This window comes from Pseudomonas sp. MWU12-2319 (assembly GCF_023242525.1).
Classification (GTDB): Bacteria; Pseudomonadota; Gammaproteobacteria; order Pseudomonadales; family Pseudomonadaceae; genus Aquipseudomonas; species Aquipseudomonas gingeri_D.
On the sequence record NZ_JALJES010000002.1, the window covers coordinates 171079 to 228749 of the forward strand.

Genomic DNA, 57671 nt, shown 5'->3' on the forward strand with positions numbered 1-57671 from the left:
GGGCGAAGAAACTCAGCTCCTGTTCGAGCCGTTCGGCACTTTGGCTGTCGGCGGTCAGCAGCAGGGTGAAGCGCTTGGCAGCGCTGGCAGCCTCGGCAATGGCCAGGCTCAGGGCGGCACCGGGGAGATTGCCCCAGTGCTGTTTACCTGCCGCGGCAGGGAGAAGCGGTAGACGCAGAACGGGCACGGAAGGTTGAGCTCCAAGCGTTGCGACAAAGTCGGTAATTGTAACGGTCCCGGGTGCCGCCTGTCAGTTGCAGACTGTTTCTATTACGCATTGAGGGAAATGTAGTGGCTAAGACAAGAAATAGCGCTTTTCGACCCATTATGTAGTGCCGTATCGGGCGTATGTTTTGGAGGGTTACGGACAAGTCGCCCATGAGCACTCATTTTGTGCCCTGCTGCAAGCCGCGTATTTACTGGGCTGGCGCGGGGTGCGTTTTTTTCAAAAGGGTTTTTGTTGCTGGATGCACGACAGGCGCGCATTGCTCGCAGGGCCACTCGGCGGCATAATGTAGCCCCTTTTTTCAGCCCCTACATGTGGAAGGTTCCCGTGACTCAGAAGCCCGACCAGTGTCTTGGTGAGTGGATTGATCGTGAAGCGCTTGCAGAAGCGATGATCCCGCTTATCGGTCAGCTCTACCGCAATAACAATGTGGTGAGTTCGATCTATGGCCGCAGCCTGATCAACCAGTCTGTCATCGCGATTCTCAAGGCTCACCGCTTTGCTCGCCATCGTCAGAGTGATGATGTCGAACTGTCCGTCCACGAGACTTTCCCGCTGCTCAAGGCGATGAGCGAGCTCAAGCTGGGTGCCGCTTCGGTGGACCTGGGCAAGCTGGCCGTGAAATTCAAGACGCAAGGCAATGGCCGTAGCGCCGAACAGTTCGTTCGCGAAGAACTGGCCGATGTGGTTGGCCAGCAAAGCGCTGGCGGTCGCAAGGGCACTGATGTGGTGCTGTACGGTTTCGGTCGTATCGGTCGCCTGCTGGCCCGTATCCTGATCGAGAAAACCGGTGGCGGCGACGGCCTGCGTCTGCGTGCCATCGTGGTGCGCAAGGGCGCCGAGAACGACCTGACCAAGCGCGCCAGCCTGTTGCGTCGCGATTCGGTGCACGGTTCCTTCAACGGCACCATCACCATTGACGAAGAAAACAACACCATCACCGCCAACGGTAACCTGATCCAGGTCATCTACGCGAAGAACCCGACCGAGGTGGACTACACCCAGTACGGCATCAAGAACGCCCTGCTGGTGGACAACACCGGTGTATGGCGTGACGCCGAGGGCCTGGGCCAGCACCTGGCCTGCCCGGGGATCGACCGCGTTGTCCTGACCGCACCGGGCAAGGGCAAGCTGAAGAACATCGTGCATGGCATCAACCATGGCGAAATCACCGCCGACGACAAGATCGTTTCCGCGGCGTCCTGCACCACCAACGCCATCGTGCCGGTGCTCAAGGCCGTCAACGACAAGTTCGGCATCGTCAACGGTCACGTTGAAACGGTTCACTCGTACACCAACGACCAGAACCTGATCGACAACTTCCACAAGGGCGATCGCCGTGGCCGTAGCGCCGCGCTGAACATGGTGATCACCGAGACCGGTGCCGCCACCGCTGCCGCCAAGGCCTTGCCTGAACTGGCCGGCAAATTGACCGGTAACGCGATCCGTGTGCCGACGCCAAACGTGTCGATGGCCATTCTCAACCTGAACCTTGAGAAAGCCACCACTCGCGAAGAGATGAACGAGTACCTGCGCTACATGGCGCTGCACTCGGATCTGCACAAGCAGATCGATTTCGTCAATTCCCAGGAAGTGGTCTCCACCGACTTCGTCGGTTCGCGCCACGCCGGTGTGGTCGACGCTGAAGCGACCATCTGCAACGATAACCGTGTTGTCCTGTACGTCTGGTACGACAACGAATTCGGTTACAGCTGCCAGGTGGTTCGCGTGATGGAAGACATGGCCGGGGTCAACCCGCCTGCGTTCCCGCGCTAAGCAATAGCCGCACATCAAAACGCCCCGACTTGTCGGGGCGTTTTCATTGGGGCCTGAGTGACGGATTTATAACAGGTGTTGTTTCGATGCTTTGAGCGGGGCGCTGTTGTTATATCGCTTTCATCTGGTAGGTTGTTTTGCTGAAATCATATCAATATAGAGGTGTTTTTCATTTTGTTTTTCCAGGCAATTAAAATACTAGAGAAAATAATTGGTTGCTGATCATTGGGTGGGGGGCGTCCATTTAATGGATCCCATTTACGGGGTGCTACATAATTGGCGTCATCAAGTTTCCGATGTTCGGGCGCTTGACACTGGGAAAAACTGAACTTAGTGTCGCCACTGACAACGCCCAAACTATTCCAAGGGATAGCTATCAAAATGCCTGCGTTTAGCCATCAGGCAAGGGTGGAAGTCGCCAGGTCCCTTTCGGTCATAAACAGGCAACATAAGTAGTGGATAAGTGGTCACTATGAGCGGATGCCAACTTCCAAAAAGACAGGAATATCATTCCTGCTCACAACACTAAGAAACCAACTAAGTCAGGCAGATCAAGTAGTGGCCTGATGATGGGACATCTTTGCTGGTAACACCTGCTTTATGCCTTTCACGATAACGTGCGGCTACTGGCTGCTTGTTGAGAATGAATGTCTTCATGTCCTATCGGGAGAACCTGACATGACCGAAGAGCGCACAAGGCACTTTCCATTGTCCCTGCTACCCCGACTGGTGGGTGTGGGCATCCTGGTCTTTATCCTGTGGCTGTTGTTGTCGACCTTGTTCATGCCGTTGTTATCGACGTCGGCCACGCGGGCCATCCTCAATGCCCCGGTGATTTTGCTGACCACACCCATCGATGGCGTGGTGAGTTCCCTCAACATCAAGTCGGGCACCTCCTTTGTCGAGGGACAGCAACTGGCCGTGGTGGAAAACCCCCGGGCCAATCAAGACACCTTGCTGACCTTGCAAACCCGGCGCTTGAGCCTGGAGCAGGAGTTGTCGTCTTCCCTCAGCCAGTTCGAACATGACCAGCAGTACTACCAGGCGCTGGAGAAAATCAGCCAGCAATACCAGGCGGCTTTCCATACCCGCCAGTTGTTCGGCCAGAAAGCCCTGCGGGCCGAAAATTACGCCGCCAGCGCGCGCTTGAAAGAAGCTCAGGATACGGTGGAGCGCAATCTCGAGTTGTTCCGCCAGGGAGCGGTCAGTAATGCCTTGGTCGACTCGTCGAAAGCCCAGTTGGCCTCGTTGCAGGGCGCCGCGGAGACCGTCAGGTCACAGTTGGGTATCAGCAATGGCGATCTGAGCGCGGCCAACCAGCAGGTCTACCTGGACCCTGACCAGTTGCGCATGTTCGACCTCAGCTCGCATCTGGTCACCTTGAAGCTGAGCCTGGACAACCAGGAGCGCAACCGCTCCACGGTGGAGCAGGAGCTGCAAAAGCTCGACGGCTTGATCGAGGCGGAAAACAGCCGGATCAAACTGATGTCCGGCTATGACGTGGTGGCCTATTCCGCCGGGACGGTCCAGGAGGTGGTGGCGCCCCAAGGTACGCTGGTGCGCGCCGGCTCGACCCTGGTGCGCGCGACCAATTGTGGGGAGAGCTACGTCATCGCGGTCTTTCCCGAGCGGGTGGCGAGCAAAATCGATCGTGACACGGTGCTGAAGGTGAGCATTCGCGGGCTGGAGGAGCCGCTGACGGCCAAGGTCGAGCAACTGCTGTCCCACTCATCCGACCTGCAGCCGGGAACCTACAGCGTGCCTTTCCCCTACGCCGAGCAGAACTCCGTGTATGTGGTCGCCACCTTTGCCGCGAATCTCAGTGACAGGCAACGAAGCATGGTGTGCAAGCCCGGACTCTGGGCTTCCGCCGAGGTCGTGGGGAAATGAGCCGCTGGCGCGGCGTGGCCTGGCTGGTCGGCGCGTGGTTGCTGGGTCTCGGGCAACTGGCCTGGGCGCTGCCAGCCCGGGGGCAACTGGCGGCGGACACCTGTGGCGCATTGGATCAGGCGACACAGGCCTATCCCGGTACCGGTCCGGTGCTGCTGACCAGCTATCCGGCCCTGGATGGACAGCCTCCGGCAATACTGGCGCTGCGCGGGGTGGCCTTCACCTATGACAACGCCCTGGCCAGCATCGCCCTGTTCGCCTGTGGCAAGGCGCAGTCCGCTCGCCGGCTGGCCGATGCCCTGGCGTTCGCCGTGGAACATGACCCCGAGTACGCCGACGGGCGCTTGCGTAATGCCTATGCGGCCGGTCCGATCAAGGGCCAGGCCATAGCGTTGGCGGGGTATTGGAGTACTGAGCGCAATGCCTGGAGCCAGGATGCCTACCAGGTCAGCAGTGCCACCGGCAATCAGGCCTGGGGGGCGCTTGCGCTGCTCGAGGCTTTCCGCCAGACCGCCGAACCGTCTTATCTTGCCGCGGCCCAGCGGGTGCTACGCTGGGTCCGGCAGAACACCTACGACACCCAGATACCCCCGGGCTTCAGCGGCGGCGTCTATGGCTACCTCAACCAGCAGGTCCGGCAAGGCTGGAAGTCCACCGAGCACAATATCGACCTGGTTGCCGCCTGGATCGCGCTCGACCGCCTGACGGCGGACCCGGATGCGCGGCTCCAGGCGCAGGTTGCCCTGGGTTTCGTGCAAAGCCAGTGGGATGACCGTGAGGGGCGCTTTCTGATTGGTACCGGCGAGGATGGGCGAACGTCGGATCGCCTGCGCTCGGGGCTGGACGCGCAGCTCTGGCCGCTGCTGGCGGTTCCCGATCCGCCGCGGGACTGGCGGCGGGTGTTTGCCTTTGTCGATCAAAGCCACCGTTTCGCCGACGGCTACGGCTTCAACCGCAACCCCGACGGCGTCTGGACCGAGGGCACCGCCCAGGCCGCGGCGGTGGCACGTCTGAGTGGTCTGCCCGACCGGGCCCAACCCTTGTGGTCGGTATTGCTGGCGTTGCAGGCCGGCCATGGTTGGCTCTTCGCGACGCCGCAGGCGCAAATCAGTACCGGGCTGGCCATCGGTCCGGATTCGCCGCGCAACGATTTCTTCTACTACCACCTGCCTCATCTGGGCGCCACGGCATGGGCCGCTATTGCGGCCACCGGCGTCAATCCCTTTACCGGCGCCCAGGAGGCGGACTGATATGCAGGTACTGGACTCGTTGCATCTTATGCAAATCAATTTCTGGACCCTGGCCGTGGTCATTCTTTTCAGTTGCCTGACCCGGCGTGAGCAATGGGCTGCCCGAGCCGGTTTTGGTGCGATCACTGCCGTGTTGCTGATCAATTATGCTGCCTGGCGTATCCGCGACACCTTGCCCGACGGGCATGGCGGATTTGCCACGGTATGGGCCTATGCCTTTCTGTTTTTCGAGCTGATGGCCATCGGTTACACGCTGTTTTCCATTATCGTCCTGCTCGGTCGCAGCGATCACCGGGCCAGTGCCGATGCCGGCGAGCGTCGCTTGCGGGCGGCCGGGCGCGACGTGCCGGCGGTGGATGTGTTTATCGCCACCTACAACGAAGGCCTGGAGATCCTGGAGAAAACCATTCTTGCCGCCCAGGCCATCGATTACCCCAACTTCACTGTCTGGGTGCTGGACGATACCCGGCGCGACTGGTTGCGTGACTATTGCGCCGAGGCCGGGGTGCAATATGCCCGGCGTGCGGACAATACCCACGCCAAGGCCGGCAATCTGAACAACGGATTGCGCCAGTCGGCCGCCAGCAGCAATGCGCCGTACATTCTGGTGCTGGACGCCGATTTCGCTGCCCAGCAACCGATCCTGATGCGGATCCTGGGATTGTTCGAGGACCCACGGGTAGGCCTGGTGCAGACACCGCAGTTCTACTACAACCCGGATCCGATCCAGCACAATCTCGGCTCGTCCGATTGCTGGGTGGACGAGCAGCGAGTCTTCTTCGATGTTTTCCAGCCGGCCAAGGATGGCTGGGACGCGGCGTTCTGCGTGGGCACCTCCTTTGTGGTGCGGCGTGACCTGATTACCCGCATCGGCGGTTTTCCCACCGGCTCGGTCTGCGAGGACATCTACACCACCTGCCGCCTGCTGCAACAAGGCTATGTGACCCGCTGGCTCAACGAGCGACTGTCCATCGGTTTGTCGGCCGAGGGGCTGACCGAGTACATCAACCAGCGTGCGCGCTGGTGCCTGGGAACCCTCCAGGTCGCGCTGTTGAAGGAGGGGCCGCTGCGTGGCCGTGGCTACAGTTTCAATGATCGAGTGCACTACCTGCATGGCCTGATGCACTGGTTCTCCAAACCCTTCATCCTGATGCTGCTGGTCTCACCGGTGCTCTACTGGTACTTCGGCATTGCCGGGTTCTATGCCAAGCCCTTGGATTTCCTGGCTTTCGGCATGCCGGCACTGATCGCTTTCTGGGGCTACGGCACCTGGGTCACGGCACGCCGAACCCTGCCGGTGTTCACCGAGGTCACGCAGATCGTCGCGGCCCTGGCGGTCACCGCGACGATTGCCAGTGCAATGATTCGGCCGTTCGGCCGCCCCTTCAAGGTGACCGCCAAGGGGCTCGATCGCACCCGCACCCTGATCCACTGGAAGCTGTTCGGGTTCTTTCTGGCATTGATCCTGTTCTCCCAGGTGGGCGCGTTCACCGCCATTGCCACGGCCGCGGCCTTTGACGGCAACATGCTGTTCAACCTGTGCTGGACCGTGGTCGCATTGATCTACAACCTGGCGACGCTGGTGGCCTGCGTTGACCGGCCGCGGCTGCATGGCGAAGAGCGCTTTCCCATTGATGAAGCCACTGGCTTGAGACTGGGGACGAAAACCTTTGCGGGGCGTCTGGTGGATATTTCGGTCAGCGGGGTGTGCTTGTCTTGTGCCGTTGCCGACTTGATCAAGCCCGGTGTGCGCGGGCACTTATGGATCCCCTCGCTCGGTTGGCTCGCCGTGGAGGTCATGCGCAACCAGGGCAACGATCGTCTGGGGTTGCGTTTTGTCGACCTCGAGGAGGGGCTGCGCCAGCGCCTTATCGCCCGGTTGTTCAGTGATGCCAGCGTCAATGTGGCGAGCAAGGCCGAGCCGGCCATGGCCTTTGGCACCCTGCTGCGCCGTTCGTTGCTGGGGGAGCGTCGTTCGCTGCCGTCGTTCTCCCGGCCATCCGGGGAGCCGTCCCATGACGCGCTACCGAGTTATCGACCGGCTGCGCCGCGATTGCGCAAACAGCCCCTGTCGCGGGTGGCCGGGGCCCGTGGCGGCCTGTGGGATGCCCTGGTTTCACCCTTGCGAGCCTGGTTGGGCCTGCGTTGATAGAGGTGGATCATGAACCGTTGTGTACCTTCGACTTGCCTGATGTCCCTGTTCCTGCTCAGCGCCTGTTCGCTGGATCCGCCCTATGAAAAGCCCGATGCGCCGATCGACCAGCAGTGGCCGGCCAGTTCGGCAGGCGCCTGTTGTACGGCCAGGGAGGCGTTCGATCACGATTGGCATGGGTTTATCGTCGATCCGCGGCTGCGGACCCTGATCGAGCTGGCGCTGGAGAACAATCGCGGCCTGCGCCAGTTCGCCGCCAGCGTGGAAGAAGCCCGGGCCGGTTATGCCGGTGCAGAGTCGGCGTTGTTCCCCTCGATCGGCATCGATACCTATGCCGGGCGCAGCAAGTTACCGCCGCTGGTGCGCACGCCGGGCGGTGGGGACAGTGCGGGCAGTATCGCCAATACCTTTCAGGCGACAGCCGGTTTCACCTCCTACGAACTGGATCTGTTCGGGCGCATACGTAGCCAGAGAAGCGCCGCCGGCGCTCGCTTCGAAGCTTCCGAAGCGGACTATCAGACGGCTCGGCTGGCGCTGATCGGAGAGGTCGCCAGTACCTGGTTGAGCCTCAAGGCCAGCCAGAACCTGCTGGATCTCGCCCAGACCACCTACGAGACCCAGAACCACTACGGGCAGTTGCTGCGCAAGAGCTACAACCTGGGCTCCAGTGCGCAGATCGATGTGCATCAGGCCGATGCGCAAACCAATACCGCGGCGGTGCAGATCAACACCTATCGCATGCAGGTGGCGCAGAACATGAATGCACTGCGGGTACTGGTCGGTCAGCCGGTGCCACCGGCCCTCTTGCCCAGTGGGGTGTTGGGCGAGTCCCTGGCCACCGCCGATGTGCCGGCCGGGCTGCCTTCTTCGCTGATGACCCGACGCCCCGACATCATGGCGGCCGAAGCCTTGCTGCGCGCGGCCAATGCGGATATCGGCGCGGCGCGTAGCGCCTACTTCCCGACCTTTTCCCTGACGTCGGCGCTGGGTAGCCTGAGCGGCGACTTTTCCCGCTTGCTCAGCGCCCCGGCGCAGTTCTGGTCGACCGCCCTGAGCGGCTCCCTGACCCTGATCGATGGCGGTGCCCGACGGGCTCAGGTGGATGGCGCGCATGCACGATTCGATGGCCGGGCCGCGGCCTATGAGGCGACGGTGCAGAATGCCTTTCGCGAAGCGGCCGATGCGCTCAATGCCCGCCAGGAGATGCTCACCCAGGTGGCGGCGCAGAAGCGCCTGGTGGAGGACTACCAGGAGGCCTATCGACAGTCGCGATTGCGTTTCGAGGCGGGGATGGACAGCTACTTCTCGACGATGGATGCCCATCGCTCGCTGTTCGAGGCGCAGCAGAAATGGTCGCAGCTGGAGCTGGCCCGGGAGATCAATCAGGTGAACCTGTACAAGGCCCTGGGAGGGGGGTGGAGCCAGTCGTTGAAGGTTGCCGGTGAGTCGCGTGTGGCCGAACGGTCAAGGCCGGGGCCGTGATGGGCGGGGAGCCCTTGGCAAACCGCCGCGCAACGTCCGTGCTGCGCGCGAGGTGACCAGCAAGCGCCGGCATTGCGGGCGTTTGCTGGCGGGTGAAGGTGTCTGCTCAGCCGCGGCTGGACACAGCCATCTGCGCCGTGCGCAGTTCATGCTTGTTGCCACGGAACAGTACCAGGGTCGCAATCAACCCCAGTATTGCCGCGGCACTGAGCCAGATGCCCGGTGCCGCCTTGTTGTCCAGCACGTGGATCAGATAGGTACAGACCGCCGGGGTAAAGCCGCCGAAGGTCGCCGTCGCCAGGCTGTAGGCCAGGGAGAAACCGGTGGTCCGCACTTCGACCGGCATGATCTCGGTCAGCGCCACCACCATGGCACCGTTGTAGGAGCCATAGAGGAACGACAGCCACAGCAAGGCGATCAGCAGGTGACTGAAGCTTGGCGCCGACACCAGCCAGGACAGCACTGGATACGCGGTGAGGATCGCCAGGATGGTCGCCGCCAGCAGCAACGGTTTGCGCCCGATCTTGTCGGACAGCGCACCCATCACCGGCAGCCAGAAGAAATTCGACAGGCCGACGCAGACGGTCACCAGCAGGGCATCGAAGTCCGACAGGTGCAGCTCTGACTTGCCGAAAGTCGGGGTGTAGGCGGTGATCAGGTAGAAGGACACGGTGGTCATGATCACCAGTGCCGTGCCCGCCAGCACCAGGCCGAAATTCTGACCGATTGAACGCATCACTTCCGACAGGCTCGGACGATGTTTGCGTGCCTGGAACTCAGGTGTTTCTTCCAGCGAGCGACGGATGAGGAAGATTGCCGGAACGATCATGCAGCCCACCAGGAACGGTACGCGCCAGCCCCAGTCACCCATTTGTTCTGGGCTCAGCCAGTGGTTGAGGCCCACACCCAGCAAGCCGGCGAAAACCACCGCGGCCTGTTGGCTGGCGGACTGCCAACTGACGAAAAAGCCCTTGCGGCCCGGGGTCGAGATCTCGGCCAGGTAGACCGAGACGCCGCCCAGTTCCACGCCGGCGGAGAAGCCCTGCAGCAAGCGACCGAGCAGGACCAGCAGCGGTGCCGCAACGCCCAGGGTCGCATAGCCGGGTACGCAGGCAATCAGCACCGTGCCCGCCGCCATCAGCGCCAGGGTGATGATCAGGCCTTGGCGACGGCCATGGCGGTCAATGTAGGCGCCGAGGAAAATTGCACCCAGCGGGCGCATCAGGAAGCCGGCACCAAAGGTGGCGAGCGAGAGCATCAGGGATGCAAATGCGCTGTCGGCAGGAAAGAAGGTTTTAGCGATGGCCGTGGCATAAAAGCCGTAAACCATGAAGTCGAACATCTCAAGGAAATTGCCGCTGACAACGCGAAAAATCGCCTTGCCCTTGCCCGTATTCGAGGCCATGTTATTTACTCTCTTTGTCTGTCTTATAAGCAATCCATCGTCTTTGCTCGTCCTTACTGAACCTTTCAGGCATACGCACGCTGGCAGTACAGTTATGTAACGATATGTGTATTAGAGTCATCAGGCAACAAAAAACCTAGGCTACTGGCTAAGTGGCACAACCCTTGATCTAGACGGCTTCAGCCGTGGTTTTGTGCCAACAGTGTTTCCCGTAACGGATCCGACAGGCCTTGCGGGGCCAGCCAGATACCGAAGTACACCCTGGCCAGTTCCGGATCGCGACTGCTGAAGATCACCTGGCCGTTGCGCTCCAGGTTCAGCCCTTGTCCGACCCGGTAGTCGAGTGCATAGCGATCACCGCGCTGAATGTCCTTGAAACTCTGGTGCAGGCTGTCCAGTTCGCCTTGCAGGCGGGCCAGGGTAGCCACTGTTTGCTGGCGTTGCAGGGTGGCGGTGGCGGCCTTGATGACATCGCTTCGGTCGATGTCGCGAAAGTAATAGAGTTCCAGGCGCAGGTCGCGCAGTTCGGTGACGGCCTGGCGGGCGCTGATGCCGGAGGGGCTATACAGCGCGGCGGCATAGACGTCGGCCCAGAGGTAGGTGAGGACGCTTTGCCCCTTGAGTTCGAGGGTTTCGCTACCGTTGTGCCATTGGCTGGGGAAATGCGCTTCCTTCAGGCGTTCGGTGGGGCCGGCCCAGGTCAGCGAGCTGAAGATCAGTAATAGGCAGGCGGCTATCTGACGCATAATGGTCAACCTCGAAAAGGGCCTTTCTACAGACTATGTCAAATCCACAGCCTGCCATGCCTTTGTTACCCGCCCTGGTGCTGAGCGGTGTTTTTGTCCTGCTCGGCGGTTGCGGTAACGCAGATTCGCTGGAGCAGTTTGGCGGCCCGACCATGGGCAGCACCTATTCGATCCAGTACGTCCGGCATGCCGGTGGCCCGGCGGTCGCCGAGGTCAAGCCCGCGGTCGAGGCGATCCTGGCCGAGGTCGACCGGCAGATGTCGACCTATCGTGGCGACTCGGATATCGAGCGCTTCAACGAGCTACCGGCCCACAGTTGCCAGGTCATGCCCTCTTCTATTCTGGAACTGGTCCGCGTCGGCGAACAGTTGTCGCTGGACAGCGACGGTGCCTACGACCTGACGGTCGAGCCTTTGATGAACCTCTGGGGCTTCGGTCCGCAGGGGCGCGAGGAAAAGGTGCCGGACGCGGCACGGTTGGCCGAGGTGCGTCAGCGTGTCGGCCACCGGTACCTGCGGATTGACGGCGACCAACTGTGCAAGGACGCCGCCGTGGAGGTGGACTTCAACAGCATCGCGGCGGGTTATACGGTGGACCGTATCGTCGCGCGTTTGCAGGCACTTGGCCTGGACAGTTTTCTCGCCGAAGCCACTGGCGAGTTGAAGGCCGTCGGCAAAAAGCCCGATGGCAGTCCCTGGCGGATCGCCCTGGAGGTGCCACGGGATGACGAGCAGGTGGCGCAGCGGATCATCGCCCTCGACGGTTATGGCGTTTCCACGTCGGGCGATTACCGTAATTATTTCGAACAGGACGGCAAGCGTTATTCCCACACCTTCGATGCCCTGACCGGCGCGCCGATTACCCACAACCTGGCATCGGTCACGGTGATTCACCCGTCGACGTTGATGGCCGACGGTTTTTCGACGCTGTTGCTGATACTGGGGCCCGAGCGTGGCTGGGATTACGCGGAAAAACACATGATTGCCGCATTTTTTGTGATGCGTGCCGATACAGGTTTCGTCACACGGACAAATCAGGCGTTCGAGCGCCTGGCCAAGGGTGACGGGCATAACATGTAGTGCAGGCAAAGCTGGCCTACGACGCGACCAAGGGTTAATGTGCGCGGCGTTGAAGCTTCTATAGACTGCACACCGAGATTTGATCCTTCATGTCGCTGGCCGCGACATGATTTAGCCGCAGGTGCCAGAGGGGTGCCTCGGCCTGTTCTGAGGAGTACGCATGGCTGTCTACAACTACGACGTAGTGGTACTGGGTTCCGGCCCTGCTGGTGAAGGCGCGGCAATGAACGCCGCGAAAGCGGGGCGCAAGGTGGCGATGGTCGACAGCCGTCGCCAGGTCGGCGGTAACTGCACCCACCTGGGGACCATCCCGTCCAAGGCCTTGCGTCACTCGGTCCGGCAGATCATGCAGTTCAACACCAACCCGATGTTCCGGGCCATTGGTGAACCGCGCTGGTTTTCCTTCCCGGACGTGCTGAAAAGCGCCGAGAAGGTCATTTCCAAGCAGGTCGCTTCGCGCACCGGCTTCTACGCCCGCAACCGGGTTGACCTGTTCTTCGGCACCGGCAGCTTCGCCGACGAGCAGACCATCGAAGTGGTCTGCTCCAACGGGGTGGTCGAGAAACTGGTGGCCAAGCACATCATCATCGCCACCGGTTCGCGTCCATATCGCCCGGCCGATATCGATTTCCACCACCCGCGTATCTACGATAGCGACACCATCCTCAGCCTCGGCCATACGCCGCGCAAGCTGATCATCTATGGTGCCGGGGTGATCGGTTGTGAATACGCCTCGATCTTCAGTGGTCTCGGCGTGCTGGTGGAACTGGTGGACAACCGCGACCAGTTGCTCAGCTTCCTGGATTCGGAAATTTCCCAGGCCCTGAGCTACCACTTCAGCAACAACAACATCACCGTGCGTCACAACGAAGAGTACGACCGGGTCGAAGGCCTGGACAACGGGGTGATCCTGCACCTGAAGTCGGGCAAGAAGATCAAGGCCGACGCCTTGCTCTGGTGCAACGGCCGGACCGGCAACACCGACAAGTTGGGCATGGAGAACATCGGGGTCAAGGTCAACAGCCGTGGCCAGATCGAGGTCGACGAGAACTATCGCACCTGCGTGCCGAACATCTACGGCGCCGGTGATGTGATCGGCTGGCCGAGCCTGGCCAGTGCCGCCCACGACCAGGGGCGTTCGGCGGCGGGCAGCATTGTCGACAACGGCAGCTGGCGTTATGTCAACGACGTGCCGACCGGGATCTACACCATTCCGGAGATCAGCTCGATCGGCAAGAACGAGCATGAACTGACCAAGGCCAAGGTGCCTTACGAAGTCGGCAAGGCGTTCTTCAAGAGCATGGCCCGGGCGCAGATCGCCGGCGAGCCGCAAGGCATGCTGAAGATCCTGTTCCACCGTGAAACCCTGGAAGTCCTGGGGGTGCACTGTTTCGGTTACCAGGCGTCGGAGATCGTGCACATCGGTCAGGCGATCATGAACCAGCCGGGCGAGAACAACACCCTGAAGTACTTCGTCAACACCACCTTCAACTACCCGACCATGGCCGAAGCCTATCGGGTAGCGGCGTACGATGGTCTCAACCGGCTTTTTTGAGCGGCTCCGGCCGGTGGCCTGAGCCGGCCGGGGAGACCGATTTCAGCCTTTGCCAAGTGTGGCCGTGGCCAAACCGGGAAAGTCTGTAATCAGGCTATCGACGCCGAAGTCAGCGAGCCTGCGCATCAGCGCCGGTTCGTTGACCGTCCACACCGACACATGCAGACCCTGACGCTGGGCCTTGATCAGGCGTTCCGGGGTGCAGAGTGTCCAGTTCAACGCCAGAATCTCGCAGCCATAACTCTGGGCGACCTTCAACGGGTCGAGCCAGGCATATTCGGCTACCAGTCCGCGTGACAGGTCCGGGGTCAGTTCCAGGGCGGCCTTGAGCACTTCCCGGGAGCTGGAAGTGACGGTGACCTTGTCCAGCAGGCCGAAACGCTGGGCCATTTCGCGGATCGCCAGCACGGTGGTCGCCGCCCGGGTGCGCGAGGCGCTCTTGACTTCCAGTTGCCAGTGCTCGAAATCGCACTGTTCGAACAGTTCTTCCAGGCGTGGAATCGGGCAGGGCTTGATCCAGCCCGGACCGCCCTGGCGCGCGTCATAGGTCACCAGCTCGGCGGCGGAGTGTTCGACCACCTTGCCGCGGCGGTCGGTGGTGCGCTTGAGGGTCGGGTCATGGATGACCATCAGTTCACCGTCCATGGACAGGTGCAGGTCCAGCTCGCAACGGCGTACGCCGTGCTTGAGGCATTCCTGGAAACTGGTCAGGGTGTTTTCCGGTGCTTCACCTTTGGCGCCACGATGGCCATAAATCAGAGTCACGACTGCTCCTTCAGGGAGAAAAAATACGGTTACTAGGTTAAGACGGCAGGCTGGTTGCAGCCGCAGGGATCAGGTGGCCTCGGGGTCGCTCTGCTCCCGGGCCAGGCGTCGCTCCTGCGCCTGTTTCTGCAGGATATGCCGCGCCAGCAACTGGCGCTGGGCATCGGTCAAGGCTTCGAACTCGGTGCCGATGTCGAAGGTGCCGAAGTGGCGGGGCGCGCAATGGGTTACCTTGGCCCGCAGCAACAGTCCGAGCGCCTGGGGCATCAGCACCATCTTGATCGCCAGGTGGCTGCCGGCGGGATAGGCGATATGGTGTTCGAACTCCAGGCCGCCTTCGGAAAGAGTCACCCGTTGCGGTTCGCCGAACTCGCCTAGCACCGAATAGGCCATTACCTGGCTCAGCAGGTCGATGCGCTTGTTCTGGGCCTTGAGGAAGGCCGTCAGGCTTCGGTCACGCTCGCTGACCTGGCGCAGCAGGTGCTGGGACTCGAATTCGCTCAGGTGCAGTTCGCTCAGCAGGTTGAAGAGCGGAGAAGCATCTTGTAACACTTCCTTGTTCGCCGCTTCGGGGGCGGACAAGGGGCTGATTTCCAGTGCGATCGTGTCCTCGATACGGTAGTATTCGCGGCGATCTTCTTCATCTAATGTCGACATGGCGAACCCAGGGCAGAGGTGATGGTCTGAGTGTAAAGCTGCTGACCCTACCTCGCCACAAGGACGTCTTCTTTTCCTCCGAACAAGCCCCGACATGTTCAGACCACTCTTCGTATTTATCGGCACGCGTTATACCCGTGCAAAGCGTCGCAATCATTTTGTGTCTTTCATCTCCCTGACTTCGATGATCGGACTCGCGCTTGGCGTGGTCGTGATGATCGTGGTGCTCTCGGTGATGAACGGCTTCGATCATGAGATGCGCACCCGCGTGCTGGGCATGGTGCCCCACGCGACCATCGAGTCCGATGAGCCGATCAGCAACTGGCCGGCGCTGGCCGACAAGATCCTCAAGAACCCGAAGGTAGAGGCCGTCGCGCCGTTTACCCAGATGCAGGGCCTGTTGACCAACAACGGTCAGGTGCAGAAGGTGATCCTCAATGCCATCGACCCGGCGCAGGAGCGCAAGGTCTCGATCATTGACCAGTTCATGCAGCAGGGCCAACTCGATGCGCTGACCCCCGGCAGCTTCGGCATCGTCATCGGCGACAAGGCCGCGACCAAGCTGGGCGTCGGACTCGGCGACAAGCTGACCTTCGTCGCCCCGGAAGTCACGGTGACCCCGGCGGGGATGTTTCCACGGATGAAACGCTTCACCGTGGTCGGCATCTTCCATGTCGGTGCCGGTGAGCTGGACGGTTACCTGGGCGTGACCAACCTCGAGGACCTGGCGCGCCTGCATCGCTGGAAGCCGGATCAGGTCCAGGGCCTGCGGCTGAAGTTCGACGACCTGTTCCAGGCCCCACGCACGGCCTGGGAGATCGCCCAGCAGTTGGGCGATGGTCATTACTACGCCCGTGACTGGACCCGTACCCACGGCAACCTGTACCAGGCGATCAAGATGGAAAAGGCCATGATCGGCCTGCTGTTGCTGCTGATCGTGGCGGTGGCGGCGTTCAACATCATCTCGACCCTGGTGATGGTGGTGAACGACAAGAAGGGCGATATCGCCATCCTGCGCACCCTGGGTTCCACGCCGGGACAGATCATGGCGATCTTCATGGTCCAGGGCACCGTGATCGGGGTGATCGGTACGCTGATCGGCGCGGTGGTCGGGATTCTCGCCGCGCTGAACGTCAGCGCCGCGATTGCCGCCCTGGAGCGCCTGATCGGGCACAAGTTTCTCAATGCCGACGTGTACTTCATCGACTACCTGCCGTCCCAGTTGATGGCCGAGGATGTGTTGATGGTCTGCGGCGCGGCACTGGTCCTGAGTTTTCTCGCCACCCTGTATCCAGCCTGGCGTGCGGCGCGCACCCAGCCTGCGGAGGCGCTACGTTATGAGTGAGTTGGGCATGAGTGAAAAAGCAGTGCTGAGTTGCCGCGACCTGGGCAAGTCCTACGAGGAAGGCCCGGAGTCGGTGGTGGTCCTGTCGGGCCTGCAGCTGGAGCTGCACGCCGGTGAGCGGGTGGCGATCGTCGGCAGCTCGGGTTCGGGCAAAAGTACCTTGCTCAACCTGCTTGGCGGTCTTGATACACCGTCCCAGGGCAGCGTCTGGCTGGCTGGCGAGGAGCTTTCCGCCCTGGGCGAGAAAGCCCGTGGCCTGTTGCGCAACCGCTCGCTGGGGTTCGTCTACCAGTTCCACCACCTGTTGCCCGAGTTCACCGCGCTGGAGAACGTCTGCATGCCGCTGCTGATCGGGCGCACCGCGATTCCCGAGGCCCGTCAGCGCGCCACGGCGTTGCTGGAGCGGGTCGGCCTCGGTCATCGCCTGGAGCACAAGCCGTCGGAGTTGTCCGGTGGCGAGCGCCAGCGCGTGGCGATTGCCCGGGCCCTGGTGAACAAACCGGGGTTGGTGATGCTCGACGAGCCCACCGGTAACCTCGACCACCATACCGCCCAGGGCATCCAGGACTTGATGCTGGAACTCAGCACCTCGATGCGCACGGCGTTCCTGGTGGTGACCCACGACATGAACCTGGCCCGGCAGATGGATCGCGTGTTGCACCTGGAAGACGGCAAACTCGTCGCTATCTGATTCGCCAGGACCTGCACCCGTTGAATTGCGCGGGTGTCGGGTCGATTATTTTTCTACGGTGGCCAGCGAATGTTCAGACCGTTATCGATTTTCATCGGCACGCGCTATACCCGCGCCAAGCGCCGCAACCGTTTTGTCTCGTTTATCTCGATGACCTCGATGATCGGCCTCGCCCTGGGCGTGCTGGCGATGATCGTGGTGCTGTCGGTGATGAACGGTTTCCAGAAGGAAATGAGCTCACGGATTCTCGGTATGGTGCCCCACGCCACCATCGTCGGTGTCAAACCCATCGACGATTGGCAGCCGGTGGCTGCGGCGGCGCTGAAGAATCCTGAAGTGACGGCGGCGGTGCCCTTTACCGAAATGGACGGCATGCTTTCCTACAAGGGTTCGATGCAGCCGATCCAGATCAGTGGTGTCGACCCGGCCCAGGAAGGCAAGGTGTCGATTGTGGCCCAGCATATTGTCCAGGGGCGCCTGGAAGATCTGAAACCGGGTGAGTTCGGGGTGGTGATCGGTGAGATCACCGCGCGGCGCTTCCGGGTCAATGTCGGCGACAAGCTGACCCTGATTGTCCCGGAACCCAGCACCGAGCCCGGCGGTATTACCCCGCGCCTGCAACGGCTGAACGTGGTCGGGGTGTTCAAGGTCGGTGCGGAGCTGGATGGCTCCATGGCGCTGATCCATATGAGCGACGCGGCGGATATCCAGCACTGGCAGCCGAACCAGGTGCAGAGCGTGCGGCTGGCGGTGAAGGACCTGTATGCGGCGCCGCAGGTGTCCACGGACATCGCCACGGGCCTGGGCAGCGATTTCAAGGCCGATGACTGGACCCATACCCAGGGCAGCCTGTTCAGTGCCATGAAGATGGAAAAGACCATGATCGGCCTGTTGTTGCTGATGATCGTCGCGGTGGCGGCATTCAATATCATCGCGACCCTGATCATGGTGGTGAACGACAAGGGCGCGGATATCGCGATCCTGCGCACCATCGGCGCCACGCCACGGCAGATCATGGCGATCTTCATGGTCCAGGGCACGGTGATCGGGATTGTCGGGACCTTGATCGGCGGTGTGCTGGGGGTGATTGCAGCACTGAATGTCAGTGAAATGGTGGGTTGGATCGAGCGGGTCAGTGGGCAGCATATCTTCAGTTCCGACGTGTATTTCGTCAGTAACCTGCCGTCGCAGTTGCAGGCGGGGGATGTGGTGTTGATCTGTTCGGCCGGGTTTATCCTCAGTTTCCTGGCGACGCTGTACCCGGCGTATCGGGCGGCGAAGATCGAGCCGGCTCACGCCCTGAGATATTCGTAGCCCGGGATGGCCCTTTCGCGGGCAAGCTCCGCTCCCACAAGGTTTCAGAGTCAGGCCTGGATTTTGTGTACGGCTCAGGACCTGTGGGAGCGGAGCTTGCCCGCGAAGGCCGCGACTCGGTCTTAAGCCTGGCACGGCAACTCGATCACAAACCGCGTCCAGCCCCTCTCCGATTCACAACGAATCTGCCCACCATGGGCCCTAACGATCGACTGGGTAATCGCCAGTCCCAACCCCGCATGCTCACTGCTGCCTTCACGGCGTGCCGGGTCGGCCCGATAAAAACGGTCGAACAGCTGCGGCAACAATCCCGGGGCAATACCTTCCCCCGTATTCTCGACGCTGACCCGCAGGCCCTGCGGCACATTCTCCAGCCTCACCGCGATCTCGCCGCCCTCAGGTGTGAAGCGCAAGGCATTGTCCAGCAGATTGGACAACGCCCGACGCAGCATGCCGCGATCGCCCGCCAGACTCGCCTGGCCTTCACGCTTGAGTCGCACTCGATTCTCTTCCGCCAGTGGGGTAAAGAACTCCAGCAGGGCATCCACCTCATCGGCCAGCTCCAGCGCCTCACGCCGGGGCGTCAGCAGCCCGTGGTCGGCCTTGGCCAGGTAGAGCATGTCGTTGACCAGCTGCGCCATCCATTGCAGCTCCTCGAGGTTGCTATGCAGGGTTTCGCGGTAGTCCTCCAGCGTCCGGGGCCGGGTCAGGGTGACCTGGGTGTGGGTCAGCAGGTTCGACAGTGGCGTACGCAGTTCGTGGGCGATATCGGCGGAGAACGCCGAGAGTCGCTGGAACGAGTCATCCAGGCGCGCGAGCATGGCATTGAACGACTGCGCCAGCTCCGCCAGTTCCGGCGGCATCTGTTCCTCGGGCAGGCGCTGGGTCAGCGAGCTGGCCGAAACCCCGGCGGCCACTTCACTCATGCGCCGCAAGGGGCGCAAGCCACTGCGCGCTGCCCAGGCGCCGAGCAGGGCGGTGGCCAGGGCCGAAAGGCTGACCGTCAGCCAGATCAGGTGCTGCATGCGTTGCAGGAAATGCTGGTGATGGGTGATATCGAGGATCAGGGTCAGTTGCGGTGAGTCGGCCTTGCTCGGGTCCAGCGGGGCATTGAAGACCCGATAGGCGGTGCCCTCGATTCGCAGGCTGGTGAGCCCGGCTTGCGTCGGCAGGTCGCCGGGCAGGGCATTCGCTGCATTGAACCAGCGCTGGCCATCGGCGCCGCTGACCCGCAAGGCCAGGTCCGGGCTCAGGTTGAGTTCGGCCGGCAGCCGTTCGCGGCGCTGCTGAAAGTCGTCGCGGTTCCCGACGCCCGCCAGGCTGCCACGCAAGGCCGCCAGGCGCGCGTCGAGCAGTTGCTGGTCGAGTTCGATGAAGTGCGACTCGCTGGCACGGTTGAACAGTACGCCCGCGCTCAGCGAAACCACGGCGGTGCAAGCGGCGAACAACAGGGCCAGGCGACTGCCCAGGGACAGGCGGCGCATCAGGCGTTGCGCTCTTCAAGGACATAACCCATGCCGCGCACGGTATGGATCAGCTTGTGCGGATGGGCGTCGTCGACCTTCAAGCGCAGACGGCGGATCGCCACTTCGATGACATTGGTGTCGCTGTCGAAATTCATGTCCCAGACCTGGGACGCGATCAGGGATTTGGGCAGGACCTCGCCCTGGCGCCGCAGCAGCAGTTCCAGCAGGGCGAACTCCTTGGCGGTCAGGTCGATGCGCTGTCCGGCCCGTTCGACCCGGCGACGAATCAGGTCCAGGCGCAGGTCGGCCAGTTGCAGGTGGGTTTCCTGGGTGGCCGCGCTGCCCCGGCGTAGCAGGCTGCGGACCCGGGCCAGCAGTTCGGAAAAGGCGAACGGCTTGACCAGGTAGTCGTCGGCACCCAGCTCCAGGCCGTGGACGCGGTCCTCGACGGCATCGCGGGCGGTCAGGAACAGCACCGGAATATCCAGGCCGGCGCTGCGCACGGCCTGGAGGATTTGCCAGCCATCGCGACCGGGCAGCATGACATCGAGTATCAGCAGCGCGTAGTCGCCGGTCAGCGCCAAATGCTGGCCGGTGGTGCCGTCGGCCACCAGTTCGGTGTTGAAGCCGGCCTCGTTCAGGCCCTGGCGCAAGTAATGGCCGGTTTTCGGTTGGTCTTCGACGATCAGCAGTTTCATGGATGACTCATGGCTAATGACACAGGAACGTTATACCGCGCACTCGCTGGCCGGGGGGCAAGCTGACAAAGTTGTAATCTGAAGGTCAGCTCAATGCCAGCGAGCGGGCCTTACAGTTTCACACAGCCTGGAGCCCATCCCCTTGGAGTGTGATTATGTTTTTGCGTAACAGCTTGCTGCTGGCCGGTTTGCTGGCCCTGAGTCTGCCTGCCCTGGCCTCGCCCGCGGAGAGCTACGACTTCGGCCAGCCGGCGCCGCCGAGCAAGGCCACCCGTATGGTTGAAGTGACCATGACCGACATTGCCTTCAGTGCCAAGGAACTGGATGTGAGGGCGGGTGAAACCGTGCGTTTCGTGCTGATCAATAAAGGTCATCTGCTGCATGAATTCAACCTGGGCCATGCGGCGGCCCATGCCGAGCACCAGCAGGAGATGCTCAAGATGCAGCAGGGCGGCCAGTTGACCGCCACCGGCATGAATATGACGGGCATGGATCACGGGGCCATGGGGCACGGGATGAAGCATGACGACCCCAACAGTGTGCTGGTGGAGCCGGGCAAGACCGCCGAGCTGACCTGGACCTTCAGCCAGGCCAGGAACCTGCAGTTTGCCTGCAATATTCCCGGGCATTACCAGGCGGGAATGGTCGGCACGGTGAAGGTTGCGCCTTGAAGTGGCCCGGCCGGGCCCAGGGTTTTCGTGCGTGCGGGTGAATTGCGATAGACTGGCGGGGTTTATTCAGTCAGGTTTTTGCCATGCATCCCGCCGCCGAACATTCGCCACTGGGCAAGTCCAGTGAGTACATCGCCACCTACACCCCGTCTTTGCTGTTTCCGATTCCACGGGCGGCCAAATGGGCCGAGCTGGGCCTGAGCGCCGAGACCCTGCCGTATGTCGGCGTGGACTTCTGGAACTGCTTCGAGTTGTCCTGGTTGTTGCCGTCCGGTAAGCCGGTGGTGGCGATCGGTGAGTTCAGCATCCCGGCGGATTCGCCGAATATCATCGAATCCAAGTCCTTCAAGCTGTACCTCAACTCCCTGAACCAGACGCCGTTCGTTGATACCGCCAGTCTGGAAGCGGTACTGCGTGCCGATCTGTCGGCCGCTGCCGGCAAGCCGGTGGGGGTGCGGGTCCGCCATTTGAGCGAGGTGCAGGCCGAGGGTGTGGTCGCTTTGCCGGGTGTGTGCATCGACGACCTGGAGATCAGTGTCAGTGACTACGCCCATCCGCGTCCGGAACTGTTGCGTTGCGATGCGTCGCGGATTGTCGAGGAGAGCGTGCACAGCCATTTGCTCAAGTCCAATTGCCCGGTGACCAGCCAGCCGGACTGGGGCAGTGTGGTGGTGGAGTATCGCGGCGCGGCGCTGGATCACGCGAGCCTGCTGGCGTATCTGGTGAGTTTCCGCCAGCACTCGGACTTCCACGAGCAGTGTGTGGAGCGGATCTTCCTTGACCTGCAACGCCTGTTGAAACCGGAAAAATTGACGGTGTACGCGCGCTACGTGCGACGGGGCGGGTTGGATATCAATCCGTATCGCAGTACCGAAGCGGCTGTGTTCCCGAACCAGCGCCTGGTGCGTCAGTAACGGCAGGTATAAAACCGACAGGCATAAAAAAGCCCCGACTAGTCGGGGCTTTTTCTATTGCGCGTACAGCTTAGGCTTGAACGACCGGAATCTTGGCGTTCGCCGCGGCTTCACGGAACTCGGCGATCTGGTCGAAGCTGAGGTAGCGGTAAACGTCGGCAGCCATGCTGTCGATCTTACCGGCGTACTCCATGTATTCCTCGACGGTCGGCAGGCGACCCAGGATCGAAGCCACGGACGCCAGCTCAGCCGAAGCCAGGTAGACGTTCGCGCCGTCGCCCAGACGGTTCGGGAAGTTACGGGTCGAAGTCGAGACCACGGTGGAGTTCGGTTCTACCCGTGCCTGGTTACCCATGCACAGCGAGCAGCCCGGCATTTCCATGCGTGCGCCAGCTTTGCCGTAGATGCCGTAGTAGCCTTCTTCGGTCAGCTGGTGAGCGTCCATCTTGGTCGGCGGCGACAGCCACAGACGGGTTGGCAACTGGCCTTTGACCTGGTCCAGCAACTTGCCCGCAGCGCGGAAGTGGCCGATGTTGGTCATGCAGGAACCGATGAACACTTCATCGATCTTCTCGCCAGCAACGCTGGAGAGCAGACGGGCGTCGTCCGGGTCGTTCGGCGCGCAGAGCACAGGCTCCTTGACGTCGGCCAGGTCGATTTCGATGATTTCCGCGTACTCGGCGTCCTTGTCGGCTTCCAGCAGCTCCGGGTTGGCAACCCAGGCTTCCATCGCCTGAGCACGACGCTCCAGGGTGCGGGCATCGCCGTAGCCTTCGCCGATCATCCAGCGCAGCAGGGTGATGTTCGACTTCAGGTACTCGGCGATCGACTCTTTCGACAGCTTGATGGTGCAACCGGCGGCGGAGCGTTCGGCCGAGGCGTCGGACAGCTCGAAAGCCTGTTCGACGGTCAGGGTTTCCAGGCCTTCGATTTCCAGGATGCGGCCGGAGAAGGCGTTTTTCTTGCCTTTCTTCTCGACGGTCAGCAGGCCTTTCTGGATGGCGTAGTAAGGGATGGCATGAACCAGGTCACGCAGGGTGACGCCGGGTTGCAGCTTGCCCTTGAAACGCACCAGGATCGATTCCGGCATGTCCAATGGCATCACGCCAGTGGCGGCGGCGAAAGCCACCAGGCCGGAGCCGGCCGGGAACGAGATGCCGATCGGGAAACGGGTGTGGGAGTCACCACCGGTGCCGACGGTGTCCGGCAGCAGCATGCGGTTCAGCCAGCTGTGGATGATGCCGTCGCCCGGACGCAGGGAAACACCGCCGCGGGTCATGATGAAGTCCGGCAGGGTGTGGTGCGTGGTGACGTCGATCGGCTTCGGATAGGCCGCGGTATGGCAGAACGACTGCATGACCAGGTCGGTGGAGAAGCCCAGGCAGGCCAGGTCTTTCAGCTCGTCGCGGGTCATCGGACCAGTGGTGTCCTGGGAACCGACGGTGGTCATCTTCGGCTCGCAGTAGGTGCCAGGACGAACGCCCGTCACGCCACAGGCCTTGCCGACCATTTTCTGCGCCAGGGTGTAGCCCTTGGTGCTTTCAGCGGGAGCTTCCGGCAGCTTGAACAGGGTCGAAGGTGGCAGGCCCAGTTCAGCGCGCGCCTTCTCGGTCAGGCCGCGGCCGATGATCAGCGGAATACGACCGCCGGCACGGACTTCGTCGAGCAGGACCGGGGTCTTCATTTCGAAGGTGGTCAGGACTTCATCGCTGTTGTGCTTGGTGACCTTGCCAGCATGGGGGTACAGGTCGATCACGTCGCCCATGTTCATGTTGGTAACGTCGAACTCGATCGGCAGTGCGCCGGCATCTTCCATGGTGTTGTAGAAGATCGGGGCGATCTTGCTGCCGAAGCAGAAGCCACCTGCGCGCTTGTTCGGCACGTAAGGGACGTCGTCGCCGAAGAACCACAGCACCGAGTTGGTGGCCGATTTACGCGACGAACCGGTACCGACCACGTCACCGACGTAGGCGATCGGGAAGCCGTCGTTGCGCATCTGCTCGATCTGTTTCATCGGGCCGATGGCGCCTTGCTGGTCAGGCACGATGCCGTCACGGGCCATTTTCAGCATGGCCAGGGCGTGCAGCGGGATGTCAGGGCGCGACCAGGCGTCCGGAGCCGGCGACAGGTCGTCGGTGTTGGTTTCGCCGGTGACCTTGAATACGCGCAGGCTGATCTTGTCGGCCAGCACCGGGCGGTTCTTGAACCACTCGCCGTCAGCCCAGGACTGGATCACTTCCTTGGCGTGGGCGTTACCCTTCTTGGCTTTTTCCGCGACGTCGTGGAAGGCGTCGAACATCAGCAGGGTGTGCTTGAGTTGCGCGGCGGCAACGGCTGCCAGCTCGGCGTCGTCCAGCAGATCGACCAGGGTCACGATGTTGTAGCCGCCCTGCATGGTGCCGAGCAGTTCTACCGCACGTTTCTTGTCGATCAGGGGGGACTTGACTTCGCCCTTGGCCAGGGCGGAAAGGAAACCGGCCTTGACGTAGGCCGCTTCGTCCACGCCAGGCGGAACGCGGTTGGTGATCAAGTCAACGAGGAAAGCTTCTTCGCCAGCCGGGGGATTTTTCAGCAGCTCGACCAGGCCTGCGGTTTGTTCGGCGTTAAGCGGCTGGGGCACGATACCCAGGGCTGCACGCTCTTCGATATGTTTGCGGTAGGCTTCAAGCACAGTTATTACCCTCATCAGTGGTCCCAAATGGGTGTCCGGGACGCTCATCCAGAAATGCACGGCACTCATGCGCTGCGGGGCTTTTTGAGCCGCTTAGCCAGAGTTTCCACGATTTCCAACAGAAGCTGTTTTCAAAGTTTTACGCCTGCGGAACGGGGCTGATGAGGGTCGGCGCAGGGGCTTCCGGGGGGAATTCCTGCGCCAACGCCGTTCTCTAGGGTGAACTGTGCTCGTGACGCTTTGAAAACAGCTTCCAACGGACATTGGCGCCTAAAAAGGCAGGCCGATTCTACGGCATATTCCAAAGAAAGGTAAGTTAGGCCCTACAGGTTCGGGGGTGACCCTTGTTAGACAAAGGGCTAACATGCGGACCTGTTCTGCTTTTCCGCGTGACCCCTGCCCATGTCCAATCAGACCATCAAGACCCCCTGCGTCGGCCTCTGCTCCACTGTTTACGGTGATCTGGTGTGCCGCGGCTGCAAGCGCTTCCACCATGAAGTCATCCATTGGAACGGCTACAACGAGGAAGAAAAGCGTGCGGTCTGGTTGCGCCTGGAACAATTGCTGGTCCAGGTCATGGTGGCCAAGATCGAGGTATTCGATCCGTCCAGGCTGCGCCAGCAACTGGAGGCCCGCAAGATCCGCTTCGTGCCCCATCAGTCGGAATATTGCTGGGCGTACCAGTTGATTGCCCGTGGCGCCCGGGTGATCAGCCAGTTGGAGGCCTATGGCATGGTGTTGCTGCCGGAGTTTCGCGACTGGGACCTGCCGTCGCTGCGCGACGCCATCGATCGGGAATTTTTCCTGCTGTCCGAGGCGCATTACCAGCGCTATATCGCCCCGGGTTTCCTCAAGGAGGCCATGGGCGGCTGATCAGGGGCGTGGCGCCGTCTCCACCAGGTGATCGATGATTTCCTGGGGCTTGAGCACCAGCACATCGCTTTCCAGGGCATCGAGCACCACTTCCGCGGTATTGCCGATCAGTGCCCCGGAAATCCCGGTGCGCGCCACCGTGCCGATCACCGTCACCGCGGCCCCGAGCGTGCGGGCCATATGGGGAATCAGCACATCGGCGGGGCCTTCCTTGATATGCAGGTGTTCGTCATCCACATCGAATTGGCCCTGGAAATCCCGGCATTGGTCGCGATAACGGCCTTCGATGGTTTCCCTGAGCTGGTATACCGGGTCGGCGGCCGACAGCATGGGCGAGGGGTGGGCGCTGATCACGTGCAAGCTGCCCTTGGCCAGGCTGGCGATGTCATAGCCGTGATCAATGATGCTGGCGTGCAGGTGCCGGTGTTCATCATCGGCATTGCCCACGTCCACGGCCGCCAGAACGACGCCTCCTGACCAGGGCGTCTCGGTCTTGACCATCAATACGGCGCAGGGGCAGTAGCGCAGCAGCTTCCAGTCGGAAGGGGTCAGCAGGGCCTTCTTCAGCGGGCTGTCGGGGCGGTGCTGCTTGATCACCAGGCCGCAGCCTTCGGCCTGTTGCACGCCGATGATGGTCTCGTGCATGGTCTTGTCCCAGGCTTGTTCGGCCGTGGCGCTGTAGCCGTCGTCATGCAACTGGCTCTTGAGCAGGCTGAGCAGGGCGCTGTGGTCGTGCTTGGGATCACACATCAGCAGGTGCAGGTGCGCATCCGTGACGCCAGCGATCAGCTTGGCGCGGTTGAGGGCCAGGCTGTGGGCGTGGTCGGGGTCGAGTATCACCAGAATGCTGCGGATGGCTTGCATGGTCGGGGTGCTCCGAGAAAGTCTGAAGGCGACTTGGTACAACTATAGTTGCAGTCTGCCGACTGCGACCTTGATGCATATCAAGCAGGGCGACTGGCGATCTGCTCCGGCCGCCGTATAATCAGCGACCTTGTTCTGCCTGATCCCCCCGGTTTTTGTGAGCCCCATGTCGACTATTCCCGCGTTGCGCCCTTGCCAAGCCTCTCCTGTGACGGGAGTTTTCCTGTGAATCTGCCGGAAATCCATGAATTCCTCGGTTGCCCGACCCCGCAAGGCTGGGTGCAGGCGGCGCTGGCGGATCAGGAAACGCTGCTGATCGATCACAAGAACTGCGAGTTCAAGGCGGCCAGCACCGCCTTGAGCCTGATCGCCAAGTACCACTCCCATGTCGATCTGATCAACCTGATGTCGCGTCTGGCCCGGGAAGAGTTGGTGCACCACGAACAGGTCATGCGGCTGATGAAGCGGCGCAAGATCGAGTTGCGGCAGTTGTCCGCCGGTCGTTATGCCTCGGGGTTGCGCAAGGCGGTCCGTAGCCACGAACCGGTCAAACTGGTGGACACCCTGGTGGTCGGCGCCTTTATCGAAGCCCGCAGTTGCGAGCGCTTCGAGGCCCTGGTGCCGCATCTGGACGAAGAACTGGGCAAATTCTACTTCGGCCTGCTCAAGAGCGAGGCCCGGCATTTCCAGGGTTACCTGAAACTGGCCTACCAATACGGCGACGCCGAGGACATCGGCCGAGTCATCGAGCGGGTGCGGGCGGTCGAGCAGGACCTGATCGAGTCACCCGACAGCGAATTCCGCTTCCACAGCGGTGTCCCGGCCGTTGCCAGCGTTTAAGTGCGCACCAGCTTTTCCAGCGCCGCGTCCGCCAGGAACGATGAGCGGCTCTTGATCCGGTGGTCGCGCACGTAACGATCGATACGCTGGATCACAAAGCCGGGAAGGGTCACGTTGACCTTCTCGGTCTTGCCCAGGTAGGGCGAGATATCGATTTCCAGCATGCCCCAGCCCATGTCCGCGAACTCGGGATTTTTCCGATGGGTGAAGGAGGGCGAGGGTGTCGGCACGGGCTGGCCGTTCGAAACGATCTCCTCGAGCATGATGTGGGCGATTTCCAGGGCGGCGTTATAAGCCTCTTCGAACGTATCGCCGGCGGTCACGGCCCCCGGAATATCCGGAATCTGGATGCCGATGGCGGTGTGTTCATCACCCCATTCAATCGCGATGGGATATTGCATGATGGTCTCCTGACTGAACGGGTTCATAGCAAGCCCGCCCGTTTTCTGATGCTTCTGATGGTCCCGAGCGGCAGATCCTTCTTCGGATGTGGCACGGGGATCGAGTGGGGGCTGCTGGGGTGGACAAACACATGATGACTGCCCCTGATTCGTTTCAGTATCCAGCCAGCGGCCTCCAGTTCGGCGATCAAATCCCTGCTTTTCACCTGTGACTCCTTGTCAGGTATGTCAGGGAAGCCTAGCCGTATCGCTATCAAACATCGAATTCAAAGGTGTGTCTAGAGTTATCTATCCGGCGGGTCGCCTTTCATCGACTAAATAAAAAGCTTGCTAACTAATGCTTTGATATTAGCTGCCTAAGCAGTAATATCTCACCAACTCTCTGCCTAAGCAGCTTTTGGTGGCCTAATGAAACATTTCACCCCGGACGACTTTCACAACTGCCATCTCGGCCTGCTCCTGGGCCGTGCCGCGTTGCTCAAGGACCGGATCATCGACGCCCATATGGTGCCGTACGGCATCACCGCCGCGCAGTTCAAGGTGTTGATCATCATGGCCCAGTTCGGGGTTGATACTCCGGCCGAGCTGTGCCGCCACCTGTCCCTGGACAGCGGTTCGATGACTCGCATGCTTGATCGCCTGGAGCAGAAAGATCTGCTCGCCCGTCGGCGTTCCGAAGGCGATCGGCGCCAGGTGCAACTGGTGCTGACGGCGCAGGGGCAGGTCCTTGCCGACCGTTTGCCGGAAATCGGTGCCGATGCGATGAACGAACTGGCAGGGGCTGTCACCCCGCAAGAGCTGCGGAGCCTGGAAGAGATCCTGAAGAAAATTTTGCTGGCGGCCGGGGACTCGATCACCCTGCTGCGGGTGGGTGAAAAAAATGAGCAGTAAAACCCTGCGTACCGGCTTCAGCCTGGTGTTCGTGTCGATGGTCCTGGCCGGTTGCGCCAGCTACAGCGGCCTGAACACCGAAGGCGTCAGCCTCGAGGCGAAAGACCTCAAGGCCGCTCAATCCCTCAAGGGCGTGACCCTGTCGCCGGCGGCCTGGCCGAAAAGCGACTGGTGGAAAAGCCTCGGCGATCCGCAACTCGATGGCCTGATCCGCGAAGCCCTGCGCGACAGCCCCGATATGCAGGTCGCCAGCGCGCGGGCGCATCAGGCCAGCGCAGCGGCCGATGCCGCCGATGCGGCGCGGACGCCGACCCTCGATGCCAGTGGCGGTATCACCCGTTCGCGCCTGCCACGGGACCAGGACCCCACCGGTCGCGGCGGCCTCTACGAGACCGTGCGCAAGGCGGGTGTCACCTTCAACTACAGCTTCGATCTCTGGGGCGGCCAGCGTGACGCCTGGGAAGCCGCGTTGGGCCAGGCACGTGCCGCCGAAGTCGACCGCCAGGCCGCGCAACTGACCCTGGCCGCCGACGTGGCACGGGCCTACAGCAACCTGGGGCAGGCGCATATCGTCTATGACCTGGCCAACGATGACCTGCAGCGCACCCACAAGCTGCTGGACCTGGGCAAGCGTCGGCTGAGTTCCGGCATCGACAGCCACTACCAGTACCAGCAGACCGAAAGCCTGGCCGCCACGGCTGAAGAGCAGGTGATCGACGCCGGGAAAAAGCTGCAAAGCGCCAAGGTCGCCCTGGCCGTGTTGCTGGGCAAGGGCCCGGATCGCGGCAATGAGATCGCCCGGCCGAAAATCCTCCAGCCGAGCGCCGTGGCCTTGCCTTCGGTGCTGCCGGCGGAACTGCTGGGGCGGCGTCCGGACTTGGTGGCCGCGCGCTGGCGTGTCGAGGCCGCGAGCAAGGATATCGCTGCCGGCAAGACGCGTTTCTATCCCAATCTCAACCTGAGTGCCGCCGCCGGTGGCGAGTCGCTGCTGGGTGATGCGATGTTCGGTTCCGCCAGTCGTTTCTTCAGCATCGCGCCGACCGTCTCGCTGCCGATCTTCGATGGCGGTCGCCTGCGCGCCGGCCTCGACGCCAAGGACGCCGACTACGACCTGGCGGTGGCGCAATACAACAAGAGCCTGGTCCAGGCCCTGGGTGATGTCAGCGACACCCTCCAGCAACTGCGCGCCCTCGGCCAGCAGATCGTGGCCCAGCAACATGCGGCGGATATCGCCCAGGACTCCTATAACACGGTGTTGCAGCGCTATGGCGCGGGCATCGGCAACTACCTGGACGTACTCACCATCGAGCAGACCCTGTTGCAGGCCCAGCGTCAGCTGGCGGACCTGAATGCCCAGCAGATCGACCTCTCCATTGAACTGATGCAGGCCCTGGGTGGTGGTTTCCAGGCTGACAACATCGCCTCGAACGCCACCCGCCCCTCGGCTCAGACTTATTAATTCAAGGTACCTGCCATGGCCATTGCAACGAACACTACTGAAACAACCCAGGATGCTGGCAATTCCCGCAAGCGCAAGGTCATGCTGACCGGTCTCACCCTGCTGGTGATCCTTGGCGGCCTCGGTGTCTGGGGTTGGCATGAAGTCTACGGACGCTGGAACGAAAGCACCGACGACGCCTATGTCAACGGCAACGTGGTGGAAGTCACCCCGCTGGCGACCGGCACCGTGGTCAGCATCGGTGCCGATGACGGCGATCTGGTGCATGCCGGGCAGGTGCTGGTGAACTTCGATCCGAGCGACGCCAAGATCGGTCTGCAAAGCGCCGAGGCCAACCTGGCCAAGGCCGTGCGCCAGGTCCGCGGCCTGTACAGCAATGTCGACGGCATACGCGCCCAGGTCGCCGAGCAGAAGACAGCGGTGCAGAAGGCCCAGGAAAACTTTACCCGTCGCAAGAACCTGGCGGCCGGTGGCGCGATTTCCCAGGAAGAGCTGTCTCACGCCCGTGACGACCTGACCTCCGCCCAGAGCGCGCTGAACAACGTCCAGCATCAACTCAACAGCAGCAACGCCCTGGTGGATGACACCGTGGTATCCAATCACCCGGATGTCAAAGCCGCGGCCGCGCAACTGCGCCAGGCTTATCTGGCCAATGCGCGGACCACACTGATTGCCCCGGTGACCGGCTATGTCGCCAAGCGCACCGTGCAATTGGGCCAGCGGGTTCAGCCGGGTACCGCGCTGATGGCGGTGATTCCCCTGGATCAGCTGTGGATCGACGCCAACTTCAAGGAAACCCAGCTGCGTGATATGCGCATCGGTCAGCCCGTGGACATCGAGGCCGACCTGTATGGCAGTTCGGTGAAATTCAGCGGCACCATCGACAGCCTCGGCGCCGGCACCGGCAGTGCCTTTGCCTTGCTACCGGCGCAGAACGCCACCGGCAACTGGATCAAGATTGTCCAGCGGGTGCCGGTGCGCATTCACATCAACGCCGAAGAGCTGGCCAAGCACCCGCTGCGGGTCGGCCTGTCGACCCAGGTCGAGGTTAACCTGCATGACCAGAGCGGCCCGGTGCTGGCCCAGCAGCCGCCGCAGAAGGCTTCGTTCAGCACCGATGTGTATGGGCAGCAACTGGCCGATGCCGATGCGGAAATTACCCGGCTGATCCATGAAAACAGCGCCACCGCGACGAAAACCGCGCAACGCTGAGTCGCCAATCCAGCCGCGACCCGAGCGTCGCGGCACCTGCCTCGTTTCCAAGGATTCGCGATGAGCTCGAACGCATCTTTCACTCCCCCCAGCCTGTTGCTCAGTACCATCGGCCTGTCGCTGGCGACCTTCATGCAGGTGCTCGACACCACCATCGCCAACGTGGCCTTGCCGACCATTTCCGGCAACCTGGGGGTGAGTTCGGAGCAGGGCACCTGGGTCATCACCTCCTTTGCCGTGAGCAACGCTATCGCCTTGCCGCTGACCGGCTGGCTGAGCCGGCGCTTTGGCGAGGTGAAACTGTTTATCTGGGCGACGATCCTTTTTGTCATGGCGTCGTTCCTCTGCGGTATTTCCACCTCGATGCCTGAACTGGTGGGCTTTCGCGTGCTGCAAGGGCTGGTCGCCGGGCCGCTGTACCCGATGACCCAGACGCTGCTGATTGCGGTCTATCCGCCGGCCAGGCGCGGCATGGCCCTGGCGCTATTGGCAATGGTCACGGTGGTCGCGCCGATTGCCGGGCCGATTCTCGGCGGCTGGATTACCGACAGCTACAGCTGGCCGTGGATCTTCTTTATCAACGTGCCCATCGGCGTATTCGCCGCGATGGTGGTCCGCCAGCAACTCAAGGCCCGGCCGGTGGAGATCAGTCGCCAGCCGATGGACTATGTCGGTTTGCTGACCTTGATCATTGGTGTCGGGGCCTTGCAGGTGATCCTCGACAAGGGCAATGACCTGGACTGGTTCGAGTCGAACTTCATCGTGATCGGTGCGGTCATCTCGGCGATTGCCCTGTCGGTGTTCGTGATCTGGGAGATGACGGACAAGCATCCGGTGGTCAATCTGCGGCTGTTCGCCTATCGCAACTTCCGCATTGGGACCATTGTGCTGATCCTCGGCTACGCCGGGTTCTTCGGCATCAACCTGATCCTGCCGCAATGGTTGCAGACCCAGATGGGCTACACCGCGACCTGGGCCGGCCTCGCGGTGGCGCCGATCGGGATCCTGCCGGTACTGATGTCGCCTTTCGTCGGTAAATACGCCAATAAGGTCGATCTGCGCCTGCTCGCCGGCCTGGCGTTCCTGGCAATCGGCCTGAGCTGCTTTATGCGCGCCGGTTTTACCAACGAGGTGGACTTTGGGCATATCGCCATGGTGCAACTGTTCATGGGGATCGGTGTGGCGTTGTTCTTCATGCCGACCCTGAGCATCCTGATGTCGGACCTGCCGCCGAGCCAGATTGCCGACGGTGCCGGCCTGGCGACTTTCCTGCGTACGTTGGGGGGCAGCTTTGCCGCATCGCTGACCACCTGGATCTGGATTCGCCGGGCGGACCAGCACCATGCTTATCTCAGTGAAAGCATCACCCCCTTCGATCCGGCGACGCGTGACACCCTGAGCAATCTCGGTGGGGCGGGCAGCCGGGCTTATGCCCAGTTGGATCAACTGCTCACCAGCCAGGCGTACATGCTCTCGACCGTGGATTACTTTACGTTGCTGGGCTGGGGCTTCATGGGCTTGATGCTGCTGGTGTGGCTGGCCAAGCCGCCGTTCGCGGCGAAGGCCGGGCCGGCGGCCGCGGGGCACTGACGATAATACGCACGGCACAAAACCTGTAGGAGCCTTGCGGGCCTATTCGCGGGCAAGCGACGCCCCTACAGGTCAGTGTTCAGGCTGGCGGCACGAAATCAAACGCCGCCAGCTGGAAACCCTGCTCGTCCACCTGCAAGGCCCAGCCCTGGCGATCCCAATCCCCCAGCACAATCCGTTTTGCCGCCTGCGCGCCGAGTTGCAGCTTGTGAATGGCCGGTCGATGGGTGTGGCCGTGGATCAGGGTCTGCACGCCATGCTGCTGCATGACCTGTACCACCTCATCCGGCGTCACATCAACAATGTTATTGGCTTTCATCCGCGTCTGCGCACGACTCTCGCTGCGCAATTTGCGCGCCAGCTTGTGGCGGGTGCGCAGCGGCAGATGCCGGAGGATGAACAAGGTGATGGGGTTGCGCAGATAACGACGCAGGCGCATATAGGCCTCGTCCCGCGTGCACAGGCTGTCGCCGTGCATCAACAGCACCGGCTCGTCATTCATCCGCACCACGCTCGGGTCCTTGAGCAGGGTCGCGCCGGCCGCTTTGCAAAAGGCCTTGCCCAGTAGGAAGTCACGATTGCCGTGCATCAGGAAAACCTGCGTGCCACTGTCGCTCAATGCGCGCAAGGCTGCGCAGATCGAGTCTTGAAAGGGGGTCATGGCATCGTCGCCGATCCAGACTTCGAAAAAATCGCCCAGGATGTACAGCGCTTGTGCCGAACGGGCGCGTCCGGCGAGGAAATCCAGAAACGCCCGGGTGATGTCCGGGCGCTCCTCTTCCAGATGCAAATCTGAAATCAGCAGTATCACTCAACGATCTCTGCTTTCTCGATGATCACGTCTTCTGCGGGTACGTCCTGGTGGCCGGCCTTCATGGTGGTGGCCACGCCTTTGATCTTGTCGACCACTTCAGTGCCGGAAACCACTTTGGCGAATACCGCGTAGCCCCAGCCCTGGACGGTCTTGGCGCTGTGGTTCAGGAAGCTGTTGTCGGTGACGTTGATGAAGAACTGCGCGGAGGCCGAATGCGGCTCCATGGTACGGGCCATGGCAACGCTGTACTTCTCGTTCGGCAGGCCGTTGTCGGCTTCGTTCTGGATGCTCGGGCGCTTGTCTTTCTTTTCTTTCATGCCAGGCTCGAAACCGCCGCCCTGGATCATGAAGTTGCCGATCACACGGTGGAAAACGGTGTTTTCGTAGTGGCCGGCGTTAACGTACTCGATGAAGTTGGCCACGGTGATCGGGGCTTTCTCGGCGTTCAGTTCCAGGACGATTTCGCCGTGGTTGGTGGTCAGTTTGACTTGGGTCATCTTGGCTACTCTTTGAAGGAATTCGTGGGTTTCGGCATGCGGGTACCGCTCGCGGGGCCGAACCGATCTGGCATAAAACGACCAGGTTGCGCAGTTTAGCGTGAGGCGCGGGAATTTCGAGGCGGTTTTTTCATCCCGGCACTATTAATAGCCGCCGTTTTCGGCGCGCCACTGTCAGCTGCCTGATCGCATCGGCTATGATAGCCGTTTTGATTGATCAGGCCGCCCCCGGCCGCGCAACCGCAAGCCCAAGGATCCTATGAGCAAGCCCACTGTCGACCCTACCTCGAACGTCAAGACCGGACCGGCTGTCCCGGTCAACTTCCTGCGCCCGATCATTCAGGCCGACCTGGACTCGGGCAAGCACACTCAGATCGTGACGCGTTTCCCGCCTGAGCCCAACGGCTACCTGCACATCGGCCACGCCAAGTCGATCTGTGTGAACTTCGGCCTGGCCCAGGAGTTCGGCGGCGTCACGCACCTGCGTTTCGACGACACCAACCCGGCCAAGGAAGACCAGGAATACATCGACGCCATCGAAAGCGACGTCAAGTGGCTGGGCTTCGAATGGTCCGGTGAAGTGCGCTACGCCTCGCAGTATTTCGATCAGTTGCACGACTGGGCGGTGGAGCTGATCAAGGCCGGCAAGGCCTACGTCGACGACCTGACCCCCGAGCAGGCCAAGGAATACCGTGGCAGCCTGACCGAACCGGGCAAGAACAGCCCGTTCCGCGAGCGTTCGGTGGAAGAGAACCTCGACTGGTTCGCGCGCATGCGAGCCGGAGAATTCCCGGACGGCGCCCGCGTGCTGCGGGCCAAGATCGACATGGCTTCGCCGAACATGAACCTGCGCGATCCGATCATGTATCGCATCCGCCACGCTCATCACCACCAGACCGGCGACAAGTGGTGCATCTACCCGAACTACGACTTCACCCACGGTCAATCGGATGCCATTGAAGGCATTACCCACTCGATCTGCACCCTGGAGTTTGAAAGCCACCGTCCGTTGTACGAGTGGTTTCTGGAAAACCTGCCCGTGCCGGCGCACCCGCGGCAGTATGAGTTCAGCCGCCTGAACCTGAACTACACCATCACCAGCAAGCGCAAGCTCAAGCAGTTGGTGGACGAGAAGCACGTCAACGGCTGGGACGACCCGCGCATGTCGACGCTCTCGGGCTTCCGGCGCCGTGGCTACACGCCTAAATCCATCCGCAACTTCTGCGAAATGGTCGGCACCAACCGTTCCGACGGCGTGGTGGACTTCGGCATGCTGGAATTCAGCATCCGCGACGACCTCGATCACAGCGCGCCACGGGCCATGTGCGTGCTGCGTCCGCTGAAAGTCGTGATCACCAACTACCCGGAAGGCCAGGTCGAGAATCTCGAACTGCCGCGCCACCCGAAAGAAGACATGGGCGTGCGCGCATTGCCGTTCGCCCGTGAGATCTACATTGATCGCGACGACTTCATGGAAGAGCCGCCCAAGGGCTACAAGCGCCTGGAGCCGACCGGTGAAGTGCGCCTGCGCGGCAGCTACGTGATCCGTGCCGACGAAGCCATCAAGGATGCCGACGGCAATATCGTCGAGCTGCGCTGCTCCTACGATCCTGAAACCCTGGGCAAGAACCCCGAAGGGCGCAAGGTCAAGGGTGTGATCCACTGGGTGCCGGCGGCGGCCAGCGTCGAGTGCGAAGTGCGCCTGTACGATCGCCTGTTCCGTTCGGCCAACCCCGAGAAAGCCGAAGACAGCGCCAGTTTCCTGGACAACATCAACCCTGACTCACTGCAAGTTCTCACGGGTTGTCGTGCTGAACCCTCGCTGGGCAATGCACAGCCGGAAGACCGTTTCCAGTTCGAGCGCGAAGGTTACTTCTGCGCGGATATCAAGGACTCGAAACCCGGTGCTCCGGTATTCAACCGTACCGTGACCTTGCGTGATTCGTGGGGCCAGTGATTCTTTAAGGACGCCGTTGTGCTAACGATCTACAACACGCTCACCAAGAGCAAAGAAGTCTTCAAGCCCCTGGATGGCAACAAGGTGCGCATGTATGTCTGCGGGATGACCGTGTATGACTACTGCCACCTGGGCCATGGCCGCAGCATGGTGGCCTTCGATCTGGTCACTCGCTGGTTGCGTTTCAGCGGGTATGACCTGACGTATGTGCGCAACATCACCGATATCGACGACAAGATCATCAATCGGGCCAACGAAAACGGCGAGTCGTTCGACGCGCTGACCGAGCGCATGATCACCGCGATGCACGAGGACGAGGCGCGCCTCAACATTCTCAAACCGGACATGGAGCCGCGCGCCACGGATCATATCCCCGGCATGCTGACCATGATCCAGACCCTGATCGACAAGGGCTACGCCTACGCCCCGGGCAATGGCGACGTGTATTACCGCGTCGCCAAGTTCATGGGCTACGGCAAGTTGTCGCGCAAGAAAATCGAAGATCTGCGCATCGGGGCGCGGATCGAAGTCGACGAAGCCAAGCAGGATCCGCTGGACTTCGTCCTGTGGAAAGGCACCAAGCCCGGCGAGCCGAGCTGGCAGTCGCCATGGGGCGCCGGGCGTCCGGGCTGGCATATCGAGTGCTCGGTGATGTCCACCTGCTGCCTGGGCGAGACCTTCGATATTCATGGCGGCGGCAGCGACCTCGAGTTCCCGCACCATGAAAACGAAATCGCCCAGAGCGAGGCGGCCACCGGCAAGACCTACGCCAATGCCTGGATGCACTGCGGCATGATCCGCATCAATGGCGAGAAGATGTCCAAGTCCTTGAACAACTTCTTCACCATTCGCGATGTGCTGGACAAGTACCACCCGGAAGTCGTGCGTTACCTGCTGGTGTCGAGCCACTACCGCAGCGCCATCAACTACTCGGAAGACAACCTCAAGGATGCCAAGGGCGCCCTGGAGCGTTTCTACCATGCGCTCAAAGGCCTGCCGAATGTGCCGGCAGCCGATGGCGAGGCGTTCGTCGAGCGTTTCACCCGGGTGATGAACGATGACTTCGGCACGCCGGAAGCCTGTGCGGTGCTGTTCGAGATGGTGCGTGAGATCAACCGTCTGCGCGAGAGTGATCTGGCTGCGGCGGCCGGTCTGGCGGCGCGTCTGAAAGAGCTGGCCAGCGTGCTCGGCGTCTTGCAGTTGCAAGCCGACGACTTCCTGCAGGCGGGTGCTGAAGGGCGGGTCGATGGGGCTGAAGTCGAAGCGCTGATCCAGGCACGTCTGGCAGCACGGGCCAACAAGGACTGGGCGGAATCCGACCGTATCCGCGACCAGATCACCGCCATGGGCGTGGTGCTGGAAGACGGCAAGGGCGGGACCACCTGGCGTCTGGCTGACTGAGTCGGGTTCCTGTGGCAACAGAAAACCGCCGATTGGCGGTTTTTTGTTGGGTGAAGGCCTTCAGCGTTGTGGCAACGCTGAGGGCTCCATCGCCTCAGGCATGCAGCGTTTCGGCGGCATACAAGGTGTTTTCCAGCAGGCAGGCGCGGGTCATCGGGCCGACGCCACCCGGAACCGGAGTGATCCAGCCGGCACGGGGCAGGGCGGTCTCGTAGACCACGTCACCCACCAGCTTGCCGTCTTCCTGGCGGTTGATGCCGACGTCGATGACGATGGCGCCTTCCTTGATCCACTCGCCCTTGACCAGGCCCGGCTTGCCGGCGGCCACCACCACCAGATCGGCGCGGCCGACATGGCCGGCCAGGTCCCGGGTGAAGCGGTGGGTGACGGTCACGGTGCAGCCGGCCAGCAGCAGCTCCATGGCCATCGGTCGACCGACGATATTGGAGGCGCCGACAATCACCGCATCCATCCCGTACAGATCGACCCCGGTGCTTTCCAGCAGGGTCATGATGCCTTTCGGGGTGCACGGGCGCAGCAACGGAATGCGCTGGGCCAGGCGACCGACATTATAAGGATGGAAGCCGTCGACGTCCTTGTCCGGGCGAATGCGTTCCAGCAGCTTGGAGGCATCCAGATGTTCGGGCAGCGGCAATTGCAGCAGCACGCCGTCGATCTGCGGATCGTCATTGAGGCGATCGATCAGGTCGGTGAGCGCCTGTTGGGTGGTGTCGCTAGGCAAGTCGTAGGCTTGTGAAATGAAGCCGACCTCTTCGCAGTCTTTACGCTTGTGCGAAACATAAACCTGAGAGGCAGGATCGCTGCCGACCAGAATCACCGCGAGGCCTGGCGTACGCAGGCCCTGCTGGCGACGCTCGGCGACACGTTGGGCGATCTGCTGGCGCAGACGGGCGGCGATCGCTTTGCCGTCGATTAGTTGTGCAGTCATGACGCGTGATTAACCATCGAGAGGGGTTGAAAAAGAGTGCGCATTCTCGCATGTCGTGGCGCGAGGGCAAAGGCGCTTGGTCCGGATATTCCCCTAAGCCCTTTATATATCTGAATTTTTTTCAGAAAAGAGTTGACGACCTTTCGGCTCGTCTATAACATTTGTCGCGCTTGTCGGGCATAGCCTAGCACTGGTTGAGAAGGTCGAGCAGAGTTGATGTCTGGCTCAGCAAGATTGAAGCACTTGGTTTGTAGTCGTCACCGAGTACAGATTAATAAGGCGCCCGTAGCTCAGCTGGATAGAGCATCCGCCTTCTAAGCGGATGGTCGCAGGTTCGAGTCCTGCCGGGTGCGCCATTAGGCAGCTTTGGCACAAGTAACGCAATATGGTGGGCGTAGCTCAGTTGGTAGAGCACAGGATTGTGACTCCTGTTGTCGTGGGTTCGATCCCCATCGTCCACCCCATATTTCGAAAAGCGCTAGATTAACAGTCTGGCGTTTTTGCTTTAAAGGCTTCATGCGCGGATGTGGTGGAATTGGTAGACACACTGGATTTAGGTTCCAGCGCCGCGAGGCGTAAGAGTTCGAGTCTCTTCATCCGCACCAAATAAAGTTTCATCAAAGCCGCTGGGTGTTGGTGAGGCTTAACAAGGAGGTCGATCTGATCGGTCTTTTTGAACAGGCAATATGGTGGGCGTAGCTCAGTTGGTAGAGCACAGGATTGTGACTCCTGTTGTCGTGGGTTCGATCCCCATCGTCCACCCCATATTCGAATAAAAACGCCAGATTAATTATCTGGCGTTTTTTTTCATCAGGTTTCGCCAAGGTCCGCTGACTTTTGCAAGGCCCAGTAAAGAAGCCGCCTTGAGCGGCTTTTTTATTGCCTCGAATTTCGCCATTCTTCGTTGTCTTGGGCACATTTCCAGCTTGCTCGTGAGGACGTCTCTGCACCTCGAGCGGAATTTGCTTGGCTGCGTACTTGCATTTCTCGGAGTCGAACAGGAACGAAGGTCTGTCATCAAATACGTAGAGTTTCTTTCCTGAGTGCTTGAAGGCATTAAAGGTGTTTTTCAGGCGGGTCGGCAAATTATCCAGTGAAGGTACTATTTTACTTTCCCGGGCCGCGGAAATAATCACCGTCTTGATGTTCTTGTCGGCGAGGACGATCGCGAAGGTGTCCTTGAATATTTCACTGTCGATAACGGGCAGGTCGAGGTGAATAAAAGAGGCAGCGTTCAAGTCCTTGAGCTGTTCCGACGGTCCGGGCGGCAAGTGCTCTGCATGACTGTCGCCCGTCAGCGGCATATCGATCGGGCCGGAAGCTTTTGATTGGAAGCAGCGGTAGCCATTGGCGCAGCGACGGCGATAATGGCAATGGCACAAAGGTCGTCGATGTCCTGGTGCGGGCTCTGTCGGTGTGCTGGCGCAATGCTCTCCCACGGCTCTTCTATATAGTAGAAAGGCGATTGAGTGACCGTCTGTCCGGGGCGCCTGGCTCAAGGGTGACCCATGGCCAATGATTACCTGCTGTTTTTAGCCCTTTTCAGTAGGGTGACTTCTTGAGTCTGACCCTCTAGAATGCTTGCCCTTGCTTCTGAGGTCGGAAACGGCCGGCTAATGTCTGTGCAACGAGGAATATCCATGCAAGTTTCTGTTGAAAATACATCGGCTCTTGAGCGCCGCATGAGCATCACCGTGCCAGCTGAGCGCATCGAGACCCAGGTCAACAAGCGTCTGCAGCAGACTGCCCAAAAGGCCAAGATTGCAGGCTTCCGCCCTGGCAAGGTGCCAATGAGCGTGATTCGCCAGCGTTACGAGGCGGATGCCCGCCAGGAAGCCGTGGGCGATGTGATCCAGTCCTCCTTCTACGAAGCCGTGGTTGAGCAGAAGCTGAACCCGGCTGGTCAGCCTTCTGTCGAGCCGAAAGTGCTGGAGAAGGGCAAAGACCTGGAATACGTTGCTACGTTCGAAGTGTTCCCTGAGTTCACCGTTGCCGGTTTCGACTCCATCGCTGTCGAGCGCCTGAGCGCCGACGTGGCGGACTCGGATCTGGACAACATGCTGGAAATCCTGCGCAAGCAGAACACCCGTTTCGAAGTGGCCGATCGCGCCGCCCAGAACGAAGACCAGCTGAATATCGATTTCGTCGGCAAGGTCGACGGTGAAGTCTTCGCCGGTGGTTCCGCCAAGGGCACCCAACTGGTGCTGGGCTCCAATCGCATGATCCCGGGCTTCGAAGATGGCCTGGTAGGCGCTAAAGCCGGTGAAGAACGCGTTCTGAGCCTGACTTTCCCTGCTGACTACCAGAACCTGGACCTGGCTGGCAAAGCTGCCGAGTTCACCGTGACCGTCAATACTGTGTCCGCACCGACCCTGCCTGAGCTGAACGAAGCCTTCTTCGCCCAGTTCGGCATCAAGGAAAGCGGCATTGACGGCTTCCGCACCGAAGTTCGCAAGAACATGGAGCGTGAGCTGCGCCAGGCGATCAAATCCAAGGTCAAGAACCAGGTCATGGACGGTCTGCTGGCCGCCAACCCGATCGAAGTGCCGAAGGCCCTGCTGTCCAACGAAGTGGATCGTCTGCGCGTGCAGGCCGTTCAGCAGTTCGGCGGCAACATCAAGCCTGACCAGCTGCCGGCCGAGCTGTTCGAAGAACAAGCCAAGCGCCGCGTCGTGCTGGGCCTGATCGTGGCTGAAGTGGTCAAGCAGTTCGAGCTCAAGCCTGATGAAACCCGCGTGCGTGAGCTGATCCAGGAAATGGCCTCGGCCTACCAGGAGCCAGAGCAGGTTGTGTCGTGGTACTACAAGAACGACCAGCAACTGAACGAAGTTCGTTCGGTTGTGCTGGAAGAACAAGTTGTGGATACTGTTCTGCAGAAGGCGAATGTGACCGATAAATCGGTCTCCTACGAAGAAGCAGTCAAGCCGGTGGAAGCTCCACAAGCCGACTGATTTTCTGACTCGTTGGAAATACACACCATAAGCCAGCCTCGCGCTGGCTTATGCGTATTCAAGACATGACTATTTGGGAGTGACTGCAGAGCATGTTCCGTAATTCTTATATTCAGCAGAACTCTGATATCCAGGCCGCAGGCGGCCTGGTCCCGATGGTTGTCGAGCAGTCCGCTCGTGGCGAGCGCGCCTATGACATCTACTCGCGCCTTCTCAAGGAGCGGGTGATTTTTCTGGTGGGCCCGGTAGAGGACTACATGGCCAACCTGATCTGTGCGCAGCTGCTGTTCCTTGAAGCGGAAAACCCGGACAAGGACATCCATCTCTATATCAACTCCCCGGGCGGTTCGGTGACAGCGGGCATGTCGATCTACGACACCATGCAGTTCATCAAGCCAAACGTGTCGACCACCTGTATCGGCCAGGCGTGCAGCATGGGCGCGTTCCTGCTGACGGCCGGTGCCGAAGGCAAGCGTTTCTGCCTGCCGAACTCGCGTGTGATGATTCACCAGCCACTGGGCGGTTTCCAGGGCCAGGCGTCGGATATCGAAATCCATGCCAAGGAAATCCTCTTCATTCGCGAGCGTCTCAACACGCTGATGGCCAAGCATAGCGGGCGCACGCTGGAAGAAATCGAGCGCGATACCAACCGTGACAACTTCATGAGCGCAGAAGCCGCGCGTGACTACGGGTTGATCGATGCAGTGATCGACAAGCGCCCCGCTTAACATTAAGCAGCGCAAAATAGGGCTGGTCGGCTGTTCCGATCACCAGCGGGCTTGAAAAAGCCCGCAATAGCCTTCATCTTGTGTTGCAAGCCTATCGGATTTGGATCGAACGAATGACTGACACCCGCAACGGCGAGGACAACGGCAAGCTGCTCTATTGCTCCTTCTGCGGCAAAAGCCAGCATGAAGTACGCAAGTTGATCGCCGGCCCCTCGGTCTTTATCTGCGACGAGTGCGTCGACCTGTGCAACGACATCATCCGTGAGGAGGTGCAGGAAGCACAGGCTGAAAGCAGCGCGCATAAATTGCCTTCGCCTAAAGAAATCAGCGGCATCCTTGATCAGTATGTGATTGGTCAGGAACGTGCGAAAAAGGTTCTGGCGGTAGCGGTCTACAACCACTACAAGCGTCTGAACCAGCGTGACAAGAAAAGTGACGACGTCGAGCTCGGCAAAAGCAACATCCTGCTGATCGGTCCGACCGGCTCGGGTAAGACCTTGCTGGCTGAAACCCTCGCTCGCCTGCTGAATGTGCCGTTCACCATCGCTGACGCAACCACCCTCACCGAGGCGGGTTATGTGGGCGAAGACGTGGAAAACATTATTCAGAAACTGTTGCAGAAGTGCGACTACGATGTGGAAAAGGCCCAGATGGGCATTGTCTACATCGACGAAATCGACAAGATTTCCCGCAAGTCCGATAACCCGTCGATCACCCGGGACGTTTCCGGTGAAGGCGTGCAACAGGCCTTGCTGAAGTTGATCGAAGGCACGGTGGCCTCCGTTCCGCCCCAGGGCGGTCGCAAGCACCCACAGCAGGAATTCCTGCAAGTGGACACCCGCAACATCCTGTTTATCTGTGGTGGTGCGTTCTCAGGTCTGGAAAAGGTTATTCAGAACCGTTCCACCCGTGGTGGCATCGGTTTCAGCGCCGAAGTGCGTAGCAAGGAAGAAGGCAAGAAGGTGGGCGAGTCCCTGCGTGAAGTCGAGCCTGACGATCTGGTCAAGTTCGGTCTGATCCCGGAATTCGTCGGTCGCCTGCCGGTCCTGGCCACGCTCGACGAGCTGGATGAGGCTGCGTTGATGCAGATTCTCACCGAGCCGAAGAACGCCTTGACCAAGCAGTATGCCAAGCTGTTTGAAATGGAAGGGGTTGACCTGGAATTCCGTGCCGATGCACTGAAATCCGTCGCCAAGCGTGCCCTGGAGCGTAAAACCGGTGCCCGTGGCCTTCGTTCGATCCTCGAAGGCGTCCTGCTCGACACCATGTATGAAATCCCCTCGCAGTCCGAGGTGAGCAAAGTGGTGATCGATGAAAGCGTGATCGAGGGTAAATCCAAGCCGCTGTACATCTACGAGAACAGTGAGCTGCAGGCAAAGGCCGCGCCTGACGCCTGAGTGCGGCAGACTGTGACCTGACAAGGGGCCTTCGGGCCCCTTTTCTTTTGGCGCTTGTTTTTTTCCGAACAAGCCCCCATCTTGGTTTCAAGCTTATCCATCTGTTTCCGGCCGTACGGCCGCCGTAGAGGCGAAATCATGAAGACAACCATCGAATTGCCTCTCCTGCCATTGCGTGATGTCGTGGTGTATCCGCACATGGTGATCCCGCTGTTCGTGGGGCGCGAGAAGTCTATCGAAGCCCTCGAGGCCGCGATGACGGGCGACAAGCAGATCCTGCTGTTGGCCCAACGTAATCCTGCCGATGATGACCCGGGCGAAGATGCGCTGTATCGCGTAGGTACAGTCGCCACCGTATTGCAGTTGCTGAAATTGCCTGATGGCACCGTCAAGGTGCTGGTCGAGGGCGAGCAGCGCGGCACCGTCGAGCGTTTCAGCGAGGTTGACGGCTACTGCCGCGCCGAAGTGGCGCTGATCGACGAGGTCGATGCCCCGGACCGTGAGTCCGAAGTCTTTGTCCGCAGCCTGCTGGCACAGTTCGAACAATATGTGCAGTTGGGCAAGAAAGTCCCGGCTGAAGTGCTGTCGTCGTTGAACAGCATCGACGAGCCGAGCCGCCTGGTCGATACCATGGCCGCGCACATGGCCTTGAAGATCGAACAGAAGCAGGAAATTCTCGAAATCGTCGACCTGTCGGCCCGTGTCGAGCACGTGCTGGCCCTGCTCGACGCCGAAATCGACCTGCTGCAGGTCGAGAAACGCATCCGTGGTCGCGTCAAGAAGCAGATGGAGCGCAGTCAGCGCGAGTACTACCTGAATGAGCAAATGAAAGCCATTCAGAAGGAACTGGGCGACAGCGACGAAGGCCATAATGAAGTCGAAGAGCTGAAAAAGCGCATCGATGCCGCCGGTCTGCCGAAAGATGCCATGACCAAGGCCCTGGCCGAGTTGAACAAGCTCAAGCAGATGTCGCCGATGTCCGCGGAAGCGACCGTGGTGCGCTCCTACCTCGACTGGTTGGTGCAGGTGCCGTGGAAGGCCCAGAGCAAGGTGCGCCTGGACCTGGCGCGGGCCGAAGATATTCTCGACGCGGACCATTATGGCCTGGACGAAGTCAAGGAACGTATCCTCGAATACCTCGCCGTGCAGAAGCGCGTGAAGAAAATTCGGGGGCCGGTACTGTGCCTCGTCGGACCTCCGGGCGTGGGTAAAACTTCCCTGGCTGAGTCGATTGCTCACGCGACCAATCGAAAATTCGTACGCATGGCCCTCGGTGGTGTGCGTGACGAAGCGGAAATTCGTGGTCATCGACGGACTTATATCGGTTCGATGCCAGGAAGATTGATACAAAAGATGACAAAGGTTGGCGTGCGCAACCCGCTGTTCCTGCTCGATGAAATCGACAAGATGGGCAGCGACATGCGTGGCGATCCGGCCTCGGCGCTGCTCGAGGTGCTGGACCCGGAACAGAACCACAATTTCAACGACCACTACCTGGAAGTTGACTACGACCTGTCCGATGTCATGTTCCTCTGCACCTCCAACTCGATGAACATCCCGCCGGCGCTGCTCGACCGGATGGAAGTGATCCGCCTGCCGGGTTACACCGAGGACGAGAAGATCAACATCGCCACCAAGTACCTGTCGCCCAAGCAGATCCAGGCCAATGGCCTGAAGAAGGGCGAGCTGGAATTCGAGGTCGAGGCGATTCGCGACATCATTCGCTACTACACCCGCGAAGCCGGTGTGCGTGGGCTGGAGCGGCAAATCGCCAAGGTCTGCCGCAAGGCGGTGAAAGAGCATTCCCTGGAAAAACGCTTCTCGGTCAAGGTCACCTCCGACCTGCTGGAGCATTTCCTCGGCGTGCGTAAATTCCGCTACGGCCTGGCCGAGCAACAGGATCAGATCGGTCAGGTCACGGGCCTGGCCTGGACCCAGGTCGGTGGCGAGTTGTTGACCATCGAAGCCGCCGTGGTACCGGGCAAGGGCCAGTTGATCAAGACCGGTTCCCTGGGCGATGTCATGGTCGAGTCGATCACCGCCGCGTTGACCGTGGTGCGCAGCCGCGCCAAGAGCCTGGGGATCCCCCTGGACTTCCATGAGAAGCGCGACACCCATATCCATATGCCGGAAGGGGCGACGCCGAAAGACGGCCCTAGCGCTGGTGTAGGAATGTGTACGGCCCTAGTGTCAGCCTTGACTGGCATTCCTGTGCGTGCCGACGTGGCCATGACCGGTGAAATTACCTTGCGCGGTCAGGTGCTGGCCATTGGTGGTTTGAAGGAAAAATTGCTGGCGGCACATCGTGGTGGGATCAAGACCGTCATCATTCCAGAAGAGAATGTGCGCGATCTGAAGGAAATTCCTGACAATATCAAGCAGGATCTTCAGATTAAACCGGTTAAATGGATTGACGAGGTCCTGCAAATTGCGCTGCAATACGCGCCGGAGCCCTTGCCAGATGTGGTTCCGGAGATCGTCGCGAAAGATGAGAAGCGCGACTCCGATTCTAAGGAAAGAATCAGCACGCATTAAGTACGGATCAAGCCTGGGTGGCTTCCTTGACAGCTTTTTAGAGCCCTTGTTATAAAGCGGCTCTTAAGTGTCTGTAGGCCATTCAGCACAGGTTTAGCTTTCACCCAAAAACTTAGAAATATACTCAATAGATATAAGGGGACTTAGAGTGAACAAGTCGGAACTGATTGATGCTATCGCTGCATCCGCTGATATCCCGAAAGCTGCTGCTGGCCGTGCGCTGGATGCAGTCATCGAATCCGTCACTGGCGCTCTGAAGGCTGGCGACTCCGTTGTACTGGTAGGTTTCGGCACCTTCTCCGTGACCGACCGTCCTGCTCGCATCGGTCGCAACCCTCAGACCGGTAAGACGCTGGAAATCGCTGCTGCCAAAAAGCCAGGTTTCAAAGCCGGCAAAGCACTGAAAGAAGCTGTCAACTGACATTCGTTCAAGCCTTTGCCTATCCGGGTCGGGTTATTGCCTGATCTGGCCGCGGAGCGGTGAAGCGGTCGGCCAGGGTCCTTTTTCAGGGCCGGCCTGACACGCCGAGGGACGCGTATCGAGCCCTCATCCGCTCTGCCAGTTACGAGAAGGCGCATCCTCGGATGCGCCTTTCTTCTATCCGGATTCTACCCACGCTCCACGGTTGCCCACATTGAAGTTCAACCGTTTCTGGGGGACGCATGCTGCAAAATATCAGGGACAATTCACAAGGCTGGATTGCCAAGACCATCATCGGAGTCATCGTCGCATTGATGGCGCTGACCGGTTTCGATGCCATTTTCAGGGCCACCTCCACTAGCCAGGACGCGGCCAAGGTCAACGGTGACGAGATCACCCAGACCGAGCTGAGCCAGGCGGTCGACATGCAACGTCGCCAACTCATGCAACAGCTGGGCAAGGATTTCGATGCCTCGTTGCTGGATGAGAAAATGCTCCGCGAATCCGCCCTCAAGGGGCTGATCGATCGCAAGCTGCTGCTGCAGGGCGCCGAGAAGTCGAAGTTCGCTTTCTCCGAGGGTGCTCTGGACCAGGTCATCCTGCAAACCCCTGAATTCCAGGTGGACGGCAAGTTCAGCTCCGATCGTTTCGACCAGGTGATTCGTCAACTGGGCTACGGTCGTATGCAATTCCGCCAGATGCTGGCTCAGGAAATGCTGATCGGCCAGATCCGTGCCGGTCTGGCGGGCAGTGGTTTCGTCACTGATGCCCAGGTACTGGCGTTTGCCCGTCTGGAAAAACAGACCCGCGATTTCGCTTCGCTGAACGTGCCGGTCGATCTGTCGGCGGTCAAGCTGACCGATGACGAGGTCAAGGCCTACTACGACAAGCACGCCAAGGAGTTCATGACGCCGGACCAGGTGGTCGTCGATTACCTGGAGCTGAAGAAGTCCTCGTTCTTCGATCAGGTCACCGTCAAGGATGAAGACCTGCAGGCGCTGTATCAGAAAGAAACCGCGAACCTCGCTGAACAGCGTCGTGCAGCGCACATTCTGATCGAAGTGAATGACAAGGTGAACGACGCACAGGCCAAGGCGAAGATCGAAGAGATCCAGCAGCGCCTGGCCAAGGGTGAGCATTTCGACGCCCTGGCCAAGGAGTTCTCCCAGGACCCGGGTTCGGCCAGCCATGGCGGTGACCTCGGTTTCGCCGGCCCGGGTGTCTATGACCCGGCCTTTGAAAAGGCGTTGTATGCCTTGACCAAGGACCAGGTGTCGGGACCGGTGCGCAGCGAGTTCGGTTATCACCTGATCAAGTTGCTGGGCGTCGAGGCACCGCAAGTACCGACCTTCGCCAGCCTGAAGGACAAGCTGACCCGCGAGCTGAAAAACCAGCAAGTGGAACAGCGTTTCGTCGAGGCGACCAAGCAGCTCGAAGACGCCTCGTTCGAAGCTTCCGACCTGGCCCAGCCGGCCCAGGACCTGAACCTGAAGGTGCACACCTCGGCGCCGTTCGGGCGTGAAGGTGGTGAAGGTGTAGCAGCCAACCGTGCTGTCGTGACGGCGGCGTTCAGTCCGGAAGTGCTGGATGAGGGTGCCAACAGCACCGCCCTCGAGCTGGATCCGGACACCGTGGTGGTATTGCGTGCCAAGGAACACCACAAGCCTGAGCAACTGCCTCTGGCCAGCGTGGATGCGCCGATTCGCAAGCAATTGACCAAGGAGCACGCCACGGCGGCGGCCAAGGTCAAGGCTGACGAACTGATCGCCAGCCTGCGTGAAGGCAAGGCACTGCCGGCCGGCCAGACCTGGAAAACTCAGGAAGCCGTCACCCGCGGTCAGGAAGGTGTTGATCCTGCAGTGTTGCAAGCGCTGTTCCGCATGCCCAAGCCCGAAGGCAAGGACAAGCCGACCTTCAGCACCGTGACCCTGGCTGATGGCAGCCTGGTGCTGGTGCGTCTGAACGGCGTGAACGAAGGCGCGGCACCAAGCGAAGAAGAGAAGGCGTCCTATCGTCGCTTCCTCGCCTCCCGTGCCGGCCAGCAGGACTTCGCGGCCTACCGCAAGCAGCTGGAAGGCCAGGCGGACATCAAGCGCTTCTGAGGCACTTGATTCAGCCAACGCTCGCTACATAAAAAAAGACCGCTCATTGAGCGGTCTTTTTTTATGTCCGGGAAACAGGAGTCGTCGCTCGGCGTACCTACACTGGACCCGTCCCGGGCACCAGGAACGCCGCTTCCAGCAACTGTTTTGTATAAGGATGTTGCGGCGCGGCAAAGATGTCCTTTGCGTCGCCTTGTTCAACGGCCTTGCCATGCTTGACCACCATCAGCTGGTGGCTCAGCGCCTTGACCACCGCCAGGTCGTGGCTGATGAACAGGTAGGTCAGGTTGTACTTGATCTGCAACGAGCGCAGCAGTTCGACGACCTGGCGCTGCACCGTGCGGTCGAGGGCCGAGGTCGGCTCGTCGAGCAGGATCAACGCCGGCTTGAGCACCAGCGCCCGGGCAATGGCGATGCGCTGGCGTTGTCCGCCGGAGAACTCGTGGGGGTAGCGGTTGCGGGTTTCCGGATCCAGGCCGACTTCTTTCAGCGCCGCGATGATCGCCGCTTCCTGTTCCTGCTCGTTACCGATCTTATGGATGCGCAGACCTTCGCCGACAATCTGGCTGACGCACATGCGCGGGCTGAGGCTGCCGAACGGGTCCTGGAACACCACCTGCATTTCCCGACGCAACGGTCGCACCTGTTTCTGCGACAGGCCGCTCAACGACTGGCCTTCGAAACGGATATCGCCCTGGCTGCCGATCAGTCGCAGGATCGCCAGGCCGAGGGTGGATTTGCCCGAGCCGCTTTCGCCGACAATGCCCAGGGTCTGGCCCCGGGGCAGGCTGAACTGGATGCCGTCCACGGCCTTCACATGGTCCACGGTGCTACGCAACAGGCCTTTCTTGATGGGGAACCAGACCTTGAGGTCGTCCACCTCCAGCAGCGGCTCACCGACCTCGGTCACGGCCGGTTCGCCACGGGGTTCGGCGCTGAGCAGTTCACAGGTGTAGGGATGTTGCGGGGCCTGGAACAGGGCTTCGCAGTCGGCCTGCTCGACGATCCGGCCGCGCTGCATGACGCACACCCGGTGGGCGATCCGGCGTACCAGGTTGAGGTCATGGCTGATCAGCAGCAGGGCCATGCCCAGGCGTGCCTGCAGTTCCTTGAGCAATTCGAGGATTTTCAACTGCACCGTCACATCGAGGGCGGTGGTCGGTTCGTCGGCGATCAGCAGCTCCGGCTCATTGGCCAGGGCCATGGCGATCATTACACGCTGGCGCTGGCCGCCTGAGAGCTCGTGTGGGAGGGCTCTGAGGCGTTTGTGTGGCTCGGGGATGCCCACCAGTTCCAGCAGCTCCAGGGTGCGTCGAGTGGCCACCTTGCCGGTCAGGCCCTTGTGGATGCCGAGCACTTCGTTGATCTGCTTCTCGATGGAGTGCAGCGGGTTCAGCGAGGTCATCGGCTCCTGGAAGATCATCGCGATGCGGTTGCCACGGATGTGGCGGATGGTCTTCTCTTTCAGGGTCAGCAGGTCCTGCCCGGAATACTGGATCGTACCGCTGGGGTGGTGGGCCAGGGGGTAGGGCAGCAGGCGCAGGATCGAGTGCGCGGTGACCGACTTGCCCGAGCCGCTTTCGCCCACCAGGGCCAGGGTCTCGCCGCGACGGATATCGAAGCTGAGGTTTTCCACCACCCGCTGGCGCTGCTCGCCGACCACGAACTCCACCGAGAGGTCGCGCACTTCGATCAGATTGTCCTGATTCATCTTACTTCCTCGGGTCGAAGGCATCGCGAGCGGACTCGCCGATAAACACCAGCAGGCTGAGCATCAAGGCCAGCACGGCGAACGCGCTCATGCCCAGCCAGGGCGCCTGCAGATTGGATTTGCCCTGGGCCACCAGTTCGCCCAGGGACGGCGAACCGGCCGGCAGGCCGAAGCCGAGGAAGTCCAGGGCGGTCAAGGTGCCGATGGCGCCGGTGAGGATGAAGGGCATGAAGGTCATGGTCGAGACCATGGCGTTGGGCAGGATATGGCGGAACATGATCGCGCCGTTCTGCATGCCCAGGGCCCGGGCCGCGCGGACATATTCCAGGTTGCGCCCACGGAGGAACTCGGCGCGCACCACGTCCACCAGGCTCATCCAGGAAAACAGCAGCATGATCCCCAGCAGCCACCAGAAGTTCGGCTGGACGAAGCTGGCGAGGATGATCAGCAGGTAGAGCACTGGCAGCCCGGACCAGATTTCCAGGAAACGCTGCCCGGCCAGGTCGACCCAGCCGCCATAGAAGCCCTGCAAGGCGCCGGCGATCACGCCGATGATGGAACTGAGCACGGTCAGGGTCAGGGCGAACAGCACCGAGATGCGGAAGCCGTAGATCACCCGGGCGAGCACGTCGCGGCCCTGGTCATCGGTGCCCAGCAGGTTGTCCGCCGATGGCGGGGCGGGGGCCGGGACACGCAGGTCGTAGTTGATGCTCTGATAGCTGAACGGAATCGGCGCCCACAACGTCCAGGCGTCCTTGGCCTTGAGCAGTTCGCGGATGTACGGGCTCTTGTAGTTGGCTTCCAGCGGGAACTCACCGCCGAAGGTGGTTTCCGGATACCGCTTGAGGGCCGGGAAATACCAGCCGCCGTCGTAGTGCACCAGCAGTGGCTTGTCGTTGGCGATCAGTTCGGCGCCGAGGCTCAGGACGAACAGCACCAGGAACAGCCATAGCGACCACCAGCCGCGCTTGTTGGCCTTGAAACGTTCGAAGCGTCGGCGATTGAGGGGGGATAACTGCATCTCAATGCTCCCGATGTTCGAAGTCGATCCGCGGATCGACCAGGGTGTAGGTAATGTCGCCGATCAGTTTCACCACCAGCCCCAGCAGGGTGAAGATGAACAGGGTGCCGAAGACGATCGGATAGTCGCGGTTGATCGCCGCCTCGAAGCTCATCAGGCCCAGGCCGTCGAGGGAGAAGATCACTTCCACCAGCAGGGAGCCGGTGAAGAAGATGCCGATGAAGGCCGAGGGGAAACCGGCAATGACCAGCAGCATGGCGTTGCGAAACACATGACCGTAGAGCACGCGGCGCTGGGTCAGGCCCTTGGCCTTGGCGGTGACCACGTACTGCTTGTTGATTTCATCGAGGAAGCTGTTCTTGGTCAGCAGGGTCATGGTGGCGAAGTTGCCGATGACCAGGGCGGTAACCGGCAGCGCCAGGTGCCAGAAGTAGTCGAGGATCTTGCCGCCGAAGCCCAACTGATCGAAGTTGTTCGAGGTCAGTCCGCGCAAGGGGAACCAGTTCAGGTAGCTGCCTCCGGCGAACACCACGATCAGCAGGATCGCGAACAGGAACGCCGGAATCGCATAACCGACGATGATCGCCGAACTGGTCCAGACATCGAAATGACTGCCATGGCGAGTGGCTTTGGCAATGCCCAGCGGAATGGAGACCAGGTACATGATCAGGGTGCTCCAGAGCCCGAGGGAAATCGATACCGGCATCTTTTCCTTGATCAGGTCGACGACCTTGGCATCGCGGAAGAAGCTGTTGCCGAAGTCCAGGGTCGCGTAGTTCTTGATCATGATCCACAAGCGTTCCGGCGCCGACTTGTCGAAGCCGTACATGTGCTCGATTTCCTTGATCAGGGCCGGGTCCAGGCCCTGGGCACCGCGATAGCTGGAACCGGCCACCGAGACTTCCGCACCGCCGCCGGCGATCCGGCTGGTGGCGCCTTCGAAGCCTTCGAGCTTGGCGATCATCTGTTCCACGGGGCCGCCGGGGGCGGCCTGGATGATCACGAAATTGATCAGCAGGATGCCGAACAGGGTCGGGATGATCAGTAGCAGTCGGCGAAAAATATAGGCCAGCATCTTATTGCTCCGCGCTCGTGCTGTCGGTTTGTAGTGGTACCGCCGGCTTGGCATCCGGCTTGATCCACCAGGTGTCGAGGCCGATATCGTAGGCTGGCGAGACCTTCGGATGGCCGATATGGTCCCAGTAGGCCACGCGCCAGGTCTTGATATGCCAGTTGGGGATCACGTAGAAGCCCCATTGCAGCACGCGGTCCAGGGCGCGGGCATGCTCCACCAGGCTCTGCCGGGAGTCGGAATCGATCAGCGTTTCCACCAGCTCATCCACCGCCGGGTCCTTGAGGCCCATGAGGTTGCGGCTGCCGGGTTTGTCGGCGCTGGAAGATTTCCAGAACTCGCGTTGCTCGTTGCCCGGTGAGTTGGACTGCGGGAAGCTGCCGACGACCATGTCGAAGTCCCGCGAGCGCAGGCGGTTGATGTACTGGGAAACATCGACCCGGCGAATCACCAGATCGATGCCGATGTCGGCGAGGTTGCGCTTGAACGGCAGCAGCACCCGCTCGAAATCGGTCTGGGCGAGGAGGAACTCGATGCTCACCGGCTTGCCCTGGGCGTCGACCATCTTGTCGTCGACGATGCGCCAGCCGGCCTCCAGCAACAGCTGGTAGGCACGGCGTTGTTGCGGACGGATCATGCCGCTGGCGTCGCACACCGAGGGTTCGAAGGCCTGGGTGAAGACCTGTTCGGGAATCTTGCCCCGCAGTGGTTCGAGGATGGCCAGCTGGGCGGCGTCCGGCAGGCCGGTGGCGGCCATTTCCGAGTTTTCGAAATAGCTGCGGGTACGGTGGTAGGCGCCGTTGAACAGCTGCTTGTTGGTCCACTCGAAGTCGAACAGCAGGCTCAGGGCCTCGCGCACGCGGATATCCTGGAACATCGGTTTGCGCAGGTTGTAGATGAAGCCCTGCATGCCCGTCGGATTGCGATTGGGGATCTGCTCCTTGATCAACCGACCCTGGGCGACCGCCGGGGTGTTGTAGGCGTTGGCCCAGTTCTTCGCGCTGTTCTCCAACCAGTAGTCGAATTGCCCGGCCTTGAGGGCTTCCAGGGCCACGGTGCCGTCACGGTAGTAGTCCATGACCATGGCATCGAAGTTGTAGAAACCGCGGTTGATCGGCAGATCCCTGGCCCAGTAGTCCTTGACTCGCTCATAGCGTACCGAGCGTCCGGCCCTGACCTCGGCCAGCTTGTACGGCCCGCTGCCGAGGGGGAACTCCAGGTTGCCCTTGTTGAAGTCACGGTCGGCCCACCAGTGCTTGGGCAGCACCGGCAACTGGCCGAGGATCATCGGCAGTTCACGGTTGGTGGTGCGCTTGAACTTGAACAGCACCCGCAACGGGTCTTCGGCGATGACGTCGTCGACGTCGGCGTAGTAGGTCCGGTACAGCGGGGCACCATCCTTGATCAGGGTCTGGAAGCTGAACACCACGTCTTCGGCGCGCATCGGGTGGCCGTCGTGGAAGCGTGCCTCAGGGCGCAGGTAAAAGCGCACCCAGCTGTTGTCCGGGGCTCTTTCGATTTTTTCCGCCACCAGCCCGTATTCGGTGAAGGGCTCGTCCAGGCCATGGCGCATCAGGGTGTCGTAGATCAGGTCGAGACCATCGGCCGGCACGCCCTTGCTGATAAAGGGGTTGAGGCTGTCGAAACCGCCCATGGACGACTGGCGGAAGGTACCGCCCTTGGGGGCGTCGGGATTGACGAAGTCGACATGCTGGAAATCGGCCGGGTATTTCGGGGGTTCGTTGTAGAGCGTCAGGGCATGTTGTGGAGCAGCGACGGCAAGGCCGGCCAGGGCGCTGAACAGCAGGCCGCTGAAGGGCAGGAACAGGACGCGCGAAAACATCATTGGGCTTTCTCCGAAGCTTTCATCCACCAGGCGCTCAGGCCCAGGGTGTACGGCGGCGTGGTGACGAAGGCGAACCGGTTGCGGTAGGCCAGGCGATGATAGTCAAGGTACCAGTTGGGAATCATGATGTGTTGCCAGAGCAGGACCCGGTCCAGGGCGCGACCGGCGGCCAGTTGCTCGTCGCGGGTGTGGGCCGCCAGCAGGGCTTCGAGCAGATGGTCGATCACGGGGCTTGCGACCCCCGCGTAGTTCTTGCTGCCCTTGACGCCGGCCTGGCTGGAATGGAAGTACTGCCACTGCTCGAGTCCCGGGCTGAGGTTCTGGTCCAGGGTCATCAGGATCATGTCGAAATCGAACTGGTCGAGACGTTGTTTGTACTGGGCACGATCCACTGTTCGCAAGCGGGCGTCTACACCTATGCTCGCGAGGTTTTCGACGTAGGGCTGGAGGATCCGTTCCAGGTTCGGATTGACCAGCAGTATTTCAACGCGCAGGGGTTGGCCGTTCTTGTTCAGCAGGCGCTGGCCGTCGAGTTTCCAGCCGGCGTCGCCGAGCAGGGCGAGGGCGCGGCGCAGGGTTTCGCGGGGGATGCCGCGACCGTCGGTCTGCGGCAGGCTGAAGGGTTCGCTGAACAGCCGGGCCGGCAGTTGTTCGCGGTAAGGCGCGAGCAGCAGCCATTCCTGCCCGGCCGGCACGCCCGTGGCGGAAAATTCGCTGTTGGGATAAAAGCTCATGGCCCGCCGGTAGGCCCCGCCGAACAGCGTGCGGTTGGTCCATTCGAAGTCGAACATAAGGCCCAGGGCTTCGCGCACCGGGTCCTGGGCAAAGCTGGCACGGCGGCTGTTCATGAACAGACCCTGGGTCTGGGTCGGGATCCGGTGGGGGATCCGGGTCTGGATCACTTCGCCCCGCTCGACGGCTGGAAAGCGGTAGCCGCTGGCCCAGTTCTTGGCCTGGTGTTCGATATAGATATCGAACTCACCGGCCTTGAAGGCTTCGAAGGCGACGTCGCTGTCGCGATAGAACTCCACTTCGACGCGATCGAAATTGTATTTGCCGCGATTGACCGGAAGGTTTTCGCCCCACCAGTTCCTGACCCGTTCAAAGACCAACTGGCGACCCGGTTGCACCTTGCTGATGCGATAGGGGCCACTGCCCAGTGGCGGCTCGAAGGTGGTGGCGGTGAAGTCGCGGCCTTGCCAGTAGTGCTGCGCCAGCACCGGCAGTTCACCCAGGCGCAGGATCAGCAGCGGATTGCCCGAGCGTTTGAAGACGAAGCGGATCCGCTGGGGCGTAAGCACGTCGACCCGGGCCACTTCCTGCAGGCTGGTGCGGTACTGCGGATGACCTTCCTTGAGCAGCAGGCGGTAGGAAAAGGCCACGTCGTAGGCGGTAATTGGCGTGCCATCGTGGAAACGCGCCTCGGGCCGCAGGTTGAACACCACCCAGCTGCGATCCTCGCTGTACTCCACCGACTGGGCGATCAGGCCGTAGCTGGCGTTCGGTTCATCCCCCGAGGGTGCGTACTGGCCGGTGCCGGCCATCAGGGTGGCGTTGAGCTCGTTGACGCCGTATTGCAGGAAATTGGGCGTGCTGACCGGGCTGGTGCCCTTGAAGGTATAGGGGTTGAGGGTGTCGAAGGTGCCGAACGCCATCACCCGCAAGGTGCCGCCTTTGGGGGCATCGGGGTTGACCCAGTCGAAGTGGGTGAACCTGGCGGGGTACTTGAGCGTGCCGAACTGCGCATAACCATGGCTTTCGCTGATCGTCGCGCTTGCGGGAGAGCTCAAGGCCAGGCTGATGAACAGCAGGAGGAGGGGACGCGTCAAGGCAGAGATCCGATCCAGGCGGCTTGGGCTATAGGGCCAGTACCTTAACAGCTTGTATCGGGTGGAAAAAGGCGTGCCGGAAGAGGCGCAATCCCCTTGTGAATGTCAGGTTGGAAATCTGGGCTTGCAGGCGACGCCGAACCTGTAGGAGCAGGGCTTGCCCGCGAAGCTTTTGGCGGTATCGAGGCCGCCTTCGCGGGCAAGCCCTGCTCCTACAGGGGCGTGATGTTTTCGCGGTCGTTGGCGATTAGCGCGGTTGGGAAACCGTCAGGATCTGCCCGGGCTTGAGCGCCTGGCCAGTGCGCGGGTTCAAGCGCTTGAGGTGCTGCATCTCGACATTGAAACGCTTGGCGACGATATACAGCGAATCGCCTTTCTGCACCTTGTAGGTGGTAGCGGCCTTCTTGCTGGCCACGGCCTTGACGTTGTCCTGCATGACCAGGGTCTGGCCGACCTTGAGGTGATGCCCGGAAAGCTTGTTCCAGTGTTGCAGGTCCTTGACGTCGACCCGGTTGGCCTTGGCGATCGAGGTCAGGTTGTCGCCGGTCCTCACCTTGTAGCGGCGGGTCAGGCGTGCCGGTGAATTGCCGGCGAGGGATTCGAACACCGGCTTCTTCGGCCGCAGGCTGATCAGCTCTTCGGGGTTCATTCGCGACAGGCTGGCGGTCAGCAGTTGCGCCTTGGAGCTGGGCACCAGCAGGTGCTGCGGGCCGTCCATCGTGGCTTTCTGCTTGAAGGCCGGGTTGAGCTGGATCATCTCGTCTTCGTCGATCTCGGCCAGGGCCGCGACCCGGCTGAGGTCCATGGGCTGGTTGACTTCGACGGTGGCGAAATACGGTTCGTTGGCAATCGGGTTCAGGTTCACGCCGTAGGCTTCGGGGGCCATGACCACCTGGGACAGGGCCAGCAGCTTGGGCACGTAGTCGCGGGTTTCCTGGGGCAGCGGCAGGTTCCAGTAGTCGGTGGGCAGGCCGAGCTTTTCATTGCGCTCGATGGCCCGGCTGACCGTGCCTTCGCCGGCATTGTAGGCGGCCAGGGCCAGCAGCCAGTCACCGTTGAACATGTCGTGCAGGCGGGTCAGGTAGTTCATCGCCGCGATGGTCGACGCGGTGATGTCCTTGCGCCCGTCGTAGAAACGGTCCTGGCGCAGGTTGAAAGAGCGGCCGGTGGACGGAATGAACTGCCACAGGCCGACGGCATCGGCTCGTGAATAGGCCATCGGGTTGTAGGCGCTTTCGATCACCGGCAGCAGCGCCAGCTCCAGCGGCATATTGCGTTCTTCCAGGCGCTCGACGATGTAATGAATGTAGAGGCTACCGCGGGAGCTGGCGTTTTCCAGGAATTCGGGGTTACTGGCGAACCACAGGCGCTGTTGTTCGATACGCGGGTTCACACCCAGGCCGTCCTGCAACTGGAAGCCCTGGCGCATGCGCTCCCAGACGTCCTGGGGCGGCGTGTGCTTGGCCTTTTCGCTGAGCCAGATCGGTTTCTGCTTGATCCGGGCGCTGAGGTTCGGGGTCGGTTCGTTGTTGCTGTCCACCGGGGTATGAAGGCTTG

Annotated in this window: 46 protein-coding genes and 4 tRNA genes (2 of these 50 only partly in view); 30 read left to right on the forward strand and 20 right to left on the reverse strand. The window is 61.0% G+C overall.

Translation table 11 applies throughout. From position 1 onward, the window contains the following. A protein-coding gene (gene mfd / locus M5C01_RS03470; RefSeq protein WP_103496735.1) for a transcription-repair coupling factor crosses the window boundary here: on the reverse strand, positions 1-187 show its 5' portion. 3263 nt of this gene lie to the left of the window's left edge; 187 of the gene's 3450 nt are visible here — the first part of the coding sequence; its start codon is at positions 185-187; its stop codon lies off the left edge, out of view. Between the two features lie 351 nt (positions 188-538). Here mfd and M5C01_RS03475 point away from each other — a divergent pair, with 351 nt between their 5' ends. From M5C01_RS03475 to M5C01_RS03495, 5 genes are all read left to right on the forward strand, one after another. Continuing rightward, positions 539-2002 (forward strand): glyceraldehyde-3-phosphate dehydrogenase, encoded by a 1464-nt coding sequence (locus tag M5C01_RS03475; protein WP_103496736.1) that lies wholly within the window; start codon positions 539-541, stop codon positions 2000-2002. 678 nt (positions 2003-2680) lie between these two features. After that, positions 2681-3892 carry a hypothetical protein gene (locus tag M5C01_RS03480; RefSeq protein WP_152737320.1) on the forward strand — a complete coding sequence of 404 codons (1212 nt, stop codon included), beginning with the start codon at positions 2681-2683 and terminating at the stop codon, positions 3890-3892. Further along, positions 3889-5142, forward strand: a complete 1254-nt coding sequence (locus tag M5C01_RS03485) for a hypothetical protein (protein ID WP_152737321.1) — start codon at positions 3889-3891, stop codon at positions 5140-5142. The genes M5C01_RS03480 and M5C01_RS03485 overlap by 4 nt, the downstream gene beginning before the upstream one ends. 1 nt (position 5143) lies before the next feature. Further along, positions 5144-7291, forward strand: a complete 2148-nt coding sequence (locus M5C01_RS03490) for a glycosyltransferase family 2 protein (RefSeq protein WP_152737322.1) — start codon at positions 5144-5146, stop codon at positions 7289-7291. A gap of 12 nt (positions 7292-7303) precedes the next feature. Continuing rightward, positions 7304-8776, forward strand: coding sequence for an efflux transporter outer membrane subunit (locus tag M5C01_RS03495; RefSeq protein ID WP_152737323.1), 1473 nt, complete (start codon positions 7304-7306; stop codon positions 8774-8776). A gap of 106 nt (positions 8777-8882) precedes the next feature. On the opposite strand, the gene M5C01_RS03500 is transcribed toward M5C01_RS03495, so the two are convergent. Further along, a complete protein-coding gene (locus M5C01_RS03500) occupies positions 8883-10181 on the reverse strand; it encodes an MFS transporter (RefSeq protein ID WP_152737324.1) in 1299 nt (432 codons plus the stop codon). Between the two features lie 179 nt (positions 10182-10360). Continuing rightward, positions 10361-10927, reverse strand: a complete 567-nt coding sequence (locus M5C01_RS03505; protein WP_103498393.1) for a chalcone isomerase family protein — start codon at positions 10925-10927, stop codon at positions 10361-10363. 56 nt (positions 10928-10983) lie between these two features. Here M5C01_RS03505 and M5C01_RS03510 point away from each other — a divergent pair, with 56 nt between their 5' ends. Continuing rightward, on the forward strand, positions 10984-12006 hold the full coding sequence (locus tag M5C01_RS03510; RefSeq protein WP_247263000.1) for an FAD:protein FMN transferase: 1023 nt from the start codon (positions 10984-10986) through the stop codon (positions 12004-12006). Positions 12007-12166: 160 nt separating this feature from the next. Continuing rightward, positions 12167-13561 carry a Si-specific NAD(P)(+) transhydrogenase gene (gene sthA / locus M5C01_RS03515; RefSeq protein WP_103498395.1) on the forward strand — a complete coding sequence of 465 codons (1395 nt, stop codon included), beginning with the start codon at positions 12167-12169 and terminating at the stop codon, positions 13559-13561. A gap of 42 nt (positions 13562-13603) precedes the next feature. Here the strand turns inward: sthA and M5C01_RS03520 are convergent, their stop codons facing one another. Next, positions 13604-14326: a glycerophosphodiester phosphodiesterase family protein gene (locus tag M5C01_RS03520; protein ID WP_100939189.1), complete on the reverse strand. Its 723-nt coding sequence runs from the start codon at positions 14324-14326 to the stop codon at positions 13604-13606. 69 nt (positions 14327-14395) lie between these two features. Next, positions 14396-14983, reverse strand: a complete 588-nt coding sequence (locus M5C01_RS03525) for a PilZ domain-containing protein (protein ID WP_152737326.1) — start codon at positions 14981-14983, stop codon at positions 14396-14398. 94 nt (positions 14984-15077) lie between these two features. On the opposite strand from M5C01_RS03525, the gene M5C01_RS03530 reads away from it, so the two are divergent. The 3 genes from M5C01_RS03530 (at position 15078) to M5C01_RS03540 (ending at position 18333) form a co-directional block, all read left to right on the forward strand. Further along, positions 15078-16328, forward strand: coding sequence for a lipoprotein-releasing ABC transporter permease subunit (locus M5C01_RS03530; protein ID WP_103498397.1), 1251 nt, complete (start codon positions 15078-15080; stop codon positions 16326-16328). A 7-nt stretch (positions 16329-16335) separates the two neighbouring features. Beyond that, positions 16336-17019 carry a lipoprotein-releasing ABC transporter ATP-binding protein LolD gene (lolD, locus tag M5C01_RS03535; protein ID WP_177102479.1) on the forward strand — a complete coding sequence of 228 codons (684 nt, stop codon included), beginning with the start codon at positions 16336-16338 and terminating at the stop codon, positions 17017-17019. A 69-nt stretch (positions 17020-17088) separates the two neighbouring features. Then, entirely contained in the window at positions 17089-18333 is a 1245-nt protein-coding gene (locus tag M5C01_RS03540; protein WP_152737327.1) for a lipoprotein-releasing ABC transporter permease subunit, read from the forward strand. Between the two features lie 122 nt (positions 18334-18455). On the opposite strand, the gene M5C01_RS03545 is transcribed toward M5C01_RS03540, so the two are convergent. Further along, positions 18456-19817, reverse strand: a complete 1362-nt coding sequence (locus M5C01_RS03545; RefSeq protein ID WP_103499480.1) for a heavy metal sensor histidine kinase — start codon at positions 19815-19817, stop codon at positions 18456-18458. Next, a complete protein-coding gene (locus M5C01_RS03550; protein ID WP_103499479.1) occupies positions 19817-20497 on the reverse strand; it encodes a heavy metal response regulator transcription factor in 681 nt (226 codons plus the stop codon). The genes M5C01_RS03545 and M5C01_RS03550 overlap by 1 nt, the downstream gene beginning before the upstream one ends. Before the next feature lie 155 nt (positions 20498-20652). Between M5C01_RS03550 and M5C01_RS03555 the strand changes: the two genes are divergently transcribed. After that, positions 20653-21168: a cupredoxin family protein gene (locus M5C01_RS03555; protein WP_152737328.1), complete on the forward strand. Its 516-nt coding sequence runs from the start codon at positions 20653-20655 to the stop codon at positions 21166-21168. A gap of 83 nt (positions 21169-21251) precedes the next feature. Continuing rightward, the gene (gene queF / locus M5C01_RS03560; RefSeq protein WP_152737329.1) at positions 21252-22082 is read left to right on the forward strand and encodes an NADPH-dependent 7-cyano-7-deazaguanine reductase QueF; all 831 of its coding nucleotides are present in this window, start codon (positions 21252-21254) and stop codon (positions 22080-22082) included. Positions 22083-22152: 70 nt separating this feature from the next. Here the strand turns inward: queF and acnB are convergent, their stop codons facing one another. Continuing rightward, positions 22153-24753, reverse strand: coding sequence for a bifunctional aconitate hydratase 2/2-methylisocitrate dehydratase (gene acnB, locus M5C01_RS03565; protein WP_177102612.1), 2601 nt, complete (start codon positions 24751-24753; stop codon positions 22153-22155). 402 nt (positions 24754-25155) lie between these two features. Here acnB and M5C01_RS03570 point away from each other — a divergent pair, with 402 nt between their 5' ends. Further along, positions 25156-25626 carry a DUF1289 domain-containing protein gene (locus tag M5C01_RS03570; RefSeq protein WP_152737331.1) on the forward strand — a complete coding sequence of 157 codons (471 nt, stop codon included), beginning with the start codon at positions 25156-25158 and terminating at the stop codon, positions 25624-25626. Here M5C01_RS03570 and M5C01_RS03575 read toward each other — a convergent pair whose 3' ends face one another. After that, complete coding sequence (locus M5C01_RS03575; RefSeq protein ID WP_103499474.1) at positions 25627-26490, reverse strand: universal stress protein; 864 nt, start codon at positions 26488-26490, stop codon at positions 25627-25629. Between the two features lie 225 nt (positions 26491-26715). Here M5C01_RS03575 and miaE point away from each other — a divergent pair, with 225 nt between their 5' ends. Then, a complete protein-coding gene (miaE, locus tag M5C01_RS03580) occupies positions 26716-27330 on the forward strand; it encodes a tRNA isopentenyl-2-thiomethyl-A-37 hydroxylase MiaE (RefSeq protein WP_178129745.1) in 615 nt (204 codons plus the stop codon). Here the strand turns inward: miaE and M5C01_RS03585 are convergent. Together M5C01_RS03585 and M5C01_RS03590 are read right to left on the reverse strand one after the other, a co-directional pair. Further along, the gene (locus M5C01_RS03585; RefSeq protein WP_103499481.1) at positions 27327-27731 is read right to left on the reverse strand and encodes a type II toxin-antitoxin system HicB family antitoxin; all 405 of its coding nucleotides are present in this window, start codon (positions 27729-27731) and stop codon (positions 27327-27329) included. The two genes, miaE and M5C01_RS03585, sit on opposite strands and share 4 nt — an antisense overlap. A 23-nt stretch (positions 27732-27754) precedes the next feature. Continuing rightward, positions 27755-27937 carry a type II toxin-antitoxin system HicA family toxin gene (locus M5C01_RS03590; RefSeq protein ID WP_103499471.1) on the reverse strand — a complete coding sequence of 61 codons (183 nt, stop codon included), beginning with the start codon at positions 27935-27937 and terminating at the stop codon, positions 27755-27757. 202 nt (positions 27938-28139) lie between these two features. Between M5C01_RS03590 and M5C01_RS03595 the strand changes: the two genes are divergently transcribed. Genes M5C01_RS03595 through M5C01_RS03610 form a run of 4 tightly spaced genes read left to right on the forward strand, consistent with a single transcriptional unit; the run spans position 28140 to position 32883 of the window. Next, positions 28140-28622 carry a MarR family transcriptional regulator gene (locus tag M5C01_RS03595; protein ID WP_103499470.1) on the forward strand — a complete coding sequence of 161 codons (483 nt, stop codon included), beginning with the start codon at positions 28140-28142 and terminating at the stop codon, positions 28620-28622. Continuing rightward, a complete protein-coding gene (locus M5C01_RS03600; protein ID WP_152737334.1) occupies positions 28612-30081 on the forward strand; it encodes an efflux transporter outer membrane subunit in 1470 nt (489 codons plus the stop codon). The genes M5C01_RS03595 and M5C01_RS03600 overlap by 11 nt, the downstream gene beginning before the upstream one ends. Positions 30082-30096: 15 nt before the next feature. After that, positions 30097-31293, forward strand: a complete 1197-nt coding sequence (locus M5C01_RS03605) for an efflux RND transporter periplasmic adaptor subunit (RefSeq protein ID WP_103499468.1) — start codon at positions 30097-30099, stop codon at positions 31291-31293. Positions 31294-31353: 60 nt separating this feature from the next. Continuing rightward, positions 31354-32883, forward strand: a complete 1530-nt coding sequence (locus M5C01_RS03610) for a DHA2 family efflux MFS transporter permease subunit (RefSeq protein ID WP_152737335.1) — start codon at positions 31354-31356, stop codon at positions 32881-32883. 79 nt (positions 32884-32962) lie between these two features. On the opposite strand, the gene M5C01_RS03615 is transcribed toward M5C01_RS03610, so the two are convergent. Together M5C01_RS03615 and M5C01_RS03620 are read right to left on the reverse strand one after the other, a co-directional pair. Further along, complete coding sequence (locus M5C01_RS03615) at positions 32963-33694, reverse strand: UDP-2,3-diacylglucosamine diphosphatase (protein ID WP_178129746.1); 732 nt, start codon at positions 33692-33694, stop codon at positions 32963-32965. Further along, on the reverse strand, positions 33691-34194 hold the full coding sequence (locus tag M5C01_RS03620) for a peptidylprolyl isomerase (RefSeq protein ID WP_103499465.1): 504 nt from the start codon (positions 34192-34194) through the stop codon (positions 33691-33693). The genes M5C01_RS03615 and M5C01_RS03620 overlap by 4 nt, the downstream gene beginning before the upstream one ends. Before the next feature lie 259 nt (positions 34195-34453). Between M5C01_RS03620 and M5C01_RS03625 the strand changes: the two genes are divergently transcribed. Beyond that, positions 34454-36151: a glutamine--tRNA ligase/YqeY domain fusion protein gene (locus tag M5C01_RS03625; RefSeq protein ID WP_103499464.1), complete on the forward strand. Its 1698-nt coding sequence runs from the start codon at positions 34454-34456 to the stop codon at positions 36149-36151. An 18-nt stretch (positions 36152-36169) separates the two neighbouring features. Further along, entirely contained in the window at positions 36170-37552 is a 1383-nt protein-coding gene (gene cysS / locus M5C01_RS03630; protein WP_178129747.1) for a cysteine--tRNA ligase, read from the forward strand. A gap of 94 nt (positions 37553-37646) precedes the next feature. Here cysS and folD read toward each other — a convergent pair whose 3' ends face one another. Continuing rightward, on the reverse strand, positions 37647-38501 hold the full coding sequence (gene folD / locus M5C01_RS03635) for a bifunctional methylenetetrahydrofolate dehydrogenase/methenyltetrahydrofolate cyclohydrolase FolD (RefSeq protein ID WP_103499462.1): 855 nt from the start codon (positions 38499-38501) through the stop codon (positions 37647-37649). 279 nt (positions 38502-38780) lie between these two features. Between folD and M5C01_RS03640 the strand changes: the two genes are divergently transcribed. The 10 genes from M5C01_RS03640 (at position 38781) to M5C01_RS03685 (ending at position 48635) form a co-directional block, all read left to right on the forward strand. Further along, positions 38781-38857: transfer RNA gene (locus M5C01_RS03640), tRNA-Arg, on the forward strand. Positions 38858-38889: 32 nt separating this feature from the next. Further along, positions 38890-38965, forward strand: a tRNA-His gene (locus M5C01_RS03645). Between the two features lie 56 nt (positions 38966-39021). Beyond that, positions 39022-39106 (forward strand) — tRNA-Leu (locus tag M5C01_RS03650). An 84-nt stretch (positions 39107-39190) separates the two neighbouring features. Further along, a tRNA-His gene (locus M5C01_RS03655) sits at positions 39191-39266 on the forward strand. Positions 39267-40141: 875 nt separating this feature from the next. Further along, positions 40142-41452, forward strand: coding sequence for a trigger factor (gene tig / locus M5C01_RS03660; RefSeq protein ID WP_103497806.1), 1311 nt, complete (start codon positions 40142-40144; stop codon positions 41450-41452). Positions 41453-41544: 92 nt separating this feature from the next. Continuing rightward, positions 41545-42180 carry an ATP-dependent Clp endopeptidase proteolytic subunit ClpP gene (gene clpP / locus M5C01_RS03665; RefSeq protein ID WP_017736926.1) on the forward strand — a complete coding sequence of 212 codons (636 nt, stop codon included), beginning with the start codon at positions 41545-41547 and terminating at the stop codon, positions 42178-42180. 113 nt (positions 42181-42293) lie between these two features. After that, a complete protein-coding gene (gene clpX, locus M5C01_RS03670) occupies positions 42294-43577 on the forward strand; it encodes an ATP-dependent Clp protease ATP-binding subunit ClpX (RefSeq protein ID WP_103497808.1) in 1284 nt (427 codons plus the stop codon). A gap of 138 nt (positions 43578-43715) precedes the next feature. Next, positions 43716-46112, forward strand: coding sequence for an endopeptidase La (lon, locus tag M5C01_RS03675; protein ID WP_103497809.1), 2397 nt, complete (start codon positions 43716-43718; stop codon positions 46110-46112). A gap of 148 nt (positions 46113-46260) precedes the next feature. Beyond that, positions 46261-46533, forward strand: a complete 273-nt coding sequence (locus M5C01_RS03680; RefSeq protein WP_002552737.1) for an HU family DNA-binding protein — start codon at positions 46261-46263, stop codon at positions 46531-46533. Positions 46534-46775: 242 nt separating this feature from the next. Beyond that, positions 46776-48635 (forward strand): SurA N-terminal domain-containing protein, encoded by a 1860-nt coding sequence (locus tag M5C01_RS03685; RefSeq protein ID WP_103497810.1) that lies wholly within the window; start codon positions 46776-46778, stop codon positions 48633-48635. A 97-nt stretch (positions 48636-48732) separates the two neighbouring features. Here the strand turns inward: M5C01_RS03685 and M5C01_RS03690 are convergent, their stop codons facing one another. The 6 genes from M5C01_RS03690 to M5C01_RS03715 all read right to left on the reverse strand — a co-directional run. Continuing rightward, complete coding sequence (locus M5C01_RS03690) at positions 48733-50346, reverse strand: ABC transporter ATP-binding protein (protein ID WP_152737336.1); 1614 nt, start codon at positions 50344-50346, stop codon at positions 48733-48735. A 1-nt stretch (position 50347) separates the two neighbouring features. Beyond that, on the reverse strand, positions 50348-51367 hold the full coding sequence (locus M5C01_RS03695) for an ABC transporter permease (RefSeq protein ID WP_103497813.1): 1020 nt from the start codon (positions 51365-51367) through the stop codon (positions 50348-50350). 1 nt (position 51368) lies between these two features. Next, on the reverse strand, positions 51369-52442 hold the full coding sequence (locus M5C01_RS03700; RefSeq protein ID WP_103497814.1) for a microcin C ABC transporter permease YejB: 1074 nt from the start codon (positions 52440-52442) through the stop codon (positions 51369-51371). 1 nt (position 52443) lies between these two features. Next, positions 52444-54285 carry an extracellular solute-binding protein gene (locus tag M5C01_RS03705; RefSeq protein ID WP_152737337.1) on the reverse strand — a complete coding sequence of 614 codons (1842 nt, stop codon included), beginning with the start codon at positions 54283-54285 and terminating at the stop codon, positions 52444-52446. Continuing rightward, on the reverse strand, positions 54282-56114 hold the full coding sequence (locus M5C01_RS03710) for an extracellular solute-binding protein (RefSeq protein WP_103497817.1): 1833 nt from the start codon (positions 56112-56114) through the stop codon (positions 54282-54284). Before M5C01_RS03710 ends, M5C01_RS03705 begins: the two co-directional genes overlap by 4 nt. A gap of 247 nt (positions 56115-56361) precedes the next feature. Then, positions 56362-57671, reverse strand: the 3' portion of a protein-coding gene (locus tag M5C01_RS03715) for a transglycosylase SLT domain-containing protein (protein WP_103497819.1). The gene runs 97 nt beyond the window's last position; the window shows 1310 of its 1407 coding nt (coding positions 98-1407); its start codon lies off the right edge, out of view; it ends in the stop codon at positions 56362-56364.

Excerpts from the sequence above, each read along its gene's own strand:
- M5C01_RS03475 (WP_103496736.1), top strand. The coding sequence starts at position 539 with ATGTGGAAGGTTCCCGTGACTCAGAAGCCCGACCAGTGTCTTGGTGAG.
- M5C01_RS03480 (WP_152737320.1), top strand. The coding sequence starts at position 2,681 with ATGACCGAAGAGCGCACAAGGCACTTTCCATTGTCCCTGCTACCCCGA.
- M5C01_RS03485 (WP_152737321.1), top strand. The coding sequence starts at position 3,889 with ATGAGCCGCTGGCGCGGCGTGGCCTGGCTGGTCGGCGCGTGGTTGCTG.
- M5C01_RS03490 (WP_152737322.1), top strand. The coding sequence starts at position 5,144 with ATGCAGGTACTGGACTCGTTGCATCTTATGCAAATCAATTTCTGGACC.
- M5C01_RS03495 (WP_152737323.1), top strand. The coding sequence starts at position 7,304 with ATGAACCGTTGTGTACCTTCGACTTGCCTGATGTCCCTGTTCCTGCTC.
- M5C01_RS03500 (WP_152737324.1), bottom strand. The coding sequence starts at position 10,181 with ATGGCCTCGAATACGGGCAAGGGCAAGGCGATTTTTCGCGTTGTCAGC.
- M5C01_RS03505 (WP_103498393.1), bottom strand. The coding sequence starts at position 10,927 with ATGCGTCAGATAGCCGCCTGCCTATTACTGATCTTCAGCTCGCTGACC.
- M5C01_RS03510 (WP_247263000.1), top strand. The coding sequence starts at position 10,984 with ATGCCTTTGTTACCCGCCCTGGTGCTGAGCGGTGTTTTTGTCCTGCTC.
- sthA (WP_103498395.1), top strand. The coding sequence starts at position 12,167 with ATGGCTGTCTACAACTACGACGTAGTGGTACTGGGTTCCGGCCCTGCT.
- M5C01_RS03525 (WP_152737326.1), bottom strand. The coding sequence starts at position 14,983 with ATGTCGACATTAGATGAAGAAGATCGCCGCGAATACTACCGTATCGAG.
- M5C01_RS03530 (WP_103498397.1), top strand. The coding sequence starts at position 15,078 with ATGTTCAGACCACTCTTCGTATTTATCGGCACGCGTTATACCCGTGCA.
- lolD (WP_177102479.1), top strand. The coding sequence starts at position 16,336 with ATGAGTGAAAAAGCAGTGCTGAGTTGCCGCGACCTGGGCAAGTCCTAC.
- M5C01_RS03540 (WP_152737327.1), top strand. The coding sequence starts at position 17,089 with ATGTTCAGACCGTTATCGATTTTCATCGGCACGCGCTATACCCGCGCC.
- M5C01_RS03545 (WP_103499480.1), bottom strand. The coding sequence starts at position 19,817 with ATGCGCCGCCTGTCCCTGGGCAGTCGCCTGGCCCTGTTGTTCGCCGCT.
- M5C01_RS03550 (WP_103499479.1), bottom strand. The coding sequence starts at position 20,497 with ATGAAACTGCTGATCGTCGAAGACCAACCGAAAACCGGCCATTACTTG.
- M5C01_RS03555 (WP_152737328.1), top strand. The coding sequence starts at position 20,653 with ATGTTTTTGCGTAACAGCTTGCTGCTGGCCGGTTTGCTGGCCCTGAGT.
- queF (WP_152737329.1), top strand. The coding sequence starts at position 21,252 with ATGCATCCCGCCGCCGAACATTCGCCACTGGGCAAGTCCAGTGAGTAC.
- M5C01_RS03570 (WP_152737331.1), top strand. The coding sequence starts at position 25,156 with ATGTCCAATCAGACCATCAAGACCCCCTGCGTCGGCCTCTGCTCCACT.
- M5C01_RS03575 (WP_103499474.1), bottom strand. The coding sequence starts at position 26,490 with ATGCAAGCCATCCGCAGCATTCTGGTGATACTCGACCCCGACCACGCC.
- M5C01_RS03585 (WP_103499481.1), bottom strand. The coding sequence starts at position 27,731 with ATGCAATATCCCATCGCGATTGAATGGGGTGATGAACACACCGCCATC.
- M5C01_RS03595 (WP_103499470.1), top strand. The coding sequence starts at position 28,140 with ATGAAACATTTCACCCCGGACGACTTTCACAACTGCCATCTCGGCCTG.
- M5C01_RS03600 (WP_152737334.1), top strand. The coding sequence starts at position 28,612 with ATGAGCAGTAAAACCCTGCGTACCGGCTTCAGCCTGGTGTTCGTGTCG.
- M5C01_RS03605 (WP_103499468.1), top strand. The coding sequence starts at position 30,097 with ATGGCCATTGCAACGAACACTACTGAAACAACCCAGGATGCTGGCAAT.
- M5C01_RS03610 (WP_152737335.1), top strand. The coding sequence starts at position 31,354 with ATGAGCTCGAACGCATCTTTCACTCCCCCCAGCCTGTTGCTCAGTACC.
- M5C01_RS03620 (WP_103499465.1), bottom strand. The coding sequence starts at position 34,194 with ATGACCCAAGTCAAACTGACCACCAACCACGGCGAAATCGTCCTGGAA.
- M5C01_RS03625 (WP_103499464.1), top strand. The coding sequence starts at position 34,454 with ATGAGCAAGCCCACTGTCGACCCTACCTCGAACGTCAAGACCGGACCG.
- folD (WP_103499462.1), bottom strand. The coding sequence starts at position 38,501 with ATGACTGCACAACTAATCGACGGCAAAGCGATCGCCGCCCGTCTGCGC.
- tig (WP_103497806.1), top strand. The coding sequence starts at position 40,142 with ATGCAAGTTTCTGTTGAAAATACATCGGCTCTTGAGCGCCGCATGAGC.
- clpP (WP_017736926.1), top strand. The coding sequence starts at position 41,545 with ATGTTCCGTAATTCTTATATTCAGCAGAACTCTGATATCCAGGCCGCA.
- clpX (WP_103497808.1), top strand. The coding sequence starts at position 42,294 with ATGACTGACACCCGCAACGGCGAGGACAACGGCAAGCTGCTCTATTGC.
- lon (WP_103497809.1), top strand. The coding sequence starts at position 43,716 with ATGAAGACAACCATCGAATTGCCTCTCCTGCCATTGCGTGATGTCGTG.
- M5C01_RS03685 (WP_103497810.1), top strand. The coding sequence starts at position 46,776 with ATGCTGCAAAATATCAGGGACAATTCACAAGGCTGGATTGCCAAGACC.
- M5C01_RS03690 (WP_152737336.1), bottom strand. The coding sequence starts at position 50,346 with ATGAATCAGGACAATCTGATCGAAGTGCGCGACCTCTCGGTGGAGTTC.
- M5C01_RS03695 (WP_103497813.1), bottom strand. The coding sequence starts at position 51,367 with ATGCAGTTATCCCCCCTCAATCGCCGACGCTTCGAACGTTTCAAGGCC.
- M5C01_RS03700 (WP_103497814.1), bottom strand. The coding sequence starts at position 52,442 with ATGCTGGCCTATATTTTTCGCCGACTGCTACTGATCATCCCGACCCTG.
- M5C01_RS03705 (WP_152737337.1), bottom strand. The coding sequence starts at position 54,285 with ATGATGTTTTCGCGCGTCCTGTTCCTGCCCTTCAGCGGCCTGCTGTTC.